We start from the raw sequence: 56,313 nt of genomic DNA, 5'->3' as shown, positions 1-56,313 counted from the left end.
ACGCGAACACCAGGCCGGCCGAGGTGACCACGCCGCCGGTGCTGCCCAGTGCCCGGATCAGGCCGGTGTTCAGCCCGGCGCCGAGCTCCTCTTTGAGCCGGGCGATCAGCAGCAGGTTGTAGTCCGAACCGACGGCGACCAGGATGATGAACGTCAGCGGCAGGATCAGCCAGTGCAGGTGCAACCCGATCAGATGCTGCCAGATGAGCACCGACAATCCGAACGCTCCGGCGTAGGAGAACGCCACGGTACCGGGAATCACCAACGCCGCCACCAGACTTCGGGTGATCACCAGCATGATCAGGAAAATCAGCACGAAGGCCGCGATGGCGGCGATCAGCAGATCCGAGCGGGAATACTGCTGAATGTCCTTGTTGTTCGAGCCGGATCCGCCGATGTAGATCTTGGCCCCGGCCAGTGAGGTTTCCTTGAGTGCGATCTTGATCGCGTCGGGGAATTTCTCGACGTGCTCGATACCTTCGGGTCCCATCGCGTTGCCCTCGTGGGTGACGATGAATCGGGCCGCCTTGCCGTCGGGGGACATCATCAGTTGCATCCCGGTCTTGATGTCTTCATTGTCGAACGCCGGCCGCGGTATGTAGAAGAAGTCGTCGCTGCGGGAGGCGTCGAAGTCGTTGCCGACGTTGATCATGTCGTCGAAGGTCTGGTCGGTGTTGCGGGCCTGGATGTCCGAGGGCCCGTAGGTGTTGACGATCAGCGACCGCAACGCGATCTGGTCGTCGGCCATGATGTTGAGCTGGGTGACCAACTGCGGGAGCAGCGTGTCGACGACCTCCAGGGACGACACCGCATTCTTGATGTTCTCGGCCAGCTTGTCGACGCTGTCCATCATCTCCCACAGGGAGCGGAACGCCCAGCAGACCGGGATGTCGTAACAGTGTGGCTCCCAAAAGAAATAGCTGCGAATCGGCCTCATGAAGTCGTCCAGATTGGAGATCTCCTCATCCATCTGTTCGGTGAGTGCCTGCATCTCCTCCATCGTCAGAACCGTGGAATGCATCTCGTCGGCCAGCTTCTGGGTCAGCGCGATCGTGGTCTGCAGCACCTCGACGGTGTGGCCCATGATCTGCGCCTGCTGGTCGGTGTTGGCGTTCTGTTCGCGGGTGAACGGCAGCTGCTGACCATTGGCGCTGCCCTGCATGGTGAACAGGTAGGGCAGCGACGCGTGCTCCAGCGCGCGGCCCATCGGTCTGGTGATGCTCTGCACCATCGCGACCCCGGGCAGCCGGATCAGCGCCTTGGCCACCCGGTCCAGCGAGATGAAGTCCGCCGAGTTGCGCATGTCGTGATCCGACTCGACCATCAGCATCTCGGAGAACAGCTTGCTGCGGGCGAAGTGCCGATCCGCGGCGTCGAAACCCTGATTGGCGGCGGAGTCCCGCGGCTGATAGCTGCGGTCGTCGAAGCTGACCTGGTAGCTCGGCACGAAAACCGCCCCGATCGTGACCAGCGCGGCGCTGGCGGTCAGGATCGGCTTGGGCCAGCGCACCACGCTGGTGGCGATCCGGCGGTACAGCCGCGCCTTGACCTGCTGCCGCGGATCGAACAGTCCGATCAGGCTGCCCACGCTCAGCACCGCCGGCCCGAGCGTCAACGCCCCGGTGACCGTCAGCACCATGCTGATCGCCACCGCGGGCCCCATGGTGTTGAAGTAGTTCAGCCGCGCGAAACTCAGACAGAACGCGGCGCCGGCGATCGTGAGCCCGGATCCCAGGATCACGTGCGACACCCCGCGATAGGCGGTGTAAAACGCGTCCTCGCGGCTCTCGCCGTTCAGTCGCGCCTCGTGGTAGCGGCCCATCAGGAATATGCCGTAATCGGTTCCGGCCCCCAGGGTCAACGCGACAACCAAGTTCACCGCGAACGACGACAACTCGATGTAGCCGAAGTGCCCGAGGGTCGCGATGACCCCCTTGGCGGCCAGCATCAGGATCAAGACCCCGAACAGCGGCACCAACATGGTCACATAGGAGCGATACACGATCAGCAGCATGCAGATGATCAGCAAGATCGTCGCGATCGTGATGTTGTTCAGGCTCCGGTTGGCGGTCGCCACCGTGTCGGCGGCCAGCGGAGCCGCGCCGCTGACATAGACCGACAGCCCCGGCGGCGGATCGGAGGTCGCGACGGTGTCGCGCACCGCGGCGACCGACTCGTTGGCCTGCAGCTGGCCGATGTCCCCGGCCAGCCGCAGCAGCACGTAGGCGGCCTTGCCGTCGAGGCTCTGGGCCCCGGCCGCGGTGATCGGCTTGCCCCAGGTGTCCATCACGTACTGGACGTGGGCGGTGTCGTCCTGCAGCGTGCGGACCAGGTCGTCGTAGTAGCGGTGGTCCGCCTCGCCCAGCGGACGGTCGGCCTCCAGCACCAGCATCGTCATGCTGGTCGAGTCGGACTCCTGGAACTTCTCCCCGATCGCCAGCATGGCGGCCTGCGAGGGCGCGTAGGTGGGGACCATCGGCCCGGCAAGTTCCTCAGCCACTCGCTCCACTTGTGGCACAAAGGTATTCGTCACCACGGCTAGTAGCGCCCAGAAGATGATGATCGGAATCGCCAGCCGGCGCACCAGCCGGGCCGCCAGCGGACGAGTCGTCTGATGCCGGCTCATGCGGACTTCACCCGGCAGGTGATGTCGGCATTCGCCCGGGTGTTGGTGTGCTCATCGCGGACCACGTCGTCGACCAGAATCCGGCAGCCGACGTGGTCGCCGCGCACCTGCGCCGAGATGCTGCCCGAGACCACCGTGAGCATCGTCGTCTCCTGATGAGTCCAGGGCAGGGCGTCCAACTCGACGGTGTGCGGATGCCCATCGATATCGAGGTAGGACAGCAGGGCACCCTCGCCCGCCGAGCCGAACACCTCATAGGTGAGCTTCTTCGGGTTGAACTGTTCGGGCGCCTGGGGTGGATTGACCGTCAACACCGGTCCCGGAGAGGACATCTGGTGCACCTTCCACATGCCCATGGCCCCCACGCTGAGTGCGATCAGCGCGACCAGCGGCATCCAGATGCGCGCCAGCAGCGGCCGGCGCGGTGAACTGCGACTCATTCGGTTTCCTCGTCGGCTTCGTCGACGGCCGCCGGCAGCCGCTTCTTCAGCTTCGCCGCCCGCACGAGTTGGGCGGTGACGTTGAACGATCCGAGCATCGGGATCACCCCGAGGAACGTGCGCTCCGACGGGGTGGCGCCGTGCAGCTGCTCCAGACTGCCCAGCACGTAGAAGCAGCCCAGCGAGAAGATCGCGGCGGGAATGCAGAACGCCAGCGGAGAACGCTGGTCGCTGATCACGCGGGCGGCGAATTCCAGCTCGTGGGCGGACAGCGGTTCGCGCTTGCGCACCTTGGCCAGCACCGCCTTTCGGGCGCCGAGCCCTTCGCTGATCGGTAGGGGCGGCCGGTTTTGCAGGCGCTGGACATAGCGGAAGACCCCGGCGGCGAACAGCACCAGGGCCACGAAGGCAAGGGCAGCCAGGTCGCCGAACAGGTGCCAGTCGGTGCCGAAGACATTCCAGTGCATCCCGGAACCCGCCCCCTTGTCTGTGACGCCGACCTCATCCGTTAGTGGACTTAACCATCCGTCGACGGAGAGTATACGTCTATTAATCGGACGTCAACGTCCCATTAATGGACGGGCTTGCGGCTATCATCGGGGGATGGACGTCGAGTGCCGGGAGCTGACCGGAGCGCAATCGCGCACCCGGGCGGCGATCCTCGATGCCACGGCATCGGTGCTCGCCCGAGACCGCACCGCCACCCTCCCCGAGATCGCGGCGGCAGCCCAGGTCGCGCGCTCGACCCTGCACCGCTATTTCGCCGACCGAGATCGGCTGATCTACGAGACCACCCTGGATTCGATCCGCATCATCAGCGACATCCTCGCCATCGCGGCCACCGACGAAGGCTCGGCGGTCGACGCGATGCGCCGGGTGATCACCACACTGGTCCCCGAGGGGGATCGAATCGTGTTCCTCTTCGCCGACCCGGCCGTACTGCGGGACATCCCGGCCGAGCAACTGCCGGACTCCGCGCCGGTCCGCAACCTCATCATCCGCGGCCAGCAAGAAGGCGTCTTCGCCCCCGAACTCGCCCCGGAATGGATTCGGATCGCCCTGTTCGGCATGCTGGTCAAGGCCTGCAGCGAGGCCGCGCACGGCACGGTGCCGCGCCACAGCATCGTGCCCTCGATCATCCGCATCTTCGAGCGCGGTGTGACGGCCGGCTGACCGGTCAGTTGCTCGGCGGAGCCAGAACCGCGGGCAACACCACGGTGTCGATGACCTGCCGGACGAACGCGGCATCCAGGACCTGGCCGCGGACGACTTGCAGCAGTCCCATGGCCAGCACGACATCGGCGACCATCGACCAATCCCGGTCGCCGTCGATCTCACCGCGGGCCGCGGCCCGCCCCAGGATCGTGGCGACCATGCCCTTGCCCTTGACGAGCACCAGATCGTCAACGACGGAGGCCAAATCGGGCTCGTGGACGGCTTCCAGCGCCATCCGCAGCACCAGCTCGTTGGGAACGCGGTCGTCGTCGTTGCGCCCGACCTGTTCGATCAGGGCGTCGAGATCCCCGGCGAGGCTGCCGGTGTCGGGAGTGTCCTTGGTCAGCAGATCGGGGCGCCAGTAGATGAGCGCGTCGGTGACCAGTGCCGCTTTAGACGCCCAGCGGCGGTAGATGGCGGCTTTCCCGACACCGGCTCGCGCGGCGATGTCGTTCATGTTGGCCGCGTCGTAGCCGTGCTCTGATACGACGGCCAACGCGGCGTCCAGGATCGCCGGATCACGGGACCTGTCTAGCCGCCCGTCGGTGCGCTGGCGCAGTCTGGATTCCATGTGGCTGACAGCTTTCACGCGTTGATCGGTTGCGGAATGGGTTCGGTGCGAACGGGTTCGGGCTGGGGGTCGTGCTTGGTGCGGAAGGTGTTCAGCGGCCACCAGAACCAGTGCCCCAGCGCGGCGGCGATCGCGGGGGTCATGAAGGCACGCACGATGAAGGTATCGACCAGTAGGCCCAGTGCGATCGCGGTGCCCAGCTGTCCGATCACCCGCAGGTCGCTGACCAGCATCGAGGCCATGGTCGCGGCGAACACCACCCCGGCTGCGGTGACCACCCGGCCGGAGGCGCCCATACCGCGGATGATGCCGGTGTTGAGTCCGGCGGGGATCTCCTCTTTGAGCCGTGATACCAGCAGCAGGTTGTAGTCCGATCCCACGGCCAGCAGGATGATGACGGTCAGCGGCAACACGATCCATTGCAGGCCGAGTCCGAGGATGTCCTGCCACAACAGCACCGACAGCCCGCATGCGGTGCCCAGCGATGCCAACACGGTGCCGACGATGACCAGGGCTGCCACCAGGCTGCGGGTGATCAGCAGCATGATCGAGAAAATCAGGATCAACGTGGCGATCCCGGCGATCGTCAAGTCGATCCTCACGCCTTCTTGCATGTCGCTGTACATCGAGGCGGTACCCGCCAGCGATACTTTCGCCGATTCCAGCGGTGTCCCCTTGATCGCGTCGGCGACGGCCTCCTTGATTCCCTGCACGTGCTTGATGCCCTCGACCGAGGCGGGGTCGCCCTGGTGGGTGATGATGAAACGCACCGCCGTGCCGTCGGAGGAGACGAACATCTTCAGGCCGCGTTTGAAGTCCGGGTTGTCGAAGACTTCCGGTGGGAGATAAAAGGAGTCGTCGTTCTTGGCCTCGTCGAAGAACTTGCCCATCAGCGTCGAACCTTCGGCGGCCTCCTGCATGTGACGCTGGATTCCCGACATCGCGCTGTGGGTGGCCAGCATGAAGCCGCGCATGTTCTTCATCGACTCGATCGTCTTGGGCAGATCCGCCAGAATCTGCGGCATCAGGGTGTCGAGCTTGTCGACGTCTTTGACGGTGACGCCCATGTCGTCGGTCATGATGTCGACGTCATCGAGCATGTCGAAGACCGATCGCAGCGCTGCGCAGGCCGGGATGTCGAAACAGTGCGGCTCCCAGTAAAAATAGCTTCGGAACGGCCGGAAGAAGTCGTCGAAATCGGCGACGTGTTGGCGCACCGTTTCGATGTCGCTGAGCAGCACGTGCATGTCGGCGGTCATGTCATGGGTGGCGTCGGTCATCTGGGCCATCACGCCGTACATGTGTTCCATGACGGCGATGGTGCGGCCCATCTCGTCGGCCTGCTCGAGCATCGAGGCCATGCTGTCGTTCATGAATTTCGCCGTCTGCAAGGTGCTGGAGTTGCCCATGGCGATGACGAACGGAATGGAGCTGTGCTCGATCGGTGCGCCCAGCGGGCGGGTGATGGTCTGCACCCGCCCGATGCCGCGCTCGTGGAACACGCTCTTGGCGATCCGGTCGATGACAAGCATGTCGGCGGGGTTGCGTAGGTCGTGATCGGCCTCGACCATCAGCAGTTCGGGATTCATGCGCGCCTTGGAGAAATGCCGTTCGGCCGCGGTCTGCGCCACATTGGCCGGGATCTCCTCGGGAGTGAACTTCTGGTCATTGTAGTTCGGCACATACGTCGCCAGGCTGACGAAACCGATCACCGCGATAAAAGACGTCACCACGATGATCGGTTTCGGCCACCTCGTCACAAAGGTGCCGATGGTCCGCCAGCCGCGTTCCGAGACCTGCCGGGTGGGGTCGAAGATGCCGAACTTGGATCCGACCACGAGTACCGCCGGCGCCAACGTCAAACCGGCCATCATGGTCGCGGTCAAGGCAATGGCACACGGCAGCCCCATCGAGTGGAAATAGGGCAGCTTCGTCGCGGTCAGACACAGGCAGGCGCCCACGATCGTCAGGCCCGAACCCACGATGACGTGAACCACACCGTGATAGGCGCTGTAGAACGCTTCTTCACGGTCCTGGCCGCGAGACCGGGCTTCCTGGTAGCGGCCCAGCAAGAAGATGAAATAGTCGGTTCCCGCGGCGATCGTCAGCATCGTCACCATGCTCACCGCGTACGGGGTCAGCCCGATGATGTTCAGGTGGCCGGCGGTGGCCACGATGCCTTCTGCGGCATAAAGCTCGAAGCGAACCAGGATCAGCCCGACGATCGCCGACCGTAACGAACGGTAGATGGCCAGCAGCATCAGGAAAATGACGCCGATGGTGACCGCGGTCATCAGTTCCATGCTGTTGTGGGCGGCGATCAGCGTGTCGGTGTTGAGGGCGGTGTTGCCGGCCACATGAGCTTTCACGCCCGGCGGCGCCGGCACGCTGTTGACGATGTCGCGCACCGCGGCCACCGACTTATGGCTGCGGCCGGTGCCCTGGGAACCATCGAGGAACAGCTGTACGTAGGCGGCCTTGCCGTCCGGGCTCTGCGAGCCGGCAGCGGTCAGCGGGTCACTCCAGAAATCCTGGGCGAATTGCACATGATCGTCGGCTTCGAGCTTGGCGACGATCCGGTCGTAGTACTCGTGCGCGCTGTCACCGAGCTTGTCGTCGCCTTCGATGACCACCATCGCCGAGGAGTCGGTATCGAACTCCTCGAACTTGTGCCCGATGTTCATCATGTCCTTGTATGCCGGCGCATCCAGCGGCGACATCGGCACCGAACGCTTGGCGGCCACCTCGCCCAGCCCCGGCACGAACAGCGTCGTCCCGACCGCTATCAGCAGCCAAAACAAGATGATGGGAACCGCCAAGACCCGCAGCAGGTGGGCGATGCGGGAACGCGGTTGCGGTGAATTCTCGTTGCTCATACCGACTTCACCAGGCAGTAGATGAAGGGCTCGTACTGGTCGATACTGCGGTCGTCACGGACTTCGCCATCGACGATGACCCGGCAACGCAGGTGGCCCATGCCGGCGTCGCCCTGCGCCACGATGTTCGCCGACATCGAGGGCAGCGTCGTGACGATGGTGTGCGACCACGGCAGCACAGCGTCCTCGACCAGATGCGGCTGCCCATCCTCGTCGAGGAAGTTGAGGCTGGCGGTGCCCCCCGAGGGCGCCGTCACCTCGTAGGTGATGTGTTTGGGGTTGAACGGCTTCGTCTCGTCGGCGTTCGCATCGGCGGTCGACGCGTAAGCGTTGGCGCCGAAACTATCCCGCACCCGTACGACGACGTAGGCGCCGAGTGCGGTCACGACGACCAGAAGCAGTGGGATCCACAGCTTCTTGAGCAGTCCGTACACCCACCGCCTCCTGTGTCTACCCCGCACCGTCGCGCGCCGGCGAGCATGGACGGAACTCGGGTTCCGTCTGGGTCGAAGTGAAATGTACCCCATCACGCCTTGGGGTTTACAGCGATTCCGCTGCCGTTTTCGCCAGACACCGGCCGTCGACGGTGCCATCATCACCTGCAGCAGACCATCGTTTTTCAAGTCCACAACGTAAGGGCGACGACATGGGCGAGCGGGTGATCGACCGGCTGATCGAGATCGCCGACCAGTTGCGCGAGCAGGCCGGCGAGGCGGAGCGGATCGGCCGGCTGACCGATCAGACGGTCAAGGCGATGAAGGACGCCGGCTCGATCCGCCTGCTGCAGTCGGCCAAGCACGGCGGATATCAGGTGCATCCTCGCGAGTGGGCCGAGACCGTGATGGCCACCGCGGCGCTGGACCCCTCGGCGGGCTGGGTCACCGGTGTGGTCGGCGTGCACCCCTACCAGCTGGCCTACGCCGATCCGCGCGTCGGTGAAGAGGTGTGGGCCGACGACATCGACACCTGGATGGCCTCCCCGTATGCCCCGCAGGGGGTGGCCACGCCTGCAGATGGTGGCTACCTCTTCAACGGTCGCTGGCAGTTCAGTTCCGGCACCGACCACTGCGACTGGATCATTCTCGGGGCCATGCTCGGCGGCGCCGACGGCATCCCGGTCATGCCGCCGGCCATTCTGCACATGATCCTGCCGCGCAGCGACTACGAGATCGTCGACGATTCCTGGGATGTGGTGGGGCTGCGCGGAACCGGCTCCAAGGACGTCATCGTCAAAGACGCATTCGTCCCGAGCTACCGCACGATGGACGGCCTCAAGGTGATGGACGGCAGCGCCCAGCGCGAAGCCGGGATGACCGACCCGCTGTATCTGATGCCGTGGTCGACGATGTTCCCGCTCGGCATCTCCTCGGCGGTCATCGGGATCGCGGAAGGGGCGCTGGCCGCCCACCTGGACTATCAGCGGGCGCGGGTCAGTGCCACCGGGACCGCGATCAAAGACGATCCCTACGTCATGTACGCGATCGGCGAGGCGGCCGCCGACATCAACGCCGCCCGCCAAGAGCTGCTAGCCAACGCCGACCGGATCTACGACATGGTCGCCGCCGGCAAAGAGGTCAGCTTCGCCGATCGCGCCGCGGGGCGCCGCACCCAGGTCCGTGCGGTGTGGCGTGCGGTAGCCGCCATCGACCAGATCTTCGCCCGCTCCGGCGGCAACGCGCTACGGATGGACAAACCGCTGCAACGGTATTGGCGCGACGCGCACGCCGGGCTCAATCACGCGATCCATGTACCCGGCACCACCTTCCACGCCTCCGCGCTCAGTTCCTTGGGCATCGAGCCGGAGGGCCCGTTGCGGGCCATGATCTGAAGCACAGACCTACTCGCGTACCGGCGCCATCCGCTTGAGGGCCAGCCCGCCCTCGAATGGCCGGTAGCCGAACGCGGCCGGCGCGTGATAGCCGGTGTCGCCCAGCGGTGTTGCCACCTCGGTGACGGAAGGTCCGATCTTGGCGGCGACGGGCGCCAGGGCGTCAAGGTCGAAACGGTACAGGCGCCCCGCGTTCTCACCCAGGATCTTGCGGCACTCGTCTTCCGTGCGGTCGTGCAGTGCCCAGCGGATCGCCAGTTTGGACTGCGGCGCGAAACCCTCCTCGTGCGGATAGTCGCTGCCCCACATGATGTGCTCGGCCCCCAGGTAGTCGATCATCGCCGTGTCATAGGGGCCCAGCTCGCTGGCCAGATAGCAGTTTCTCCGGGCGTATTCGCTGGGCATCAGGGTCATTTCGTCGACCGACGAGCCGCCGAACATCCCGTAGGTGCGATTGTTCGCCTCGGACTTCATCGTGGGCACCATGGCATCGAGCACCATCAGCTGTTGTTGCACCCACAGGGTGCCCTGCTCGGTGGGTACAAACCGCAGTGTCGGGTACCGCTCGAAGACCCCGGCGAGAATCAGGTGGCTCAGGGTGCGCTGCGCCCACAGTGCCATCTCGGTGATCAGCACCGCGTTGGAGGCCGGCTGGTCCATCGGCATCTCGGGGCTGCCGGCGCCGGCGTGCTGCACCACGGTCAGGTCCAGGTCCGAGCAGAGTTCCCAGATCGGGTCGTAGCGGGTGTGAAACAGCGGGGCCACCTGCTGGTCCCCCGGCGATACCGGTGGAATCAGCACGCCGCCGAAGCATGGCTGCTCGGCGCCCCAACGGATCTCCTGCAGCGCCAGCTCGATGTCATTGGGGAAGATCTGAATCAGGCCGCGGCGCCGGGCCGGGGCCAGTGCGCAGAAGTCGACCTGCCACCGGTTGTGCGCCTGCACTCCGGCCCACCGCTTCTCGAAGTCGTCGCGCGTCCGCGGCAGGCTGATGGTGATGTTGGGTGTGGTCGGGAAGAACGGCGGAACGGTGTTGGGCAGCAGTACTTCTCCGGCGACCCCGTCGGCGTCCATTTCCGTGATCCGCAGCTCATGGTCCCAGTTCCGGTTGGCGGTGGCGACGATCAGGTCGTCGAACGGGCTGCTGTAGGTCTTGGCCCAGGCCTCGAAGTCCTCGTGCAGCGCTGCGGGCAGATACGGTTTGTAGTCGTAGAGATCGGCTCCGGCGTGGGTGTCCGTGGAGATGACGACGTAGCGATCGTCGGAAGTTGCGGTCATGGTGTCCTCAGTTCTGTACTAGGTCGGGGATCGGCTCCGCGTCGGTCAGCCAGTGCCGGCCGGCCAGGCGAGCCGCTTCCCACTTGGGGATGCTCACCGCATCGTCCTGGCCGAGTTCCTCGGGTGTGGGCCCGATACGCTCGGCCAGCGGGGCCAGGGCAGCCAGATCGAAGCGGTACATCTCGGCCGCCGCCAGGCCCAGCATCTGACGGGTCTCCTCGACCGGGATGTCCCAGAAGGAACGCCGCAGCCAATCGCGGGTGTGCGGCCACGTCCCCTCCGGGTGGGGAAAGTCGTTGCCCCACAGCAGGTTGGAGACACCGATCTCGTAGCGTCGGGCCAGTTCCCTGCGCTCGGTGGTGGTGGCCCCGATGAAACAGTTCCGGTCGAAGTAGGCCGACGGCGGCATCGTCAGGTCGCCCTCCATCTGGTGGCTCATCTTCTTGGCCGAATGCTCACGCAGAAACCGGGTGTCCATCAGCCAGAGCAGATCGTTGGCCCAGAACGCGCCGCATTCGGTGACCCCCCAGCGTAGGCCGGGAAAGCGCTCGAAGACCCCCGACCACAACGCGAACCACAAGGGCCGGGCGCCCCACCAGCGCACCTCGGTGACGTAGATGCCCAGGTGGCCGCCGTACTCCTCCTGCGGGGCGGGCCCGGAGTGGGTGTGCACCGGCATCTGCAGATCCTGGCAGGCCGCCCAGACCTTGTCGTAGCGCCGATCGTGGTAGGGCGGATAGCCGACCCAGCGGGCCGGGATCAGAATCCCGCCCCGCAGACCGGAGTCCGCCGCGCGGGTGATCTCGGCGACCGCCGCGTCGAGGTCCGCCAGGACCGGCACGACCGCGACCCCGGCGCGTCGCTCGGGGCTGTGGCTGCACAGTTCGGCCAGCCAGCGGTTGTGGGCCCGCGCGCCGGCCATGGCGCGCCCCGGGTCGAGGTCGCCGGACTGGCCCAGGCCCGCCCCGAACGGGGCCCCGGCCACCCCGGTCACCGCGTCGGCGTCGGGGAAGATGACCTCGCCGACCACCCCGTCGCCGTCGAGTTCGCGGTCCCGCAGTGCGACGTCCCAACCGCCGGCGATGCCCTCACCGTGCTCGGAGAACCACTCCTGGGCGAACTCCTCGTCGATGAACCCGCCGGCCTGCGCCGCGGCTGTCTTCTCGGCCAGATAGGTCTCGAAGTCCTCACGGTATTCGGGGTCGACGTATTCGCGGTAGCGCTCGGTCGGGAGTTCGGCGTGGGTGTCGGCGGAGATGATCGTGTACGGCGCGTCGTGATTCACGGCGGGCGTCCTTTCGCTACCAGGTGCGGATCGGGTCGGGCTCGAAGACGGTGCTGCTCGCATCGGGGGGCACTTCGGCCAGGGGCTCGGATACCTCGGCCACGGTCGGGCCGATGCGGTCGGTCAGCGGCGCCAGGGCGGCCAGGTCGAAGCGGTAGACGGCCGCCGCATTCCCGCCCACCATGGCCGCCACTTCGGCCTGCGGTACACCGGCGAAGGTGTGCCGCAACGCTTCCCGGGTATAGGGCGCGGTTCCCTCGTAGTGCGGGTAGTCGCTTCCCCACATGATCTTCTCGACGCCGATGGCGTGTCGCTCGGCGCACTCGACCGGGCGCATGAAGCTGGCGCCGACGTAGCACTGCCGGGCCCAGTACTGGCTGGGCTTGCGGGTCAGTGAGCCGGCGGTGGGCCCGGCGAAGCGGGCGATCGCCGAACCCGGGCGCGCGTACCGGGCCGCGGCGACATCGAGCGAGTCCAGCGTCGCCGGTATCCACCCGGCGCCCTGTTCGGTGAAGACCACGGTGAGGCCGGGGTGGCGGTCCAGTGTGCCGCTGAAGATCAGATGCCACAGTGCCCGGTGGGCCCACCAGTGGGTCTCGTAGACCCACACCGCGAACGAGCTGCCCCAGCCGTCGATCGGGGACGGGCCGGCGTTGCCGCCGTGATGATTGACCACCACACCCGCCTCGTCGCAGGCCGCCCACAGCGGCGCCCAGTGCTCGGCGTAGAGCGGTGGGATGCCGGTGCCGGGGGCCACCCCGGGCAGCAGCACACCGCCGCGCAACCCCAGCCCGGCGATCTGCGCTATCTCGGCGACGGCTTGGTCGAGGTCGCCGAGCAGGATCTGGCCGACTCCGGCGCGCCGCTGCGGCGACAGCGAGCAGAAGTCGGCCAGCCAACGATTGTGCGCACGCAAGCCGGCCCAACGCAGTTCGAGCTCACGGGCCGTCTCCGGCGGTGGGGCGGCCAGGCTCCCGTGCGGAAAGAACGGCGGCACGGTGTTGGGGTAGATGACCTCGCCGGTGATGCCCTCGGCATCGAGATCGGCGTTGCGCCGGTCGCTGTTCCAGTTGCGTTCGGCCTCGGGCTCGGTGAGGTCACCGAACGGGTTGACGAATTCCTTCGCCCAACTGTCGAATTCGTCGCGGTAGGCCGGATCGAGGTATCCGCGGTAGTCGAGCAGGTCGGCGCCGGCGTGGCAGTCGGCCGAGATGACCGTGTAGCGGTCCATGCGTTTACCGCCGCGCCGACTCGGGCGTGGGGGCGGCGAGCAGAGCCACATCGTCGTATCGCTGGTGCACGTAGGGCAGCAGCCATTCCTGCGGCACCCGCTGCGCTATCCGCCCCACCTGAACGGTGCGGCGGCGACACCAGGTGATCGATCGGAGCTCCCGGATCACGATGTCGGCCACCGGATCCAGCGGCGACTCCCCCAGCTCGCACGTGCCGTCGACGATCTCCAGTGACTCGTAGTGCCGGTGGTATTCGCCGTACACCAGGTGGGGGTCGGTGATGCCGCTGCCGTCGGGGGCACGCAGGAACTTGAAGTAGAACTCGATGTTGACCTGGTCGGGCGGCAATTCGCCCGGGCCCGTCACCCGGCCGTTCACCTGGATGAGGTGGTGGCCCAGCCGCTGCACGCCCGCGCTGATGTTCGCACCGTCGCGCTCCACCTCGATGTGGGCCAGTTTCTTGGGCTCGCCGAAGGTTTCGCGTCCCCCGGTGACGGATTGTTCGGTGGACTGGGGCATGAACAACGGGTAGTCGCCGTCGATGTCGCCGTGCCGGGCGGCCACCGAGAACACCGCCGATCCGAACGGCGGCCGGCCGGCCAGCTGGACCCGCTGAAGCTGAATTCGCACCAGCGGTTCGGCGGCCGGCTCCAGCGGTTTGGGCAGCACGGCCGCGACGATCTCCGGATCGGTGAGGTAGGCGATGGTCACCGCCTCGGTGGCGATCGGCGCCGTGGTGGCATCGATCTCGTGGTCGACCCGCTCCTCGGGTGGACGAGGGCCGTAGCGGACTGCGGTGGTACTCAACGCTTTCCTCCTTTTTCCCCCGCGTTCTGGGCATGCCGTCCCAGGACGTCGACCAGGTAGTCCGGCTCGCCGCGTGCCAGGATCGACGCCGCCTTGGCCGCCACAACCTGATCGGAGGCGGCGGGCGGGCCCATCATCCAGAAGCGATCTGCCTGTATGCCCTCCACGACCTGGTCGGCGACCGTTTCGAGCGGGGTGAACTCGACCTGCGTGCCGGCAGCCTCGAATCGGGCCACCACCGCGGCCAGGGTCGCCTCGGGGGTGCGGCGCTGGTGGGTGGCGGCGTAACGGTGCGGGCGGTGCCGCCAGGACTCCCAGATCCCGGTGTTCAAGAATCCGCCCGGGAAAAGGACGTGCGCCCGTACCCGCGTCCCGGTCATCTCCAAGTGGGTGTAGAGGCTTTCGGTCAGGCAGAGCACCGCGGCCTTGGTCATCGGGTAGACGGCGGTGGCCGGTCCGCCCAGGGCACCGCGGGCGATCGGGGCGAAGCCGCCGTTGCCCGAGCAGGTGTTGATCACGTGTCCGGCGTCCTGCTCGAGCAGGATCGGCACGAACGCCTTGATGCCGTGGATGACGCCCAAGACGTTGACGTCGATGCCCCAGCGCCAGTCGGCCAGGTCGTGCTCCCACAGGTAGCCCTCGGAGACGGCGCCGGTGCCGGCGTTGTTGCACACCACATGCACCGCGCCGAAGCGTGCGAGCGCCTGCTCGGCCAGCGACTCGACCGAGGAGTAATCGGTGACGTCGGTGATGACCCCGACGGCGTCAATACCCTCGGCCTGCAGCGCTCGGGTCGCCTCATCCAGCGGTTCGGCCAGCACATCGGCGAGCACCACGTTCATACCTTCGCGGCCGAACCGGCTGCCCAGGGACCGGCCGATGCCACCGGCTCCCCCGGTCACCACCGCCGTCTTGCCCCGAAGATCCATGATTGTGGCCATCGTCACATGGTCGCGCAGTCCACCGCAAGGAGTCGCACTATGCGACTCCCCGGCTAGGGTTCTGCTATGGCGCCACGTCCCTCCCCGCAGACCGAACGGGTGGTGAATCTGTTCGACCACCTGGCCGGCCTGGGAAACGAGGGCATGACGCTGGCCGAGATTTCGCGGCATCTGAGCGTCCACAAGGCCAGCTGCCATTCGATGCTGGCCGAACTGCTCCGGGCCGGCTGGCTGCTGCGCGACCCGGTCCGCAAGACCTATCACCTCGGTCCCGCCCTGGTGCGGCTCGGCCGAGAGGCGGCCGGCCGGTATCCGGCCCTGGTGTTGGCCCGTTCGGCGATGGCCGAGCTGGCCGCGGCCACCGGCGCGCACTGCGTCGCCTTCTCGGTCAGCGACGACTACTCCACCGTCGTGGATCAGGTTCGCAGCCCCCAGGGCGGTGGCCACCCGATGCCCATCGGCACCCAGTTTCCGCACCGCCCGCCCTACGGGGCGTCGATCGTCGCCTGGTCCGGACCGAGGGCCCGGGATCAGTGGCTGGCCGCGCTGCCCGAGGACGCGCGCGATCGCTACCGCCGGGCCCTGACCGCCGCCGAACAACGCGGCTACGCGGTCGGACTGCACATCCTGCCCGACCTACGCCTGCAGGAACTGGCGCTGATCGTGCGCAGCGCCGAGGTGCGCTCCACCCGGCTGAGCCAGCTGGCGCAGGCGTTGACCGACGAACTGATCCACACCGAAGACTGGTTCCCCGCCGACCTGGATCCCGACCGCAGCTACCGGGTCAGCCACATCGACTCCCCCATCCTGGGGCCGGGATCCCGTGTGGCACTGATGCTGAGCCTGGTGCCCAGCGCCGACCCGATGAGCGGCGCGGCGATCACCCGGCTGGGGACGCAACTACATTCGGCGACCCGCCGGCTCGGCGCCGCGCTGGCCGAGGAGAGGTAGGTCAGCTGGGAACGGCGGCCTGCAACGACGCCAGCGCATCGGTGCTCAACCGGGCCAGCTCCTCGGCCTCTTCCCCACTCAGCGCGGCGGCGAACAATTCGGCCATGCGCCGGTTCGTGGCCTGTTCGATCTCGTCGTAGCGGTCCTTCTTGTCGGCGCCGTCGGCGAAAGGTTCGGGCCAGCCGAACATCGCGGCGTACTGCGGCCCCTTGTTGAGCATGTGCGCCTCGATCGGGGCGATGCCCGAGATGGCGAGCGCATTGAAGTGCACACCGGCCCGCAGTTCGCGCAGGATGAACATCACCTGCAGTGCCCGCGCCGCGGCGTCGTCGGCCACGGGCATGGCACGCCACCCGGCGAACAGCGGCAGCCCCCCGGTCGGTGTCGCGGCGATGACCTTCTCGCCCAGGGCGGCGATCCGATCCAGCCCCTGTGCACCGGCGAGATATTTACGCCCGAAGTCGGCCGTTTGGGCCCAATACTGTTGCGCTGCCGCGGCAGCGCCGCGCACCGCGACACCTTCGTCCCACATCGCCGCCAGTGCGGTCGGTTCGAACACGGTGAAGACCGCACCGACGGTGGCACCGGTGGTCTCGCCCAGCACGCCGGCCCGTCCGGCGACGTACCCGGTCAGCGGATTCTGATAGCCCGCGGCGATGCTGTCGGCGAAGGTCTCCGGGTGCAGCATGAACACCGCGACGGCCTGTTCCATCGCCGTTCCGGTGGCAGCTGCCGACGTCTCGATGTCGCTCATGGGTTCGGCTCCTTCTAGGAAAGTCTCGTCACGGGTCACCGCCCCGGATCCTAACTGCCTCGAAATAGCGCTAGTACCGCCGCGCCATAACTACTACACTCTGTCGTAGCATCGGCTCCGCAGCTCCGGGAGATCGCCCATGGACGTCGTCGACGTATCGCGGTGGCAATTCGGGATCACCACCGTCTATCACTTCATCTTTGTGCCGCTGACCATCGGTTTGGCGCCCTTGGTCGCGGTCATGCAGACGGTGTGGGTGCTCACCGACAACGTCGCCTGGTATCGGCTGACGAAGTTCTTCGGCAAGCTGTTCCTGATCAACTTCGCCCTCGGGGTGGCCACCGGGATCGTGCAGGAATTCCAGTTCGGGATGAACTGGAGCGAATACTCGCGGTTCGTCGGCGACGTGTTCGGCGCCCCGCTGGCGATGGAGGGCCTGGCCGCGTTCTTCTTCGAATCCACCTTCATCGGCCTGTGGATCTTCGGCTGGGGCCGGTTGCCGCGGGCGGTGCATCTGTTGTGCATCTGGATCGTCGCCATCGCCACCAACGTGTCGGCGTTCTTCATCATCGCCGCCAATTCGTTCATGCAGCATCCGGTCGGCGCGCACTTCAATCCGGAGACCAACCGCGCCGAATTGGACAGCATCATGGCGCTTTTCACCAACAACACCGCCCGGGCCGCCCTGTCGCACGCGGTCGCCGGCGCGTTCTTGACCGCGGGGACATTCGTCGCCGCGGTGGGCGCCTGGTGGATGGTGCGGTCGCGGGCCGGTGTTGCGGCGGGCGGCGGTGGAGCGCAAGCCGCCGGTGTCGACGCGGCCACCATGTATCGCCCGGCGACCATCCTCGGGTGTTGGGTTGCGCTGATCGCCGCGGCCGGGCTGTTCTTCACCGGCGACATTCAGGGCAAGCTGATGTTCGTCCAGCAGCCGATGAAGATGGCTTCGGCGGAATCGTTGTGCGACACCGCCACCGACCCGGATTTCTCGATCCTGACCGTCGGACGGCAGAACAACTGCGACCATCTGACCCGGGTGATCGAGGTGCCCTACGTGCTGCCGTTCTTGGCCGAGGGCCGGTTCAGCGGGGTTTCGCTCGAGGGGGTCCGCGACATCCAGCAGCGCTACGAACAGCAGTTCGGGCCGGGTGACTACCGCCCGAACCTGTTCGTCACCTATTGGTCGTTCCGCGCGATGATCGGCCTGCTGCTGGTCCCGGTGGCGTTCGCGCTGGCCGCGCTGTGGCTGACCCGCCGCGACCGGATCCCGAAGCAACGCTGGTTCTCCTGGCTTGCGCTGCTGACCATCCCCACCCCGTTTTTGGCCAACAGCGCGGGCTGGGTGTTCACCGAGATGGGCCGCCAGCCCTGGGTCGTGGTCCCCAACCCGACCGGCGATCAGAACGTGCGGCTGACCGTCGCCGAAGGGGTGTCGGGCAATTCCGTCGGCATGGTCGTCACCTCGCTGGTGATGTTCACGTTGGTCTATGCGGTGCTCGCGGTCATCTGGTTCTGGTTGATCAGACGCTATGTGGCCGAGGGACCACTGGAGCACGACGCCGAACCCGCGCCGCCGGCACCGCCCGCCGACGACGAGGTGGCGCCCCTGTCATTCGCCTACTGAAGCCGCCGCAGCGAAAGGAGACCTCGCGATGGACCTACACCAGGTGTGGTTCGTACTGGTCGCGGTGTTGTTTCTCGGATTCTTCGTGCTGGAGGGCTTCGACTTCGGGGTGGGGATGCTGATGACGCCGTTCGGCCGGGTCAGCGCCGGCGATCCCGAGGCGCATCGGCGCGCGGCGCTGAACACCATCGGCCCGGTCTGGGACGGCAACGAGGTCTGGTTGATCACCGCCGGCGGCGCGATGTTCGCCGCGTTCCCGGGCTGGTACGCGACCGTGTTCTCCACGCTGTACCTGCCGTTGCTGGCGATCCTGTTCGGGATGATCGTGCGCGCCGTGGCGATCGAGTGGCGCGGCAAGGTCGACGATCCGAAGTGGCGGGCGTGGGCGGATTTCGGGATTGCCGCCGGCTCCTGGCTGCCCGCGATCCTGTGGGGGGTGGCGTTCGCGGCTCTGGTCCGTGGCCTTCCGGTGGACGCCGAACATCATGTCCGGTTGGCATTCGGCGACGTGATCAACGCCTACACGCTGCTGGGCGGGCTGGCGACCGGCGGGCTGTTCCTATTCTACGGCGCGGTGTTCACCGCACTGAAGACCGCCGGCGCGATCCGTGACGATGCCCACCGCTTCGCGGGCCGGTTAGCGCTGCCGGTAACCGCACTGGTCGCCGCCTTCGGGGTGTGGAGCCAGGTGGCCCACGGCGCCGGCTGGACCTGGCTGGTGCTGGGGCTCGCCCTCATCGCCCAACTGGCAGCGGTGCTGCTGGTGTGGCGCCGGGCATCCGACGGCTGGGCGTTCGCCTGCACCGCGCTGGTGGTTGCGGCGGTGGTGGTCTTGCTGTTCGGCGCCCTGTACCCGGCCCTGTTGCCCTCCACCCTGGATCCGCAGTGGAGCCTGACGATCTACAACGCGTCGTCGACTCCGTACACGTTGAAGATCATGACCTGGGCGGCGGTGATCTTCGCCCCGCTGGCGATGGTGTACCAAGGCTGGACGTATTGGGTGTTCCGGCAACGTATCTCGGCAGAACAGATCCCGCCGTCCATCGGGTTGGCCAGGCAGGCGTCCTGACCGGCGGAACGTCCCGGGCCCCACTGGACCCGCGGCTGTGGCGGGCCTCGATGGAGGTGCGCCGCTTCCTGGCCGCCACGGTGGGCTGCGGCGTGGTGATTTCGGGTTGCGCGATCGCCTCGGCGATCCTGCTGGCGCACATCGTGTCTCAGGTGATCACCAATCCATCCACCCGCAGCGTCGCACACTGGGTACCACTGCTGGCGGCGCTGGGGCTGCTGTGGACGGCGCGCACCGTCGCACAGTGGGCACAGGCCCGCGTGGGTCAGCGCGGGGCCGGAGCGGTGATCGCCGAGCTGGCCGGGCAGGTGCTCGCCGCGGTCACCGCGCGCTCCCCCCGCCGGCTGGCCGCCGAACGCGACGCCGCGGCGGCCGTGGTCACTCGGGGGCTCGACGGGCTGCGCCCCTACTTCACCGCCTATCTGCCCGCGCTGCTGTCAGCCGCGGTCCTGACCCCGGCCACCGTGGTGGTGATCGCCTGCTACGACCGACGAGCGACCCTGCTCGTCGCGATCACCTTGCCGCTGATCCCGGCCTTCATGGTGCTGATCGGCCTGGCCACCGCGGACCGATCGGCGGCCGCCCTGGCGGCCATGACGACGCTGCAGGCGCGGCTGCTGGACCTGATCGCCGGAATCCCCACGTTGCGTGCGCTCGGCCGCGCCGCCGGGCCTGAGCACCGCATCGCCGAGTTGTCCGCCGCCCACCGCCGATCGACGATGGCCACTTTGCGGATCGCGTTCCTCTCGGCGCTGGTGCTCGAACTGCTGGCCACCCTCGGCGTGGCGGTGGTGGCCGTGAGCATCGGCCTGCGGCTGGTGTTCGGCGAGATGAGCCTGACCGCCGGCTTGACGGTATTGCTGCTGGTGCCCGACGTGTACTGGCCGCTGCGCCGCATCGGGGTGGAGTTTCACGCCGCCCAGGACGGGCGCGCCGCCGCGGAGAAGGCGTTCACGCTGATCGGTGAACCGATCCGGGGCACACCCGCACACCGCGTCGTGACGGCGCGCGGCGCGGAGATTCGCCTCGAACGGCTCAGCGTGGCCGGCCGGGACGGTGCCGCGCCCGCCGACCTGACCGCGGTGATCGAGCCCGGCCTCGTCACGGTGCTGACCGGCGCCAACGGCGCGGGAAAGAGCACGACGCTGGCGGCCATCGCCGGGCTGACGGTGCCCACCGCGGGGCGTGTCACGGTGTCCGGTACCGACATCGCCGATCTCGACCTGCCGGCGTGGTGGCGACAGCTGTCCTGGCTGCCGCAGCGTCCGGCACTGATCCCCGGCAGCGTCGCCGACAACCTGGCGCTGTTCGGGGAACTCGTCGATGCCCAGGCCGCCTGCGCGGCAGCCGGATTCGATGTAGTCGTCACCGAACTGCCCGGCGGCCTGCACACCGGGTTGGGGCGCGGCGGTGTCGGGTTGTCGTTGGGCCAGCGGCAGCGACTGGGGCTGGCGCGAGCGTTGGGGTCGGCGGCGCCGGTGCTGTTGCTCGATGAGCCGACCGCCCACCTGGACGCCGCCACCGAGCAGCGGGTGCTGACGGCCCTGGTTCAGCGCGCCCGCGCCGGGTCGACCGTGGTGGTGGTCGCCCACCGCGCGCCGGTCCTGGCCATCGGCGACCGGGTGATCACGGTGCGCGCCCAGGCGGGTGAGGCCGATGCGGCGCGCTGATCTCCGGCGGGCCGCGTGGGGCCTGCTGCGGCCGCGGCTGCCCCGGCTGCTGCTGGCCGGGGCCCTGGGGGTGCTGTCGCTGTGCAGCGCGCTCGCGTTGGCCGGGGTCTCGGCGTGGCTGATCACCCGCGCCTGGCAGATGCCGCCGGTACTGGACCTGACGGTCGCCGTGGTTGCGGTGCGGGCGCTCGCGATCTCCCGCGGCGTCTTGCACTACTGCGAGCGGCTGGCCGGCCACGACGCTGCGCTGCACGCCGCAGGGACGGCGCGCGCGCAGATCTATCGGCGTCTGGCCCACGGGCCGGTGGGTGCCGCGGCCCGATTGCACACCGGCGAGCTGGTGACACGGGTGGGCACCGATGTCGACACATTGGCCGATGTCCTGGTGCGCGCCCTACTGCCGGTCGGGGTGGCGGCCGTGTTGGGCGTGATCGCCACGGCGGTGATCGCGGTGATCTCGCCGGCGGCGGCCGCGGTGTTGGCGGGTTCTCTGCTGGTCGCCGGGGTACTGGCGCCGTGGCTGTCGGCGCGGGCCGCCGCCGCGCAGGAAGACCTGGCCCGCCAACACCTTTCCGAGCGCGACGTCTCATCGATGTTGGCCCTCGACCACGCTCCCGAGCTGCGGATCGCCGGGCGCCTGCCCGGGGTCATCGCCGAATCGCAGCGCCGGCAACGGGCCTGGAGCACGGCGATGGACACCGCCGCGCGGCCGGCCGCCATGGCCGCCGCGATGCCCACCGCCGCCGTCGGGGTCAGCGTACTGGGGGCGCTGGTGGTCGGGATCGGGCTCGCCGACGCCGTCGCACCCACCACCGTGGCGATTCTGATGTTGTTGCCGCTGTCCGCGTTTGAGGCCACCACCGCCCTGCCGGCCGCCGCGATCCAGCTGACTCGTTCGCGGATCGCGGCGCAGCGACTGATTGACCTGGCCCCACCGCACGCATCCGTGGTGGCCGGCCCCGACGCGGCGCTGCCTTCCGCAGCGACGCGGCGATTGTCGGCCGATGTGCGCTTCGGCCACCGCGAGGACCGCGCGATGCGGGTTGCGCTGGACCTGGCGCCCGGGGACCGGCTGGCGATCACCGGACCGAGCGGGGCCGGAAAGACCACGCTGCTGATGACCCTGGCCGGGCTGCTGGCGCCGCTGGAGGGCCGAGTGGAGGTAGACGGGATCGCGCTGCAGCGGCTTCCCGAGAACGAAGTACGGGCCGCCGTCGGCTTTTTCGCCGAAGACGCGCACGTCTTCGCCACCACTGTTCGGGACAACCTGCTGGTGGCGCGCGGGGACTGCCGCGACGACGAACTGGCCGACGTCCTGGACCGGGTCGGTCTCGGCCGGTGGCTGGCCGGCCTGCCCGACGCTCTGGCCACCATCTTGGCCGGCGGCGCCCAGGGCCTGTCGGCCGGCCAGCGCCGGCGCCTGCTGCTGGCGCGGGCGATGCTCTCACCCGCCCGGATCGTTTTGCTCGACGAGCCGACCGAACACCTCGACGCCGGCGACGCCGATGATCTGCTGCGCGCGCTATTGCAGGTCCCCGGCCTGTTCGGCGCCGATCGCACGGTGGTGGTGGCCACCCACCACCTGCCCGCCGACAGCCCGTGCCGGCGCCTGAGCATTGCTGATGTGTCCCGCTCCGAGCCCGCGCGCTAGTGTGCTCTGGTCAGCCTCAGCAAACAAGCCGACAGAACGGTTGAGTCGATTCATGACCACAGCAGAGACATCGGCGCTGGAAGCACGGGTCGGCCACTACTACCAGATGGACGGCACCTATCTGGTGGGCCGGGAGAAGGTACGCGAGTACGCCCGGGCCGTGCAGGACTACCACCCGTCGCACTGGGACGTCGCCGCGGCGGCGGAGATGGGTTACTCGGACGTGGTGGCGCCGCTGACATTCACCTCGACGCCGGGCATGAGCTGCAACCGCGAGATGTTCGAGTCGGTGGTCGTCGGATACGACACCTACATGCAGACCGAAGAGGTCTTCGAGCAGCACCGGCCGATCGTCGCCGGCGACGAGCTCAAGATCGACGTCGAGCTGACGTCGGTGCGCCGGATCGCCGGTCGGGACCTGATCACGGTGACCAACACCTTCACCGACGCCGCCGGCGAGCGGGTGCACACCCTGCACACCACCGTCGTCGGGGTGACCGCCGAGGATATCGATCCGGCCATCAAGACGGCCGTGCACAACGCGATGATGCACGACGTCAACATCCTCGGCGTCGGGGAATCCGATGCCGCCTACCAGAAGACCCTGCGGCCCGACGGTGAGGTCCGGATCTCCGAGGGCGGGCTGACCCGCACCCCGGCGACGCCCTCCTTCGACGAGGTGAAGGTGGGTGATGTGCTGCCGGTACGCCACACCCGGCTGTCGCGCGGCGACCTGGTGAACTACGCCGGGGTGGCCGGCGATGCCAACCCGATCCACTGGGATGAGGAGATCGCCAAGCTGGCCGGGCTGCCCGACGTGATCGCCCACGGCATGCTGACCATGGGCCTGGGCGCCGGATTCGCCTCCGCCTGGACCGGCGACCCCGGTGCGGTCACCCGGTATGCGGTGCGCCTGTCGGCGCCGGCGATCGTGTCGGCCAAGGAGGGCGCCGACATCGAGTTCAGCGGCAAGATCAAGTCCCTGGATCCGGAGACCCGCAGCGGTGTCATTTTGGTCGGGGCGAAGTCCGGGGAGCGGAAGATCTTCGGCCTGGCGACGCTGAACGTCCGCTTCCGCTAGCCAGCAGTCGGAGGGCGACATCGGCGGCCAGCTCCGCGGTGCCGGCGTCGGGGCCCCCGGTCGCGAAGCTGCGGCGCACCAGGGCCAGCGGCGCATCGATGACGGCCAACCGCACCCGGTCACGGTCGGCGGCCGGGAACCGCGCCAGGAATCCGGTCAGCGCCTCGGTAGCGCGCCGGTCCAGGGCGTCGGCGTCGGCCAGCACCGTGGCCGAGCAGTCGGCACTGACGAAATCGGAGCGGCTGTAGCGGGCCAAAAGGGCGGCCGCTTCCTTGTGGTCGGCGCTCCAGCGCAGCACGTGGCGCGCGGCGGCCACGCCGATTTCGACCGGGTCACCGTCGGCGGTTAGCAGCGGCAGGAACTCCGCCTGGAAACGGCGCACCGGGCTCAGCCAGGCCTCGGCTAACAGATCGTGGCGTGTCGGGAACCGGTGATACACCGACCCGCTGGGCGCCCCCACCGCCTGGGCCACCGCGGTGGCGGTGGCGGCACCCGGCCCGCCCGCAAGGATCAACCCGATGGCGGCGTCGACGAACTCGTCGGCGGTGAACTTCCCTGGCATCGGCATGAAGTAGAGAGTACTCTCTAATCAATTAGCGACAGTTCTCTAGATTGGAGCGTGCGATGCGAATCACCAACGTGCACAGTCGAGTGTTCTCCGCCGATAGCCTCGACCGGGTGGGCGCCTTGATAGACAGCCTCGCCGGTGGCGACGATCGCCTGTGGCCGCAGGAGAAATGGCCGGCGTTGCGGTTCGACCGGCCGCTGGGCGTCGGTGCGAAGGGCGGGCACGGTCCGATCCGCTACGGCGTCACCGAATACGAGCCGGCGCGCCGGATCCGGTTCGCCTTCAGCAAGCCCACCGGCCTCCGGGGGTATCACGAGTGGCAGGCCCAGCCGGTGCCCGCCGGCTACGAGTTGCGCCACAGCCTGGTCGCGAGAACCGTGGGCTGGACCGTGCTGAGCTGGCCGTTCATCTGGCGTTGGCTGCATGACGCGCTGCTCGAGGACGCCCTGGACAAGGCGGCCGTAAACCTGGGCTGTGGCGGCCCGCGCAGCTCGTGGCCGGTCTACGTGCGGGTGTTGCGGTGGACCGCAGGCCGGCGGGGGCGGCTGTGATCGACCCGTTCGACAACCACACCGACCTCACCGTCTGTGGTGGGCCGGTGCGGTGCTACCGCGGCGGCGAGACCGGACCGCCCCTGCTTCTGCTGCACGGAGCGATGCTCGACACCGCGCAGGGAGTATGGCGTCGGGTCGCCCCGGCGTTGGCGGCCGACTACCGGGTGCACCTGATCGATCTGCCCCGTCACGGGTCCAGCCGGCCGTGGCACGGCGTGCTCGACGACGCGTTCTTCCGCCGCTTCCTGCACGAACTGGTCGACACGCTCGATCTGGCCCGGGCGGCATTGATCGGGCTGTCGATGGGCGCGGGTATCGCCGCCGGTTTCGCCGTGGCGCACCCCGAACGGGTGAGCGCCCTGGTGGCGGCCGGGCCCGGCGGGCTCGACGTCAAACGCCCGGCGCAATTCTTGACCTGGCTGCTGCTGCGCACGCCCGGACTGCTGCGCGCCGCCTCCTGGTATCTGGCGCGATCCCCCGCCGCGATCCGCCGGACCATGATCGCCAATCTGGCCGCCGGCGAGCGCACCCCGGATTTCGACGCGATCATCGCCGACGCGGTGCGCGAGGCGCGCGCCAAGCACCGCTACGGCGAAAGGGCGCTCGACGACTGGCAGATCGAGGCCTACGGGCCGGGCTCGATGCGGTTGAACCTGCTGCCGGAACTGCCGGGACTGTCCGTGCCGACGTTGTGGGTCCGCGGCGCCGAGGATCCGCTGGTCGGCGCGGCCGAACTGGCGAAAGCCCATGCCGCCACACCGAATTCCCGCCTGGCCACCATCGCCGGCGCCGGGCACATCCTCACCTACGACCGGCCCGAGGAGTTCGTCCGGCTGGTACGGGAGTTCTTGGCCTCCCGCTCGGCGCCCGGGTAGGGGTCAGTGGATCCGTCCTGCGATTCCGTCGACCAACAGGGCGCGGCTGTCGGCACTGCCGTCGAGGAGACGGGTGATCCGTTTGACGATCTGCCATCGCCCGGGTGCCGCCGATTCCCGCCTGAGCTGGAAATAGTTGGCGCCCCCGCGTGCCACGTGGTAGCCGGCCTCCCGTTTGACCAGCAACGTCGACGCGCATACCGCGGTCGCGTCGTCGCCGTGGACGGTGACCACCGCCGGCCCCAGGAAATGCACACAGCCGCCGTTGATCAGCTCCTGGTGTCCCGATGAGCGCACCATCGCCGCGATGTCGTCGCGGCCCTGCATCAGCCAGCCTTCGACGTCATAGACGCCGTCGTCACACCACAGTGCGGCGGTGGCGTCAGGGTCGCCGGCGTCCACCAGTGGGCCGTAGGAGGCGATCAACCGTTCGATCGCGCGTTCGTCCTCGATCTGTTGCAGTCGGCGTTCGAGATCGATCAACCGTTGGCCGGTCATGGGTGCTCCTTTCCCGCGAGGTCGGTGAGCTGCGCAAGGGCCGCCAGCTGCTCGCGGAAGTGCGCCGAGGATCGTGCCGAGATCACGCAGTTGACATCGGTCGCCCCGGCTTCGGCCAGGCGACCGATCTGGTCGGTGGCCCGCTGCGGGGCGCCGCTCGGGTCCAGCGGCGAGGTCGCGAGAACCACGGTGAAGTCGTCCGGACGCTCCACGGAGTCAAGCAGTTTGGCGATCTCGGCCGTCGTGAGGCCGAAGGGCGTCCAGCCGTCACCCAAGTCCACGGCGCGCCGAAGTGAGCGCCTGGTGCGCCCGCCCACCCAGATCGGCACCCGCGGCTGCACCGCACAGGGCTCCACGATCACCGAGTCATAGCGATAGTAGGGGCCGTCATAGGCCGGCCGACTGTTCGACAGCGACGCGCGCAGCGCCTTCATCGCGTCGTCGGCGCGGGCGCCGCGATCATCCCAGGCGCAGTCGAGTAGCTCGAACTCCTCGCGCAGCGAACCGACACCCACGCCGAGGGTGAGCCGGCCGCGGCTGATCCGATCCAGGGTGCCGTAGCGCTTGGCGATCTCCAGCGGATGGTGATAGCCCAGCACCAGAACGGAGGTCACCAGCCTGATCCGCGTGGTACGGGCGGCCACAAACGCCAAGGTGGCCAACGGATCCCAGTACGTCGCGCCACGAACAGCCGCCACCTCTTCGGGAACCGCCACATGTTCGGAGCAGGTGAGGTGTGCGAATCCGAGTTCATCGGCGGCCGTGGCTATCTCGGTGATGTCGTCGATGCTGCCGTCGGCCTCCCAGTCCGAAGCCGCGCCGGGGAGCTGAATGACCACCGGGGTGGACAGGCCGAAGCGCATCAACGGGCTCGGGGAACGACGTACCGCAATGGCTTCATGCACTTTCCCTGCGCCGGTGGCCGAGGTAGCCTCGCCCCATCAGAAAATAAAATGAATTTTAGTTACGGAGGTAGCCCTTGTCCAGCGGTGACGAACCTGCCTGGCGGGCGCAGTACGGGCCCTGGGCCCTGATCGCGGGCGGCTCGGAAGGCGTCGGCATGGAGTTCGCGCTCCTGCTCGCCGGTGCGGGGATCAACCTGGTGCTGATCGCCCGCAAACCCCAACCGCTGCAGCACACCGCCGATCGCTGCCACGAACTGGGCGTGCAGGTCCGCGAACTGTCCCTGGACCTGTCGCTGCCGGAAAGTACCGAGCAGATCATCTCGGCCACAACGGATCTCGAAATCGGTCTGCTGATCTACAACGCGGGCGCCAATACCCACAGCGCGGAGTTCCTCGACGGCGACCTGGCGGCGTTCCAGCAGGTGATCGACCTGAATGTGACGACGCCGCTGGCGCTGATTCATCACTTCGCCGGCCCGATGCGCGCTCGCCGCCGGGGCGGCGTGATGTTGGTCGGCTCTCTCACCGGCTATCTGGGCTCGGCGCGGCACACCGTGTACGGGGGCGTGAAGGCGTTCACCCGGATCTATGCCGAGGGGCTGTGGCTGGAACTGCGTGACTACAACGTGCACGTTCTCGAACTCGTTCTCGGCGTCACCAAGACACCGGCCATGGGGCGGGCCGGGCTCAACTTCGACATTCCCGGCCTGCGGGTGTCCGATCCGGCCGATGTGGCCCGCGAAGGCCTCGCCCAGCTCCCCGGCGGGCCCGTGCACATCGTCTCCGAACACGCCGCGAATCCGGCACTGCACGCCGGACACGACCGGGCCGCGGCCGTCCTCGCTTCCCATCGGATGATGCAGAAGCTGCTGGGCGGCAGGTCCCCGGCGACGCCACGGTCCGATGCCCCGCCCTCCTCGTGATCGCGAGCCGGCGGCCCCCCGGACGCCCGCACAACGGCACCGCTGTGACCGGATCCTCGCCACCGCCGCCCGACTCGGCGCCCGCGACGGGCTCGAGGGAGTCCGGATGCAAGACGTCGCGGACCAGTCGGCGGTATCGATCACCACTGTCTACCGCTACTACCCGACCAAACACCACCTGTTCACGGCACTGCTGCTGCACTACACCCGCTCCCTAGCACTCCCGCAGCAGCGCACCGGGTGTGCGGCGGCCGATGTCACCGAACTCATGGCCGGGATCTGCCGCACCATGCTCGCCCGGCCGCGGCTGGCGCGGGCCATGATCACCTCGGTCAATGCCCGGCGTGCCGAATCGACCGCTGCCGGCGACTTCAACCTGCGCGAGACCATCTTGTCGGTAGCCGCAATCGCGGAGCCGTCTCCGCAAGACGCCCAACTCGCCTTGTTGGTCGAACAATGTGCTTACGGGATCCTGTCGTGGGCCGTGATGGGCGAGACCACACCGGCCCGGGCCGAGTCCGACATGCGCCGGGCGTGCGAGCTGCTGTTGGCGCCCTGGGCCGAGACGACCGGAGGCCGGGTTAGGCAAGCATAGCGGGTTGGCACAGGGCGCACAGCAAGGTCTACGGGTATTCTGTGGCGAACCACCGCAAGAACGCGCCTTTACCTCCGACGAACCCGGTTGATGCACAGCATATTTCGGCAGCTAACGCACAGATTGGGATTTCGCGTCAACAGCTCGGCGTTCTTTCGCGCCGAAACATGTTGTACTCCAACAACAGTCGGCTTTCCCGCCGACTTTGAGTCAGAACAGCGGCGCGCCCGAGACGTGCCGTTCGAGTTGACGCCGTTCGCGGTTGCTGCCACCATGGCCCCGAACGCACCTCGCTAGGCGAGGCGTCTGTGCGGATACAGGCCACTGACCTCCAACGTCGAGAGACGCCAACGGTCAGGACAGCTCTTCCCGGCTTAAGGGTTGAGCCCAAGTGGCTTCCGGCTGCTGGCCGGATACGCCGTGCAGTGCCGAAGCTCTGACGAGAGGGGTGCCGGCCGGCTCTTGTGCCGGCACGACTCGCCCCGCTGTGCACGCCGCAACGGCATCCCCGTGTGCCCTGGCCGTGAGGAGGTGAGAGCGACATTGAGTCCGAACGATAGTCCCTATTGGAGATCGACGACCATTTCGTTCGAATCCGTTCCCGGCGCCGCTTTCACCCGCTGAATCGGTTCACGCCGTCCCGTACCCGCGCAGTCTGACCGCGCCCTGCGGCGCTGTTTCAGCGCGCGAGTTTGCTTGCGATCAATCCGATTCGCCATGCCTTAAAGGAGTTTCGATGTCTTTTGTGTCCGCCCTGCCCGAGGAACTGGCCGCTACAGCGGCTGACCTGCTTGGCGTCGGCGCTGCTGTGGCAGCACAGAGCGCCGCAGTCGCGGCGCCGACCACCGGTCTGGTTCCAGCAGCAGCTGATGAGGTCTCCGCACTGACCGCCGCCCAGTTCGCCATCCATGCGCAGATGTACCAAGCGATCAGCAAGCACGCGGCCGAGGTGTGCGAGAGGTTTGTGGACACGCTGCAGATGAGCGCGCACTCGTATGCGGCGACCGATGCCGCCAACGTCGTTTCGGTGTACTGAAAGGTTGTTCAGGGATGGATTTCGGATCGCTTCCACCGGAGATCAATTCGGCACGGATGTACGCCGGGCCGGGAGCCGGGCCGATGCTGGCCGCGGCGGCAGCGTGGAACCAGCTTGCCGCGGAACTACGCGCGGCGGCGATATCTTTCGAGTGGTCGGTGGCGAGTCTGGCGAGCCAAGGATGGTGGGGGCCCTCCGCGAACGCGATGCTCGCCGCGGCCGAGCCTTACATGACCTGGATGAGTCTCACTGCCGATCAGGCTGAGCAGACCGCGGCACAAGCGAATTCAGCTGCTGATGCCTATCTGTCGGCGTACGCCATGACGGTGCCACCGGCGGAAATCGCGACTAATCGGGTGATGCTGGCGGCGTTGGTCAAGACCAACGTTCTCGGACAGAACACGCCGGCCATTGCAGCGACCGAAGCGCGCTACAGCCAGATGTGGGCGCAGGACGCCGTGGCGATGTACGGCTACGCGGCCGCTTCGGCGACGGCCGCGAAGCTGGCCCCGTTCACTGTCGCACCGGAGACCACCAGCCCCGAAGAGCAGGGCAGGTCCGCCGGCGTCCCTGCCGACTCCGCCGATGCGCACTCCCGGGCGCAGAGCGCATTGCGCGGTACGGCTGCGCCGGCAGAGGGCACGTCGCCCTCGTCACCCGATTGGGACTGGACGAAGTTTTTCGACGGCTTGTTCGGAGATACCTGGGGCAGCGACGACGGATCGGGGCTGAATGTCAACGCTCAGCTGTGGAACACGATTGCCGCGACCGGGATTTTCGACCCCGGCGGCAATATCGAGGGTTTTTCGGGTCTGGCGACGCTCGGTTTTCTCGCCCGGGGTGTAGACGGCGGCACGGCAGCCCTGTCCGGCGGCGGCCTCGGCGCCGCGCCGGGTATGTCCCTGGCGTCGTCGGCCACCGGCGGGCTCGAGGCCGCCGGGCGTGTTGCCGGCGGCGCAGGCTCGAGTGTGTCGGCCGGAGTCGGTCGTGCCGCCCTGGTCGGCTCGTTGTCGACGCCCCCGGGCTGGGCAACGGCTGTCCCGGCGGCGGCTCCCGGCGCCGGATCGGCCAGCGGCTGGAGTGTCGCCCCGGAGAGCAGGTCGATGACCGCCCTTCCTCCGCCGGTCCCGGCGGGCGGCGGCGGGCGCACTGGCGGCTCCGGTTTGGGGCTGCCGCGCTATGGCGTCAAGCTCACCGTCATGCCGCGCCCGGTCGTGGTGGGGTAGGCATATCCGTGCTCCGGTCGGGAGCCGGCGCTCACCGGGCGAGATCCCACTGGCCGAAATCGGCTGCCAGGACGTCGTCGACGTCGACGTGGATGTCGCCGATCATGAAACCCGGGTCGGTTGCGGTGACGACTTCACGCTGGAAGAGCACGGCCGCCGGCTCCCGTTCGCCGCCGGACCACGCCTTGGTCTGCCATGCCCACCGGTGGCCCGGGCTGGTCGAGTGCCCGATGACACCATCGGCTATCGCCCAGCCGAGTTGGCGGGCACCGCCGTAGATCCCGGTGCGCTCGGTGCCCAGCACCGAGTTGATACCACGAAACCATTGCACGGCTTGGCTTTTCCATGTCTTGGCGTCGATGTCTTCGTCGACGCTGAAGAAGATCGGCGCCGAGTCGGGGCCTCCGGCCGCGTTGTGCAGCCGCAACGCCGTGCGGGCGTCGGCCACTCCCCCGTCATAGCCGCGGGTGAAGTCCGACGGGGAGTTCACCCATCCGGGCTTGCCGAACTGGTAGCAACTGACGACCTGCAGGCCGGCGGCGCGAAGCCGATCGGCATAGTCGCGGGTGACCGGTTTGAAATCGAACGTGGCGCCCGGCCGCAACTCCGAGACGTAGACCAGGGCCCCGGCGAAGCCCGCCGTTTTGATCTGTTCGGGCTGAACCAGCCGGTCGGCGAAATCGAGGAGCTGCAGGCCTTCGCCGCCGGCCTTCGGGGTGCCGGTCATTGCCCCGATAACGCCCGGGACGGCCAGCGCCGGCGCCAGCAGCGCGGTGCAGCGCAGAACCTCACGGCGTGAGACCGATCGCGTCACAAGGAAAAGGGTAGCCGCCGTCAGTGGTCTTGTCCGGCATGCCCCGAGCGGGCCAGGGCGTTGCCGGGACGCAGGAAACCGGGTTGTTGCAGCCGACGCACCGCGCGTACGACCCCCGAGGGGATCACCCGTCTGAAGAAGACGTTGGCGTCGAAGGCGCCGCGCACCTCGGTGACGTAGGACCGCGGAAGGCCGAACCTGATCAGGCCCTGGCTCACGTCGACCAGGTCGGCACGGCGAACGGCTTCGACCAGCGGCGCATAGGGGCGAGACGGGCGGTAGCCGGCCAGCCGATGGTGCTGGGCGACCACGAGAGCCAGCTCCTGCGACCATGCGTCGCGGCCGGTCTGCTGCAGCCACGCGTCCTGCGCTTCGATCGACGGCACCAGATAGTCGAGCGTGTCGAACGCGGCCAGGTCGTGAAATGCCGCGGCGATCGCGAGTTTCTCGTCACGGTCGGGGGCATCGGGTGTCAGTGCACGGGCGAAATTGAAGATCCGGTACACGTGGGCTTTATATGCGTCCCAACCGATGTCGTCACCGCCGGCTCGGTGGCGGTGTGACTCGAGGATCTCCTCGGCCAGCGGCACACTGCGGATGATCTCCGGCACGGTCATATCGCCACACTATCGTCGGCGCGGCGTGCCTGACAGCCGGGCGCTACACCTTCTTTATCACCGATTCGCCGAACTGGGTTATCGCCTCGATAGCCTGGCTGAGACCCGCGCCGGGAACGGCGACCTGAACCCAGGTGACTCCCGCATCGGCCAGATGCTCCAGGCCGTCCAGGTAGGCGCTCGCATCGAAGTCGCCGTCACCGAGGCGGCCTCCGGCAAGGTTGGAGAAGCAGACGTCGATGGCCGTCCAGTCCCGGCCCGCCTCCTCGCAGCGCCGTCGCAGATCCGCGATGCCTGCGGCCAACGCGTCGAGGGAGTCCATGGCGGCGGTGCGCGCGGTGCCGGCCAGGCCCGGCGGTGCGGCGAACGGCGCCCACCCGTCGCCGCGGGTGGCCACGCGCTGCCGCGCCTTGCCGGTGTTTCCGCCGATCCAGATCGGTGGATGCGGGCTGGTGGCCGGGCGTGGGTGCGCGGTGATCCCCCTGGCCCGGAAGTGCCTGCCCTCGAACGAGACGTCGTCGCCGGTCCAGATGGCTCGGATGACGTCCAGACTCTCTTCGACCAGCTCGGTGCGTTCATCGAAATCCACGCCCAGTGCCGCGAATTCGCCCTTGAGGTAGCCCACGCCGACGGCCAGGGTGAATCTGCCGCCGGACAGCAGATCCAAGGTCGCGCCCGATTTCGCCACCACGAACGGGTTGCGGTAGGGAAGGACGACGATGTTCGGGATGAACCGAATCGTCCGGGTGTGCGCGGCTGCGAATCCCATCGCCACGAAGGGGTCCAGGCTGTCGTGGCCGCCGGCGTCGAGCCATCGCTGCGTCGGCGCCGGGTGGTCGGTGAAGCCCATGGCGTCGAACCCGGCGGCTTCGGCGGCCCGCGCGACGGCGGCCACCCCGTGCGGGGACACCAGTTCCGGATCGCATGGATGCGTGATGATCGGGTAGGTGAACGCGAACCGCATACGGATCCTTTCGGCCCTGAAGGGGCGGGCTGCTAGGTGGTGGCCGGCCGCGGGGGCCCGAGTATGTAGCCGCTGCCGTCCGGGTGGTGATACCACCCGCCCGCCGCGTGGGTTCCGCCGTCGACGTGAAGCGTCTGCCCGGTGACGTAGGTGCTCAGTCCGCCGGCCAGAAAGACCGCGGCTCCGGCCATCTCGTCGACATGACCGGTACGGCCCATCGGGATCATCCGGTCGGCGTTGGCCAGCATCTCAGCCGAGCCGATGCGCTCGATGCCTTCGGTGAGGGTGAGATCCGGTGCCAGGCAGTTGACCCGGATGCCGTGCGGCGCGAGCTCCAGTGCCGCCGTCTTGGTGAAGTTGATGACACCCGCCTTCGCCGCTGCGTAGGCCGCGAAGCCGGGCGCAGCGCGGGCGCCCTCGATGCTGGCGATGTTGATGATGCTCCCGGACGCCCCGTGCCGCACCAGTGCCTGGGCGACGCGCTGCGTGCACAGCAGCACATGGGTGAGGTTGGAACGGATCAGGGTGTCCCACCCCTTCGGGGCGGTGTCCAGCAACGGTGCCGAGAACGCCCCGCCGGCGTTATTGACCAGCACTGTCGGTAGCCCCACCTCTGCCATGGTTCTGGCCAGCGCCGTATCGACCTGATCAGCGTCGCGGACATCGATCGCGCAGGCGAGACCCTCGACCGCGGCGGCCGTGCGTTCCGCGGTCTGCGGGTCTTTCTCCCAGATCACCACCCGGGCACCGAATTCCGCGAAGGTCTCCGCGATACCGCGGCCGATGCCGGCCCCGCCGCCGGTGACGACGGCTACTCGACCGTCGAGGGCCGACGCATCCTTCGGCAATGCCACGATCCACCTCCGGGTGGTGTCTCGACCAACCGGTCAGAGGCTGACGTAGACCGACTTGGTGTTGAAGTAGGCCTCCAGGCCCTTGCGGCCGCGCTCCCCGCCCCAGCCGGATTGCTTGTGCCCGCAGATCGGCATGGACGGGTCGGCGGCGAGCGCGCAGTTCACCCAGATCTGGCCGCCGCGAAGCTGGTTCGCGACCCGGTGGGCGCGGCTGAGGTTCTCGGTCCAGATGGCGCCGGCCAGCCCGTACTCGGTGTCGTTGGCGGCGGCGATCGCCTCATCCTCCTCGTCGAAGGGGATCACCGATCCGACCGGGCCGAAGATCTCCTCACGGATCAGCCGCATATCGGGGGTGGTGTTGGTGATGATCGTCGCCTCGTAGAAATAGCCGCGCCGATCCATCGGCTTGCCGCCGGTGATCACCTGCGCTCCGGCGGCCAACCCGTCGTTGACGATGCCTGACACGCGTTGACGCTGCTTCTCACTGATCAGCGGGCCCAGCACCGAGTCGGGGTCGTCGCTGCCGCCCATCGGCAGCATCTGGGCGAAGTTGGCCAGGCCCTCGACGACTTGGTCGTAGATGCCGCGCTGGACGTAGATCCGCGAGGTGCAGGAACAGTTCTGGCCGGAGCCGGCCAGCAGGCCCATGCCGGCCATCATGATGGCCTTGTCGAGGTTGGCGTCGTCGAACATGATCAGCGGTGACTTGCCGCCGAGCTCAAGGGTGAGGCGCTTGAGGTTGCCGGCGGCGGCCTTGACGATCAGCCGGCCGACCTCGGTGGACCCGGTGAACGAGATCTTGTCGACTCCCGGGTGGGCGGTCAGGGCCGCACCGGTGGTCTCGCCGTAGCCGGTGACGACGTTCAGCACGCCGTCGGGAAGGCCGGCCTCGCGGAAGATCTTCTCGAGCTTCAGCGCGGTCAGCGGTGTCTCTTCGGCGGGTTTGAGCACGCAGCTGCAGCCCGCCGCCAATGCCGGGGCCACCTTGAGCATGGCGACGAAGAACGGCCCGTTCCACGGGATGATCAGGCCGACCACTCCGACCGGCTCCAGCTGGGTGAAGGTGTGGTACTCCTCGAAGTGGCCGAGTAGCCCGTCGGAGACCAGGTTGCTCGACTCGCCGTGAATCTTGCCGACCCATCCGGCGTAGTACGTCAGCATCTCCTGGGAGACCTTGATGATCTGGCTGGCGCCCATCGCGGTCATTCCGTTGTCGCGCGACTCGATCTCGGCGAGCTCGGCGGTGCGTTCCTTGATGATTTCGGCGGCGCGGAACATGATCTCGGCGCGGCGCGCGGCGGGCAGTTTGCGCCACACCCCTGATTCGAAGCTCTCCCGCGCCCGGGCCACCGCCGCGTCGACGGCCGCCTGGTCGGAGTCGGGGACTTCGGCGATCTGTTCCTCGGTCGAGGGGTTGTAGACCGGGATCATCCCACCCGTTTCGACGGCGGGGTCGGCTTCGATGGTGCTACTCACTGTTGTGATCCTTCCTTAAATCCCGGGGGCGCAGTCGGATTCGTTGTCGGCCGGATGAGAACTTCTTGGGCGGTGCTGGCCACGTGCCGCCCGGCCGCGTCGACAATGGTTCCGTGCACGAGGGCGCGATGCCCGACGACGGCGATCGTCTGCTGGGTGTAGGAATGCCACTGGTCGAATTGCACCGGGCGGTGCAGCCAGATGGTGTGGTCGAGGGTCAGTCCCCGGTGCGTGGCATAGCCGACACGCTGCGGGTGGGAGCGTAAGGCCATGTCCACCAGCAGATAGTCGCTGGCGTAGGCCAGCAGCACGGCGTGCGCTTGTGGACCGGCGTCGACCGCGCGCGGCAAGCGCATCCAGTGCGTGCGCTGCCCGGGTGCCTGTGCGCCGCCGAGGAAGATGGGCGCTTCACCGATGCGCATCTCCAGCGGCGGCGGCCGGTCGATCCACGTCATTGCCGGTCCGGCCAATCCTGCCGGGGCGTGCTGTGCCCAGTGCTGCAGCAGCGGTAGGGATTCCGGGGCTGTGGCCGGGGCCGCTGCGGTGCCTACGTCGGTGCTCTCGGCGTTGGCGTCGAAGGACACCGTCGCTGTCACCAGCGCCTTGCCGTCTTGTTCAATGACGACGTGGCGCACCGACATCGAGCGCCCGTCGCGGGTGCGCTCGACGATGATGTCCAGGGGTGCGCCTGAGTCGCCGAGACGCAGGAACGACGCGTGGATCGAATGCGGGATGAGCTCGGCGACGGTGGCGGCAGCCGCCGCCATCGCCTGGGCGACGAGTTGGCCGCCGAAGATCCGCCCGAAGCGGACGGCCTCGTTGCCGACCCGGAATCGGTCGGCGCCGACCGGCTGCGGCGTCAGCACCCCGTGCAGCTCATCGAGGGCGCCGAGGGTGCCCCGTTCCAGCGGGCTGTCCGACCCGCGAAGGGGACCGCTGAAGTCGGACTGGGCGGTGGCCTCAGGCGGCGACGACATGGGCCTCCTCGATGGACTGCCGACCCGGGAACCGGCGGCGTCACCTGATTTAAGTCAACCGCTTGACTTATGTCAAGGGCCGGTCGGCCCCGTTATCGGCACTGCCAACATTCACCGGCAAACGCGAGCGGTGCCGGCTGCCACCGCGACCGACGAAAGGGTCCCGGTGAACGAGAACTCAGCAGCCAATTACTGGGCGCGCACCCTAGCGTTCCTGATCAGAAGACACGTTCGCACGAGTGTTGCGGACACAGGCCCCGGGTGAAAGGGAATCGACGTGTTTGTCGGACTCGGCATCCTCCGGCCAGTCCGTCCCAGCGCAGCTTTCCGAAAGAGGTCTGGACTGCCGGCCACGCACAAGGGCTCGACAGGCGCCGTCCCGTGAGTCTGCTCGATCATGGGGGCCGGCGGGAGCGCATTGTCAATGCCGCACTGCGACAAGCCGTTAACGGCTACGAGTCGGTGCGGATCCGGGATGTGGCCGACGTTGCCGGGGTCCCCGCCAGCGCTGTCTACCATTACTTTCCATCAAAGGATGGGCTGCTGCTGGACTGCCTCCACAGCTGGCTGAGTGAATTCGCGGGTGAGCTAGGGGGCGACATCGTCGGGCCGGCCGAACCACACCAGCGGCTCTTACACGTCATCGCATGTCTTACTGAACAGCTGTCGGTGACACCGAGACTCGCCGATACCGCGGCGCGCGCATATCTGCAAGCGACCGGATCCGCCGCCGTCAACGCTCAACTGGTGCGGAACAAACTGATAGACATCTTCGTCCATGCCATGGAGCCGGACCAACCGACTCGCGCCGACCATAACCAGCAGGTCGCCGCGCTGCTGGCGGATGTATGGATCGCGAATCTCCTCGCGCTCGCGCAAAACCGAGCAACACCGCGTGAACTGCACCGACGACTTGAACATGCCGTTACGGCAATCAGGGAAAACGCCGATCGTCAGAAGCAGAGGCCCAGCGTCGGCGAAACGCTATCCGCTCCGGGCGCTTGACCTCCACCGCTGGCTTCCTTCTGCCATTCGCCCCGGCAAGCCGCCGCATCCGCGGTTGCTAATCGACACGCTCCCGTTGGATTTCCAGGGCGATGTCGATGAGCTGGTCTTCTTGGCCGCCGATGAGTTTGCGTTGGCCGGCGCGGTGGAGCAGTTCGTGGGCGGGCACGCCGTAGCGCTCCCCCTGGCGCACCGCGTGCTTGAGGAAGCTGGAGTACACCCCGGAGTAGCCCATGATCAGCGCGTTGCGGTCCAGCACGCACTCGGCCGGCATCACCGGGCGCACCACGTCCTCGGCGGCATCAGCGATGTCGAAGAAGTCGATACCGGTCTTGATCCCGACCTTGTCGAACACCCCGATCAGCGCCTCCACCGGCGCGTTGCCCGCCCCGGCGCCGAAGCGGCGCACCGAGCCGTCGATCTGCTTGGCCCCGGCACGCACCGCCTCCAACGAGTTGGCCACCCCGAGCCCGAGATTCTCATGACCGTGGAAACCCACCTGAGCCCCATCTCCCTGGTCACCGAGCTCAGCGACCAGCGCCTGAACCCGATCACGCACCCCTTCGAGCACCAGCGCACCGGCCGAATCCACCACGTACACGCACTGACAGCCCGCATCGGCCATGATCCGGGCCTGGGCGGCCAGCTTCTCCGGGGACACGGTGTGGGCCATCATCAAAAACCCCACCGTCTCCAACCCGAGCTCACGGGCCAGACCGAAATGCTGAATGGACACATCGGCCTCGGTGCAGTGCGTGGCGATCCGGCAGATCTGTCCGCCGTTGCCCTGCGCCTCTTTCATGTCGTCTTTGGTGGCCACCCCGGGCAGCATCAAAAACGCGATCCTGGCGTCTTTGGCGGTCTGCGCCGCGAGCTTGATCAACTCCTGGTCGGGGGTCTTGGAGAACCCGTAGTTGAAGCTCGACCCGCCCAGCCCGTCGCCGTGGGTCACCTCGATCACCGGCACCCCGGCGGCATCGATCGCGGCGACGATCGCGGCGACCTCCTCGCGCGTGAACTGGTGACGCTTGTGATGGCTACCGTCGCGCAGGCTGGTGTCGGTGATCCGCACATCGAAGATGTGATCGCTCATTTCGCTCCTCCAGCCTTGGCCGACGCCATCTCACGGGCGATCTCCTCGCCGACCTTGGTCGCCGCCGCCGTCATGATGTCCAGGTTGCCCGCATACGGGGGCAGATAATCGCCGGCACCCTCCACCTCCACGAACGTGGTCACCACCGCACGCCCCCCGGAATTCAGTGACGGCTCGTCGAACTGCGGCTCATTGAGCAGCCGATACCCCGGCACATAAGTCTGCACCTGGGCGACGACATCGGTGATCGACGCGGTGATCGCATCCCGGTCGGCGTCCTCGGGGATCTGGCAGAAAATGGTGTCGCGCATGATCATCGGCGGATCAGCCGGGTTCAAGATAATGATCGCCTTGCCCTTCTGCGCACCACCGATGGTCTCCACCCCACGCGAGGTGGTCTTGGTGAACTCATCGATATTGGCCCGCGTCCCCGGCCCCGCCGAAACACTGGCCACACTGGCCACGATCTCCGCATACGGAACGCTGCCGCCCTGCTCGGTCACCGCCCGAGTCACCGCATACACGATCGGAATGGTGGCCTGCCCACCACAGGTGATCATGTTGACGTTGGGGGCATCGACGTGTTCGTGCAGGTTCGCCGGCGGAATCACCGCCGGCCCCACCGCCGCCGGAGTCAAATCGATCGCCCGGATCCCGGCCGCCTCGTACTTGGGCGCATACGCCTTGTGCACATAAGCGCTGGTCGCCTCGAACACGAAATCCGGCAACTCATCCTGAGCCAGCAACCAATCCGCGCCCTCGGCGGAAGTCTCCAAACCCAGCTTGCGCGCCCGCGCCAACCCCTCCGACTCCGGATCAATACCGATCATCCAGCGCGGCTCCAACCACTCCGAACGCAACAGCTTGTACAGCAAATCCGTACTGATATTGCCCGACCCTACAATCGCGACACTGGCCTTGGCCGCCACGTCAACCTCCTCTACTTGAAAATCGTTCGGACAGGGATCAACGGTCATCGAGCTCAGCGTTTGGACCGCCCATAACCGAGGAAGCGCACCAGGTAGCGAGGCAGACTCCTGGCGGGCACGGCGACCGGCCAGGAATCGGCGCGGAAGTAGGCATCAGATCCTCCGTCGACGAAAACGACGCTGCCGCACATGAAGTCAGCTGCATCGGAGAGCATGAACAGCATCCAGTCGGCGAGCTGGCCGGCGTCGCCGTAGCCGCCTATCGGTACCGGGAACGCCTTGACCGCCTTGGCTTCTTTGGGATTGGCGAGCTGCTCGGCCAGCAGAGGGGTCATGATCGCTCCCGGGGCGAGCGCGTTCAACCGGATGCCCGCGCCGGCCCAGTCACCGGTGACGGCGTGGCGGCGGACCCAGCGCGATACCGCGATCTTCGATGCCGCGTAGACGATGGCCGCCGACTTCTTGCCGAAGACCCGGACCGCGCGCAGCGCCTTGTCCACGTCGCCGGCGAGCAGGGCGCGGATCGCCCGGCGGGGCACCAGCGGAGTGGTGGTGGTGGAGTTGCTGGCAATCACGACCACTTTGGCGCGCTCGGCGCGAGCCAAGGCGGGTTGTAGGGACATCAGCAATTCGACCACGCCGAAATAGTTGACCTGTGCAATCAACCTTTGTCGTCCCTCGACGGGGCCCAGTCCCGCAGCGAGGACTGCCCCGTCCAGAACGCCACCGCAGGCAGCCAGCGCAGCTTCGGCGGCCGCCCGGCGTCCCACCGTTGTCGACAGGTCGGCCGATATCTCCGCGTCTTTGATGTCGATTCCGATAACGCTATGCCCTGCGGCACGGAGCTTTTCGGTGGCTTGCCGGCCCATGCCCGATGCGGATCCGGTTACGACATACGTTCCCACAACGCACCTTCCGTCACATCGATGGCCTTCGAAGAGATCGTCACCAGTCCAACCACGGGTTAATGGCGCGCAGCGGGGTATCGAGCACTATTTCGCCAAGGCCGGGCAGCGTTCGCGAGCCGCGGATTTCCGCGGTCCGGTCGCGCACCCGCGCCGTCGTGACCAGCGGGTCGTCATCGAGGTAGAGCAGTCGCATCCGCAGCGCGCCCGCGGTGTCGGATGCTTCTTGCGACCGCAAGCCCATGGCGTTGTCCTGATGGCGATCGAGCGTGAAGGTCCAGGCGCCCGCCACCCCGGGAAGCCGGAGCAATTCGGGAATCACAACCTGATCGTCTAGCCGGTACTGCTCGTGCGTATCGGTACCGAGCGGGTCGTGATAGCGGGTGAGTGTCAGGTGCAGGCCCTGGTTGGGTCGGTAGGGAATCGCTGCCGGCGACACCAGCGACGACGGGGCTGAGTATCCCTTGACCGGCCGGAAGAAGGCCAACAGCGTTCGGCGCACGCCCGGGATCATCGGTCCTCTGCCCCACTGGACGGAATCGGCGCCGAGTTGCTCCCATTCCCGGACGGACCGTTCGACCGGTTCCCGAAACCAGTACATCGCCACGTAATCGACGCTCTCCTGCTCCGCGGTCGCCGTGGATATCTCTTTGCAGTCCGGGGGCCTTCGCCAGCGCTCTCCTGCGGCAACCCCCGGCAGCGCCAGGTTCTCCGGGCGATGATCCAGCTGGTGCCACTCGTTGTAGCGACGATGGTCATCGGGGCCCGCGTTATGCAGCGAGATGAACGAGAAGAACACCAAGGGACAATCGGCCATATTCACTACCTTTGTCGCTGAGTACTGCCGGCGTCCACAGGCAGGGTCACGGCCGTGATGTAGCGGGCCTCGTCGGAGGCCAGAAACAAGGACGCATTCGCCACATCCACCGGTTCCACCCACGGGACATCGATCATGTTCATCTTCCGCGCCGACTCGGCGAACTCCTCGCGGGTCGGTGGCCGGTCGAGGTCGGGCCGGAACGCGCTGCGGACCGCGTCGTTCTGGATCAGCGGGGTGTCGACGTTCGTCGGGTGAACCGTGTTCACCCGAACCCGGTGCGTCGCGAGTTCGTTGGCGAGGCTACGCATCAGACCCACCACCCCGTGTTTGGCCGCGGTGTAATGCGCCACTCCGACCAATCCCTGAAGCCCTGCTATCGAACTCACAAGGATCATCGCACCGCCTCCACGCGCGATGAGATGCGGTGCGGTGACCTGGCAGGTGTGGAACACCCCGGTTAGGTTAACGTCGAGCATGGTGCGCCAGGTCTCCTCTGGCAGCTCAGCAGCCAACCCGCGGGAAGTGATTCCCGCGGTGGCGCAGACGATGTCGAGTCCGCCGTATTCGCGGATCCCGCTGTCGATGGCAGTCCGTAACAGCTCTCGTTCGCGCACATCGGCAACCGCGGTGATCATCCGCCCGCCAACGGCCCGTACCTGCGCCGCTGTCTCGGCGAGGTCGTCGTGCGTGGACGGCGGCACCACAACGGTATCGACCGGACCGCACAGGTCGATTCCGATGATCTCGGCCCCCTCTTGGGCAAAGCGAACCGCCTGCGCCCGCCCGATTCCACGGGCCGCGCCGGTGATCAGCGCGACCTTTCCGGCAAGCCGAGGAATCGTCATGTCTTCTGGGTCAAGCCGGCGTCGACGACGAGCTGGGCACCGGTGATGTAGCGGGCGCTGTCGGAAGCCAGGAAGGCGACCGCTTCGGCGACATCACTCGGCTCCACCCACGGCACCGGCAGCAGGTTGCGCCCAGCAAGCACCTTGATCGCGTCGGCCTCGGTCGGATTGTCGATGTCGGGGCACAGTCTCCGGTAGGTAGTCTCGTTGCGGACCGTGGACGTCGCGACGGCACCGGGGTGCACCGTGTTCACCCGGATTCCGAGCGGGCCGAGCTCGTTGGCCAGGGTTCGGGCCAATCCCACCACCGCATGTTTGCTAGCGGTGTAGTGGGCGGTGTCGGCGGTGCCGCGAAGTCCGTTGGTGGAGCTGATGATCACTATCGCGCCGCCTGACCTCAAGTGCGGTACGGCCGCCTTGACGGTGTGCCAGACGCCGGTGACGTTGACGTCGAGCGCCGCTTGCCAGACTTCGCTGGTCAGCTCCCAGGCCGGCGCGCCGGGGGTGTGGATGCCGGCGTTGGCGACGACGACATCCAACCCGCCGAGCGCTGCGACCCCCGCGTCGATCACCTCGGTCACGGCATGAAGGTCCCGTACATCGGCGATGCCGGTGAAGCAGCGCCTGCCGTTGTCTGCGAGAGCGTCCGCCATACCCGCGAGGTCATCGACCGCGGCTGCCGAATCGACGGCGATGACGTCGGCGCCCGCGTCGGCGAGACGGAGGCAGTGCGCGCGGCCGGTCCCGCGGGCTGCACCGGTCACCACCGCGACTCTGCCGGCGAGGTTCGGCATCAGGACGCCAAGGACTTGCGCAGCTCGAATCCCTTGTATCCGGCATTGGCCACCTCGGCGCAGATGTCGAGGTAGGTGGCGAATCCGCCGATGAACAGCATGAACACCCGCGGCTTTCCGGGGACGTTGGCGCCCATGTACCACGAGTTCGCCTTCGGGAAGAGCGTCGCGTCGGCACGCTGGTTGCACTCGGCGATCCAACTGTCAACGGCATCTGCAGTCGCCTCGATGGCCGCGTAGCCGTGCTGGTCCAGATAGGCGATGGCATCCGAAATCCAGTTGATGTGCGCCTCGGCGTGCAACACCATGTTGGCCAGGACCGCCGGTGCGCCCGGTCCTGACACCAGGAACAGGTTGGGGAAGCCGTCGACACCTAACCCGAGATAGGTGCGAGGACCGTCGGCCCAGTCGTCGGCCAGCTTCTGCCCGTTGCGGCCGACGATGTCGATCTTGGCCAGCGTGCCGGTCATGGCATCGAAACCGGTGGCCAAAACCAGGGCGTCGAGATCGTAGTGGGCCGCCGAGGTCTGGATGCCGGTCTTGTCGATCGACTCGATGGGCGTCTTGCGGACACTGACCAGTGTCACGGTGGGCCGGTTGAACGTCTGGAAATAGTTGGTGTCGGTGCAGATTCGCTTGGTGCCGATCGGGTGGTCGTCGGGGATCAACAGCTCGGCGAGCGTGGGGTCGTCGATCTCCGCACGGATCTTCTCTTCGTAGAACTTGCGGGCTTCCTCGTTGGCCTCGAGGCTGACCATCTGGTCGGAGAAGGTCTTGGAGAACAACACTCCCCCCAGCTGCCAGCGTTCCTCGAACGCCGCGCGGCGCTCCTCGGGCGTGACCTCCATGGTCAGCTTGGGATGCGCCACATGCGGCGATCCCCCGCCACTGCGCCAGGACATTTGGCGCCGTTGGGCGTAATTGGCCTTGGCATACCTGATCTCTTCGGCGGTCAGCGGACGGTTGCCCGCCGGGACGCTGTAATTGGGGGTGCGCTGAAAGACGTAAAGATGAGCGGCCTGCTCGGCGATGATCGGAATCGACTGAACACCCGACGATCCGGTACCGATCACACCGACACGCTTGCCGGTGAAGTCCACCCCTTCGTGCGGCCAGTGAGCGGTGTGATAGGTCTCGCCCCCGAAGGTGTCCAGGCCCGGGATGTCGGGCGTCAACGGGGAGGACAGCGGTCCGGTAGCCATCACCACGAACCGCGCCGCAACCGACTCGCCGGTGTCGGTGGCTACGGTCCACCGCGCGGCGTCTTCGTCGAAGACGGCCGACACGACCCTGGTGTTGAACGTGATCCCCGGCCTTAAATTCAGCTTGTCGGTGACCCACTTGATGTATTCGAGGATCTCGCTTTGCGTGGCGTACTTCTCGGTCCAGGTCCACTCCTGCTGCAGCTCATCGGAGAACGAGTAGCAATAGTCCAGGCTCTCGACATCACACCGTGCACCGGGATACCGGTTGAAGTACCAGGTCCCCCCGACCTCCGGCGCCGCCTCGAAGACACGGACCGCCAGGCCCTGCCGTCGGAATTTATGCAAGGCGTACAGGCCACCGAATCCTGCGCCCACCACGACGACATCGACATGATTTTCGGTCGCGCTACTCACGACGGCTAGGTTAGGCCGCACGCGTGCTGAGGCCGCTGGTCGTTTCCCGGTCAACGGGCATCCAGATTTTCTCCCGGCTACCGGTGAGGACCGCTGACCGAATCCACGGTCCTGCTCAAGATGTCACCCATGATCGACGCAGAATGCGGCAACCGATCCGAAGCCGCCCCCCGCACCGTGGTACTGACGATCACCGAGGTCATCGAGGAGAACCACGACACGAAGTCCCTTGTGTTCTCCGTCCCCGACGAACACCGGACGCGGTTCGGGTATCGCCCCGGCCAGTTCCTGACGCTGCGCATTCCCAGCGACGTGACCGGGTCGGTGGCGCGCTGCTACTCGCTGGCGAGCTCTCCCCACACCGACGACGCTCCCAAGGTCACGATCAAACGTACGACCGGCGGGTACGGTTCGAACTGGCTGTGCGACAACGCTTCCGCCGGAGACAAGATAGCGGTGTTGCCTCCGGCCGGCCTGTTCACGCCGCACGATCTGAACGCCGACTTTCTACTGTGGGCCGCGGGCAGCGGGGTCACACCGGTGATGTCGATCCTCAAATCGGTGCTCGCCGCGGGGAACGGCCGGGTGGTCCTGTGCTACGCCAACCGCGACGAACGTTCCGTCATCTTCGCCGCCGAGCTGCGCGAACTGGCAGCCCGTTACGCCGGGCGATTCACTGTTCTGCACTGGCTGGAGTCGATCCAGGGCCTACCGACCCGCGCTCAACTGGCCGGGTTCGCCTCCATGTTCACCGGCTACCACTCGTTCATCTGCGGCCCGGAGGCGTTCATGGCAGTGGTCAGCGAAGCGCTCACCGAGGTCGGCGTTCCCCGGGAGAACATCCACCTGGAGGTCTTCGCGTCACTGACCGGCGATCCGTTCGCCGAGGTAGTCAGCCAAGACATCGACGACGGGGGCGAGGTCGCCGAGGCCCAGATCGTCCTCGACGGAGAGGTTCACCACCTGCGCTGGCCCAAAGGACGCAATCTGGTCGACGTCATGCTCGCCGCCGGACTCGACGTCCCCTTTTCCTGTCGGGAGGGCAACTGCGGATCCTGCGCCGCAACGATGGTCGACGGCGAAGTTGACCTGGGTAACGCCGCCATCCTCGAGGAGCAGGACATCGCCGAGGGGCTGTTCTTGGCGTGCCAAGCACACCCCCGGACTGACACGCTGAAGATCGAGTTCTGATCGAGGCTCGCGATCCCGCTCACCGGGATCGCGCGCGCATTTGACCGCTCCCCGCGGCCACCATCGTTGCCATGACTAAACGGGTGATCGACAGTCTCGCCGAGCTCTCCGAGCAGCTCCGCGATCAGGCGACGGAAGCCGAGAAGATCGGCAAGCTGACCGATGACACGGTCAAGACTATGAAGCAACTCGGCAACATCCGGCTCTTGCAGCCGAAACACTTTGGCGGACTCGAGGTTCACCCGCGTGAATTCGCTGAGACGGTGATGGCGACCGCCGCGCTGGATCCCTCGGCGGGCTGGATCAACGGCGTGGTCGGGGTCCACCCCTACCAGTTGGCCTACGCCGACCCCCGAGTAGGCGCCGAGATCTGGGCCGACGATGTCGACACCTGGGTAGCGTCGCCGTATGCGCCCCAGGGGGTCGCCACACCGGTCGACGGGGGCTACCTCTTCAACGGCCGTTGGCAGTTCAGCTCCGGCACCGATCATTGCGACTGGATCATCCTCGGCGCGATGATCGGCGACGGCGACGGCAAACCGCTGATGCCCCCGCAGATGCTGCACATGATTCTGCCCCGCAAGGACTACGAGATCGTCGAGGACTCCTGGGATGTGGTGGGCCTGCGCGGAACCGGGTCCAAGGACGTCATCGTCGCCGACGCGTTCGTGCCGGCCTACCGAACGATGGACGGAATGAAGGTCATGGACGGCACCGCGCAGCGCGAGGCCGGGATGACCGAGCCGCTCTATCTGATGCCCTGGTCGACAATGTTCCCGCTCGGCATCTCCGCCGCCACCATCGGTATTGCCGAAGGGGCACTCGCCGCCGCGCTCGATTACCAGCGCGAGCGCGTCAACTCCAGCGGCGTGGCGATCAAGGATGACCCGTACGTCATGTATGCGATCGGCGAGGCCGCCGCCGACATCAACGCCGCCCGCCAGGAGCTGCTCGTCAACGCCGACCGGATCTACGACATGGTCGCCGCCGGCAAAGAGGTCTCGTTCGAGGACCGGGCGGCCGGCCGGCGGACGCAGGTGCGCGCGGTGTGGCGCGCGGTCTCCGCCGTGGATGAGGTCTTCGCACGCTGCGGCGGCAACGCGGCCAGGATGGACAAGCCGCTGCAACGCTATTGGCGCGATGTCCACGTCGGGCAGGCGCACGCGATCCACGTGCCGGGCACCGTCTACCACGCGTCGGCCTTGAGTTCACTCGGCGTGGACCCGCAGGGTCCGCTGCGGGCGATGATCTAGCGAGGTTTGCTCCATGAGCCCGATCAAGAGCCTTGGATATGTGTCCGTGCAGACCAGTGACATCGATCGATGGCGGCACTTCGCGTTCGGGGTCCTGGGTTTCGCCCAGGGCAATGGGCCCGATGCCGACTCGCTGTACCTGCGGATGGACGAACGTGCCGCACGGATCATCGTCACCCCGGGTGATACCGACAGGATCGACACGGTCGGCTGGGAGGTGCGGGACCACGCCGGCCTCACCGAAGTCCGACGCTCCCTCGAAGCGGCCGGCATCATCTACCGGGAACTGTCGCTACTCGAAGCCGATGCTCGCCGCGTGGAAGAGGCCATCGCGTTCGATGACCCCGCCGGCACCCACCTCGAGGTGTTCCATGGCCCGGTGCTCGATCACAGTCCCGTAATCACCCCGTTCGGCGCGAGGTTCGTGACAGGCGACCAGGGCCTCGGCCACGTGGTGTTACCGGCGCTAGACGTCAACGGCCTATTCGAGTTCTACACCGAGACACTGGGGTTCAAGTCACGTGGCGCATTCCGGATACCCGCTCCGGCGGAGTTCGGGCCGATACGCGTACGGTTCCTCGGCGTCAACCAGCGACATCACAGCCTCGCGCTGTGCCCGGCAGCCACACTGCGCGACCCCGGGCTGATCCATCTCATGGTCGAGGTCGACACGCTCGACGCCGTCGGCCAGGCTCTCGACCGGGTCAACAAGGACGGCTTCCAGCTGTCGTCGACACTGGGTCGGCACACCAACGACAAGATGGTGTCCTTCTATGTTCGCGCCCCCGGAGACTGGGACGTCGAGTTCGGCACCCAGGGCATGCGGGTCGATGAAAGCCATTACACCGCTGAAGAGATCACCGCCGACAGCTATTGGGGCCACCAGTGGGTTGATGACCTGCCGGCGGCGATGCGCCCGTGACCGCTGACGTCTCCCCGGTTGCCGCAACAGATATCCGCGGCTGGGACCACGAGGCCGATGTCGTCATCGCCGGGTTCGGGGTGGCCGGAGCCGCTGCCGCCGTAGAGGCCGCCCGCGCCGGCGCCGATGTCCTGGTGCTTGAGCGCACCGGCTCATGGGGCGGGGCAGCGGCGATGGCCGGCGGATTCATCTATCTCGGCGGCGGGACGCCGTTGCAGGCGGCGTGCGGCTTTGAGGATTCGGTCGAGAACATGGCGGCGTTTCTCAACGCTGCGATGGGACCGGGTGCAGACGAGAGCCGCATCGCCGACTACTGCGCGGGCAGCGTCGCTCACTTCGATTGGCTGGTCGGCTGCGGAGTCCCGTTCAAGGCCGAGTTCTTCGACGAGCCAGGCTGGGAGCCGCTGGGCGATCAAGGGTTGATGTACTCCGGCGGAGAGAATTCGCACCCGTTCAACACGATCGCCGCCCCGGCGCCGCGCGGGCACATCCCGCAGATGGCCGACAAGAAGCAGGGCGAGGCCAGTGCCGGCTACATGCTGATGAAGCCGCTCGTCGACACGGCCCTGGCCGCGGGCGCCCGGGCGCTCTACGACATTCGCGCGCAGCGACTCGTCGTCGAGTCCGACGGCCGGGTCGTCGGGGTCGTCGCGCGCCAGTACGGCACCGAGATCGCACTTCGTGCTCGCCGCGGGGTGGTGCTGGCGACGGGAAGCTTCGCCTACAACGAGGCCATGGTGACGCAGTTCGCTCCCCGCATCGCGGGCCGGCCCGCGGCTTCGGTGGAGCAACACGATGGTCAGTCGATCCGGATGGCCCAGGCGCTCGGCGCCGACCTCGCCCACATGGATGCCACCGAGGTCGCTATCTTCATCGACCCGCAGCAACTCGTGCGCGGCATCATCGTCAACGGCCGGGGCCAGCGCTACGTGGCCGAGGACACCTATCCAGGCCGGATCGGCCAGCTGACGCTCTACCACCAGGACAACATCGCCTACCTGATCCTCGACGACGCCGCCCAGGAAGCAGCGATGGCCTCGGTTTCGCCGAAGCTCATGATGCGGCCACCCACCTGGGTGGCTGACACCGTTGCCGATCTGGAATCCGAGCTGGGCATGGCCCCCGGCGCGCTGCAGGCCACGGTCGCCGCCTACAACGAGGGGGCGGTCCGCGGGATCGATCCGTTACTGCACAAGAAGGCGCAGTGGCTCAAGCCCATCGGCTCGCCGATTGGGGCCATCGACCTTCGCGAATGCACCGGCGGGTTCACCCTTGGCGGTCTGGCCACCACGCTCGACGCCGAGGTGCTGCACGTGAGCGGCGCGCCGATCCCCGGGCTCTTCGCGGCGGGACGTTCGGCCGCCGGGCTCGCCGCGTGGGGCTATGCCAGCGGAATCTCGCTGGGCGACGGCAGCTTCTATGGCCGGCGGGCGGGACGCAGCGCCGCACAAGCCTGATCAGGCGTGCATGCCGCGGCTGTGCCGCAATTCGAATCCGGCGATGGGTGTGACAGCAGGCACACACATGTGATAGACATATGCCCATTAGGCATATGTCTATTAGTAATACGGAGGAGAACTCGATGGCCCCCGCCGCCACGTTGCCCGCAACCGCTCCCAAGAAGGCCGCAACCGAAACCCCCAGCGCCGTCATCGACCGGGTCTCCCTGGTGCTCGACGCGTTCGACGGGCCCGGGCGCCTGACATTGGCCCAGATCGTGCGACGGACCGGCCTGCCGCGTTCGTCTGCGCACCGGATGCTCGAGCGCCTTGTTCAGCTGCGCTGGCTACGCCGCAGTGGACGCGACTACGAGCTGGGGATGCGGCTGGTCGAACTCGGTTCGCTGGCCGTGCACCAGGATCGCTTGCACAAAGCGGCCATCCCCAAGCTGCACGAGCTGCACGCGGTGACCGGCCTGGTGGTCCACCTCGCCGTCCTGGACGGGCCCGATGTCGTGTACATGGAGAAGGTCGGTAACCGGATGGCGGCGGCGCTGCCCTCCCGGGTCGGCGGTCGCCAGTTGGCGCACTGTACGGCCTTGGGCAAGGCGATGTTGGCATTCGCCGACGGGGACGGGTTGGACGCGCTGGACGGCGATCTGCTCCCGCGACAGACCAAGTACTCGATCTCCACCCATGCTCAGCTGCGTAACGAACTGCTGAAAGTACGCTCTCGCGGCATTGCCTTCGACCGAGAGGAGTCGCTGCCCGGCTTCGGTTGCGTTGCCGCACCGATAGGCGAGCCGGGCGAAGCGGTCGCAGCGATTTCCGTCTGTGGTCCGATGAACCGGATGATGTTCGACCAACGTCTGGTCGCCCCGGTGCGGATCGCCGCGATGGGCATCTGGCGGGCCGTGGACTGCGGACCCATCCGCGTTGCGCCGACGCTGCAGCCGATGCGGCCGCTACGCGGAGGTCCGACCGCGCGCCCAGCGGTTCACAACGCGAGCCTGCAGCTCGCATGATTCTGGATCCGCAGATCGCGGCCATCATCGAGGTGCTGGACGCCGGATTCCCACCGGTCCACACCATGACGGGCGACGAAGCCCGGGCCGCCATCCGCGCCCGTTTCACACCCGCAGCGAACCCCGAACCCGTGGCCCAGGTGCACGACCGCACAATCGCCGGCCCCGATGGACCGGTGCAGGTCCGCATCTACCGTCCCCGCTCGGCCGATGAGACGCCGGTCCCCACCCTGGTCTACGCGCACGGCGGCGGCTGGGTGTTCTGTGATCTGGACAGTCACGACGGCCTGTGCCGCGATTTCGCGAATCGTCTTCCCGCCGTTGTCGTCTCAGTGCACTACCGGCGCGCGTCAGAGGAGGGGCGCTGGCCTGCTGCCGCGGAGGACACCTACGCTGTCACCAGCTGGGCGGCGGACCACATCGCCGAACTCGGAGGTGACCCGGACCTTCTGCTCGTCGGCGGCGACAGCGCCGGCGGTAACCTTGCCGCCGTCACTGCTTTGATGGCGCGGGACCGGATGGGGCCGAGTTTGGCCGCGCAGCTGCTGTTGTATCCGGTTATCGCGGCCGACTTCGATACGCAGTCCTACCGCCAGTTCGGCCGTGGCTACTACAACCCGCTGCCGGCGCTGCGGTGGTATTGGGATCAGTACGTGCCCGAGGCTGCCGACCGCACCAACCCTTATGCGTCGCCCTTGCATGCCGCGGATCACTCCGGACTGCCACCGACGGTCGCGGTGATCGCCGGTCATGACCCGTTGCGCGATGAGGGGCTCGCCTACATCGAGGCGCTACGGAGTGCGGGTGTGCCCACGGTGCAGCGCTACTTTGAGGGTGCCGTCCACGGATTTATGACGATGCCCAGCCTCGACATCTGCGAGCGGGCACGTAAACAGGCGTGTGCGTACCTCACTGGTCTCGTGCCCCGGCCCGTCAAAAAGTGACCGTCTGCGCCGTCGAGGAAACGGGCGTGGCGTCTCCGTAACGCTGGTCGGGGTCGAGGACGCAGTGCGTTCGCGCGAAGACCGTGACCATGCACTTGTTGCAGTGGGTGCAGCGACTGCGCACCCCGGCGTCTTCGCTCATCCTGGCGACCAGATCCGGCTCGCGCAGCAGCGCCCGGCCCATGGCCATGAAGTCGAACCCTTCCCGCATACCGGTTTCCAGGTGCTGCCGGTTGGTGATACCGCCGAGCAGGATCAGCTTGGTGTTACGCATCACCGGAACAAACTGGCGCGCCGCCGAGAGCATGTAGAGGTCCTGGTACGGATAGGCACCCATCGCCCATTTCCCCATGATGCGGACCCCGGGGCGCATCGCCGGCGGCATCACCCGGGCGAACTCGCGTACCGGCACGTCACCCCGGAACAGGTACATGGGTTTGAAGACCGACGAGCCCTGGGTTAATTCGATGGCATCCAGGGTCGCGTCGGTGTCGAGCAGCTGGGCGGTACGCAGCGCCTCGTCGATCCAGATGCTGCCCGGCAGACCGTCGTCCATGTCGAGTTTCGCGATCACCGCGATCTGCCCTTGCACGACATCGCGGACTCGCTCTGCGATCTCCCGCACCAACCGCGATCGCCCGTCGATGTCTCCGCCGTACTCGTCCTTGCGACGGTTGATCAATGGGCTCAAGAAGGAGCTCGGCAAGTACAGATGCCCGAAGTGCAGCTCAACCGCATCGAATCCGGAGTCGACGGCCACCTGCGCCGCGGCCGCGAATTGATCTATGACGACCCGGATCTCATCACGGCGGATCTCACGGCAATACGCGAGCGAGGTGGGATTGACAAAGCGGCTCGGCGCGACCGCTGTCACGCCGGTCAGCTTCTTCTGCGCCACCACACCGGCGTGGCCGAGTTGCGCCGAAATGGCCGCACCCGCGCCGTGCACCGCGGCGGTCAGCTTCTGCAGTCCCGGCAGGGCCCGCGAATCCATGACGATCTGCCCGGGTGCGCTCGCGCCTTGTGGGGACACGCAGCAGTAAGCCACCGTGGTCATCCCGACGCCGCCCTCGGCGAACCGGAGGTGAAAGTCGATCAGGTCGTCTGTCACCAACCCGTCGGGTGAACGGCCCTCGGACGTCGCGGCCTTGATGACCCGGTTACGCAGTCGCACCGGACCCAGCTCGGCCGGAGCGAACGGATTCGGGTTGAGATCTGCCATGAGGCAACAGTCGCCCCCTGAAGATGTGTCCGTCAACGGTGGTCTCCCGATGTCCGGGACTGCAACCGCGCACGACACCGGCCGGACCTTAGCCTGGCCGGCATGGCCGAGGTGTTCGTCATCGACCGGGTACTGACCAAACCGGGCCAGGCCCGCCGATTCGTCGACCGCTATCTCACCGAATACGCGCCCGGCGCGACCGAGCGCGGCATGACGCTGCGCGACGTTCTGGTCAGTCCGCCGATCTGGTTTGCTGATCAGCCGAATACGGTCACGATCACCTGGTCGCTGCCCAGTCCGCTGGCCTGGTGGCAGATGACCTGGCGGGGTCGGACGGATCCCACCTTGGGGCAATGGTGGTCGTCGATCGAGGACCTGGTGGTGGAGCGGACCCGCTCGGTCGCAGCGGCTGCCGGCGATGTCGACGCACTGTGCGCTATGGAGGGGACCGATGTTTAACGTCACCCGGCTCCTGGACGTCGAGGCACAGGATCACGAGCGGGTGCTTGCGGCCGTCCGCGCGGCGGCAGCCGACAGTGCGGCTCTGCGCTGGACGGTCCAACCGACCGAACCCGGATCGCGTAACGGCGGGGACGTGCTGGTGCACCTGCGCTTCGCCGAAGAGGAACACTGGCGGATCGCCGAGCCACGATTCAGCCGAACACTGGCCGATCCGGCGATCACCCGGATCAACGGAGCGACCTACCAGGGAGACGCCACCTGCGGGGGCAGCCCGGGAACCGTGTATCGAACACTGCTGCTGCGGGTGCACCCCGACACGGGGCCGGACACCGCGGCACGTTTCGAAGCAGAGCTGGCGTCGATGGCGCGCTACGTCACCACGATTCGCGCATGGCAGCTCAGCCGGGTGCTCGAACCGGTGGGTGCCACGGCGTGGACGCACGTCTTCGAGCAGGAGTTCACCGACGTCGACGGACTGATGGGCCCGTACCTGATGCACCCGATCCACTTTGCGGTGGTGGATCGCTGGTTCGATCCCGAGAGCACCGACGTGATCGTTCGTGACCGGATCTGCCACAGCTTCTGCACGTTGGAGCGCCCCGTCTTGCATCCGTCCCGCTGAAGAGCGCCCGGCCCGTCAGAGTCCGGCGGGCAGAATGTTCGGATTGGCGGCCTTCGGCGGCTCGAGTGGTGGAAGCGTGGCGGTGCCGTCGAGGCTGTGCACCGCCAGCTGCTGTGACCACGGGTAGTGCAGGCTGAAGGCCACCAGGCCGGTGCGCTCGGCGGCCGGAAGGTGACACATCGCCAGCACGGTCTCGGCGAGGTACTCCACCGGTTCGGTCGGAAACTCCTGGGGTATCAGGCTGTCGGCCCCGGGTGTGCGTACCGCGCTGGAGGGACCCACGACGTTCACGGCGATGTTGGAATCCAGCAGTTCAGCCGCGACTCCCAGGGTGAGTCGGTGCAGCGCCGCCTTCATCGATGCGTAGACCACGTCCCCGGATGACTTGTTGTACTCACGGTAGGGCCGTGCCGGTGCCAGCCCGGTGACCGATCCGATGTTCACGATCCATCCCGCGCCTTGTCGGCGCATGTGTGGAATCGCCTGCTGCATAAGCACGAAAGGTGTACGTACATAGTGTTCAACGGTGCGGTCGAAGGTTTCCATCGACATCTTCTCGAGGATCGAGTAATCGGCATAGCCGGCGTTGTTCACCAGGATGTCGAGCCGCCCGGTGCGCTCGACCACCTGGTCGACCAGCTCGGCCCGCTGCCCGGCATCTTCTAGATCGGCGACAATACCGAAGGCCGAACCGCCGGCGGCCTCGATCAAACCGATGGTCTCGGCGATGGTGCCGGGCAGCGCCGTCGTCCGCCCGGCGCGCACCGACGGCGACGGCCGGTGCGAACGCGCCGTGACGGCCACGGTCGCGCCCTCGGCAGCCAACCGCTGCGCAATCGCCCGGCCGATACCGCGGCTGCTGCCGGTCACCAATGCGGTTCTGCCGCTGAGTAATCCGCTCACCGGAGATTGAGATCCTCTTCGACCGGGGCCCGGTGACTGCGCCACACGTCGATCAGCCGAAACGGAAACGCGGTGACGATACGGCCGCCGGAGCGATAGTAGGTGTGTGCGGTGGGGGTGTGGCACCACACGGTTTGCTCCATCGCGTCGTCGATCTGGCGGACGTAACCTTCGAACGCCTCCGGCGTGACTTCGATGGTCGACGCATCGCGCAGCGCCATCAATTGCAGGCATTCCATCACGTAGTGCACCATCACCTCGACGCCGAAGTTGTGCCCGGCGCCATGGCCCGGGCTGTAGTTGGGCGCCGAGGAGATGAACAGGTTGGGGAATCCGGGCACCATGCCGCCCCGGTATGCGCTCGGGCTGTCCCCCCAGACCTCGCTGAGCTTGAGTCCGTCGCGGCCCCGGATATCCACGGTGGACAAGAAATCCAGGTAGTAACCGGTGGCGTAGACGATGACGTCCAGGTCGATCTGCCGACCGTCCTGCGTGACGATGCCATGCTCGTTGACCCGCGCGGGTTCGCTGGCTTCGACATCGACGTGGGGCTCGGTCAGCGCCGCGTAATAGCCGCCGGGGTCTCGGATGATCCGCTTGCCGTACGGCGCGAAGTCGGGGGTGACCTTCTTCGCCAGCTCAGAGTCCGCCCCGAACACCCGGTCGATGTAATCCAGGCACATCTGCAGCAGCACGTCGTTGGTCGGCGAGATCGACAGGTGCTCGGCAGCCCATTCCGGGTCTCGCACAATGACCGGATAGTTGTTGTCCGCGGTGCCCCAGAACGACTTGAGCCGGTTCCAATTGGCGTAGAACGGGATGTGGGTGTTGAGCCAGCGGCGGTGCTCGGGCACATCGTCGGTCAAACGTTTGCGCGGCGCCACCCAGTGCGGCTGGCGCTGGAACACCGTCAAATGCTCGACGTCGCCCACACACGCGTCCACGATCTGGACCGCGGTACAGCCGGCCCCGATGATCGCCACCTTCTTGCCGCGCAGGTCGAGGGCGCGATCCCACTCAGCGGAGTGGATGCTCACCCCGGCGAAGGTGTCCTGCCCGGGAAAGTCCGGCCTCCGGGGGCGATTGAGGTAGCCGGCAGCCGGGATGACGACGTTGGCGTAGCTGAGATCGCGGGTGCCGTTGGCATCCACGGCGTGGATCTGCCACTGCAGGCGGTCTTCGTCCCACCACAGGGCTTCGACCTCGGTGCAGAACCGGGTGTGGTCGCGCAGATTGTTCTTGTCGGCCACCGACTCCAGATACTTCTGATACTCGGCGCCTTGCGGGTAATAACTCGACCAGTCGCCGTTGATGTCGCGCGACAGCGAGTAATAGGCGGACGGGGTGTCGACACCGATGCCCGGATACACGGTGGTGTACCAGGTGCCACCCACCTCATCGTTGCGGTCGATGATCTCGTAGTCGATGCCGGCGGCGGAACATTCCAGCGCCGCTGCCATCCCGGCGATACCGGCGCCGATGATGACCACCTTGAACCCGCTCGGCAGGGAGGCGGTCCGCGGCAACACCGGCTGTGAC

At 67.2% G+C, this 56,313-nt stretch carries 54 protein-coding genes and 1 riboswitch (2 of these 55 running past the window's edge); of the genes, 23 read left to right on the top strand and 31 right to left on the bottom strand.

Going from position 1 to position 56,313, the window contains the following annotated elements; all coding sequences use genetic code 11:
• The 3 genes in view from BST28_RS03420 to BST28_RS03410 are tightly spaced (each overlapping or abutting the next) and all read right to left on the bottom strand, a layout consistent with a single transcriptional unit that may run on beyond the window.
• Positions 1-2,626, bottom strand: the 5' portion of a protein-coding gene (locus BST28_RS03420; protein ID WP_109560621.1) for an MMPL/RND family transporter. The gene continues 215 nt to the left of window position 1, outside the view; only the first 2,626 of its 2,841 coding nucleotides appear in the window; the start codon lies at positions 2,624-2,626; its stop codon lies beyond the left edge, outside the window.
• Positions 2,623-3,066, bottom strand: coding sequence for an MmpS family transport accessory protein (locus BST28_RS03415; RefSeq protein WP_019736647.1), 444 nt, complete (start codon positions 3,064-3,066; stop codon positions 2,623-2,625). The genes BST28_RS03420 and BST28_RS03415 overlap by 4 nt, the downstream gene beginning before the upstream one ends.
• The gene (locus BST28_RS03410) at positions 3,063-3,533 is read right to left on the bottom strand and encodes a hypothetical protein (RefSeq protein WP_019736646.1); all 471 of its coding nucleotides are present in this window, start codon (positions 3,531-3,533) and stop codon (positions 3,063-3,065) included. Before BST28_RS03410 ends, BST28_RS03415 begins: the two co-directional genes overlap by 4 nt.
• 136 nt (positions 3,534-3,669) lie before the next feature.
• Here BST28_RS03410 and BST28_RS03405 point away from each other — a divergent pair, with 136 nt between their 5' ends.
• Positions 3,670-4,239, top strand: a complete 570-nt coding sequence (locus BST28_RS03405; protein WP_019736645.1) for a TetR/AcrR family transcriptional regulator — start codon at positions 3,670-3,672, stop codon at positions 4,237-4,239.
• Positions 4,240-4,243: 4 nt separating this feature from the next.
• Here BST28_RS03405 and BST28_RS03400 read toward each other — a convergent pair whose 3' ends face one another.
• From BST28_RS03400 to BST28_RS03390, 3 genes are read right to left on the bottom strand one after another with little or no spacing between them, the layout of a single operon-like run.
• Complete coding sequence (locus BST28_RS03400) at positions 4,244-4,852, bottom strand: TetR/AcrR family transcriptional regulator (RefSeq protein WP_019736644.1); 609 nt, start codon at positions 4,850-4,852, stop codon at positions 4,244-4,246.
• Positions 4,853-4,866: 14 nt separating this feature from the next.
• Positions 4,867-7,728 carry an MMPL/RND family transporter gene (locus BST28_RS03395; RefSeq protein ID WP_019736643.1) on the bottom strand — a complete coding sequence of 954 codons (2,862 nt, stop codon included), beginning with the start codon at positions 7,726-7,728 and terminating at the stop codon, positions 4,867-4,869.
• Positions 7,725-8,162 carry an MmpS family transport accessory protein gene (locus BST28_RS03390; RefSeq protein ID WP_019736642.1) on the bottom strand — a complete coding sequence of 146 codons (438 nt, stop codon included), beginning with the start codon at positions 8,160-8,162 and terminating at the stop codon, positions 7,725-7,727. Before BST28_RS03390 ends, BST28_RS03395 begins: the two co-directional genes overlap by 4 nt.
• Positions 8,163-8,374: 212 nt before the next feature.
• On the opposite strand from BST28_RS03390, the gene BST28_RS03385 reads away from it, so the two are divergent.
• Positions 8,375-9,556 carry an acyl-CoA dehydrogenase family protein gene (locus BST28_RS03385; protein ID WP_019736641.1) on the top strand — a complete coding sequence of 394 codons (1,182 nt, stop codon included), beginning with the start codon at positions 8,375-8,377 and terminating at the stop codon, positions 9,554-9,556.
• A gap of 9 nt (positions 9,557-9,565) precedes the next feature.
• Here the strand turns inward: BST28_RS03385 and BST28_RS03380 are convergent, their stop codons facing one another.
• From BST28_RS03380 to BST28_RS03360, 5 genes are read right to left on the bottom strand one after another with little or no spacing between them, the layout of a single operon-like run.
• Positions 9,566-10,834 carry an amidohydrolase family protein gene (locus tag BST28_RS03380; RefSeq protein ID WP_083079930.1) on the bottom strand — a complete coding sequence of 423 codons (1,269 nt, stop codon included), beginning with the start codon at positions 10,832-10,834 and terminating at the stop codon, positions 9,566-9,568.
• A 7-nt stretch (positions 10,835-10,841) separates the two neighbouring features.
• Positions 10,842-12,119, bottom strand: a complete 1,278-nt coding sequence (locus BST28_RS03375) for an amidohydrolase family protein (protein WP_083079928.1) — start codon at positions 12,117-12,119, stop codon at positions 10,842-10,844.
• A 16-nt stretch (positions 12,120-12,135) separates the two neighbouring features.
• Complete coding sequence (locus BST28_RS03370) at positions 12,136-13,350, bottom strand: amidohydrolase family protein (protein WP_083079927.1); 1,215 nt, start codon at positions 13,348-13,350, stop codon at positions 12,136-12,138.
• Between the two features lie 4 nt (positions 13,351-13,354).
• The gene (locus BST28_RS03365; RefSeq protein ID WP_083079925.1) at positions 13,355-14,158 is read right to left on the bottom strand and encodes an acetoacetate decarboxylase family protein; all 804 of its coding nucleotides are present in this window, start codon (positions 14,156-14,158) and stop codon (positions 13,355-13,357) included.
• Positions 14,155-15,105, bottom strand: a complete 951-nt coding sequence (locus BST28_RS03360) for an SDR family NAD(P)-dependent oxidoreductase (protein WP_083079924.1) — start codon at positions 15,103-15,105, stop codon at positions 14,155-14,157. The genes BST28_RS03365 and BST28_RS03360 overlap by 4 nt, the downstream gene beginning before the upstream one ends.
• A 60-nt stretch (positions 15,106-15,165) precedes the next feature.
• On the opposite strand from BST28_RS03360, the gene BST28_RS03355 reads away from it, so the two are divergent.
• Positions 15,166-16,050, top strand: a complete 885-nt coding sequence (locus BST28_RS03355; RefSeq protein WP_083079922.1) for an IclR family transcriptional regulator — start codon at positions 15,166-15,168, stop codon at positions 16,048-16,050.
• A gap of 1 nt (position 16,051) precedes the next feature.
• Here the strand turns inward: BST28_RS03355 and BST28_RS03350 are convergent, their stop codons facing one another.
• A complete protein-coding gene (locus BST28_RS03350; RefSeq protein ID WP_083079921.1) occupies positions 16,052-16,804 on the bottom strand; it encodes an SCO6745 family protein in 753 nt (250 codons plus the stop codon).
• A 139-nt stretch (positions 16,805-16,943) separates the two neighbouring features.
• Between BST28_RS03350 and BST28_RS03345 the strand changes: the two genes are divergently transcribed.
• From BST28_RS03345 to BST28_RS03325, 5 genes are read left to right on the top strand one after another with little or no spacing between them, the layout of a single operon-like run.
• Positions 16,944-18,428, top strand: a complete 1,485-nt coding sequence (locus BST28_RS03345; RefSeq protein ID WP_083079919.1) for a cytochrome ubiquinol oxidase subunit I — start codon at positions 16,944-16,946, stop codon at positions 18,426-18,428.
• 28 nt (positions 18,429-18,456) lie between these two features.
• Entirely contained in the window at positions 18,457-19,497 is a 1,041-nt protein-coding gene (gene cydB / locus BST28_RS03340) for a cytochrome d ubiquinol oxidase subunit II (RefSeq protein WP_083079918.1), read from the top strand.
• A 50-nt stretch (positions 19,498-19,547) separates the two neighbouring features.
• A complete protein-coding gene (cydD, locus tag BST28_RS03335; protein ID WP_083079916.1) occupies positions 19,548-21,167 on the top strand; it encodes a thiol reductant ABC exporter subunit CydD in 1,620 nt (539 codons plus the stop codon).
• Positions 21,154-22,818, top strand: a complete 1,665-nt coding sequence (cydC, locus tag BST28_RS03330) for a thiol reductant ABC exporter subunit CydC (RefSeq protein WP_083080034.1) — start codon at positions 21,154-21,156, stop codon at positions 22,816-22,818. The genes cydD and cydC overlap by 14 nt, the downstream gene beginning before the upstream one ends.
• 52 nt (positions 22,819-22,870) lie before the next feature.
• Entirely contained in the window at positions 22,871-23,899 is a 1,029-nt protein-coding gene (locus tag BST28_RS03325) for a fused (3R)-hydroxyacyl-ACP dehydratase subunits HadA/HadB (protein ID WP_083079914.1), read from the top strand.
• On the opposite strand, the gene BST28_RS03320 is transcribed toward BST28_RS03325, so the two are convergent.
• Positions 23,826-24,467 (bottom strand): TetR family transcriptional regulator, encoded by a 642-nt coding sequence (locus BST28_RS03320; RefSeq protein ID WP_083079912.1) that lies wholly within the window; start codon positions 24,465-24,467, stop codon positions 23,826-23,828. The genes BST28_RS03325 and BST28_RS03320 overlap by 74 nt on opposite strands.
• A 110-nt stretch (positions 24,468-24,577) precedes the next feature.
• Between BST28_RS03320 and BST28_RS03315 the strand changes: the two genes are divergently transcribed.
• Positions 24,578-25,018, top strand: a complete 441-nt coding sequence (locus BST28_RS03315; RefSeq protein WP_234808180.1) for an SRPBCC family protein — start codon at positions 24,578-24,580, stop codon at positions 25,016-25,018.
• The gene (locus BST28_RS03310) at positions 25,015-25,896 is read left to right on the top strand and encodes an alpha/beta fold hydrolase (protein WP_083080032.1); all 882 of its coding nucleotides are present in this window, start codon (positions 25,015-25,017) and stop codon (positions 25,894-25,896) included. Before BST28_RS03315 ends, BST28_RS03310 begins: the two co-directional genes overlap by 4 nt.
• Before the next feature lie 3 nt (positions 25,897-25,899).
• Here BST28_RS03310 and BST28_RS03305 read toward each other — a convergent pair whose 3' ends face one another.
• Together BST28_RS03305 and BST28_RS03300 are read right to left on the bottom strand one after the other, a co-directional pair.
• Positions 25,900-26,394, bottom strand: a complete 495-nt coding sequence (locus BST28_RS03305) for a nuclear transport factor 2 family protein (RefSeq protein ID WP_083079908.1) — start codon at positions 26,392-26,394, stop codon at positions 25,900-25,902.
• Positions 26,391-27,257, bottom strand: a complete 867-nt coding sequence (locus BST28_RS03300) for an LLM class F420-dependent oxidoreductase (RefSeq protein WP_083079906.1) — start codon at positions 27,255-27,257, stop codon at positions 26,391-26,393. The genes BST28_RS03305 and BST28_RS03300 overlap by 4 nt, the downstream gene beginning before the upstream one ends.
• Positions 27,258-27,373: 116 nt before the next feature.
• Here BST28_RS03300 and BST28_RS03295 point away from each other — a divergent pair, with 116 nt between their 5' ends.
• The 4 genes from BST28_RS03295 (at position 27,374) to BST28_RS03275 (ending at position 31,079) form a co-directional block, all read left to right on the top strand.
• A complete protein-coding gene (locus BST28_RS03295; RefSeq protein WP_083079905.1) occupies positions 27,374-28,222 on the top strand; it encodes an SDR family NAD(P)-dependent oxidoreductase in 849 nt (282 codons plus the stop codon).
• On the top strand, positions 28,203-28,817 hold the full coding sequence (locus BST28_RS03290) for a TetR/AcrR family transcriptional regulator (RefSeq protein ID WP_165758043.1): 615 nt from the start codon (positions 28,203-28,205) through the stop codon (positions 28,815-28,817). Before BST28_RS03295 ends, BST28_RS03290 begins: the two co-directional genes overlap by 20 nt.
• A 282-nt stretch (positions 28,818-29,099) precedes the next feature.
• Positions 29,100-29,272, top strand: a riboswitch (M-box (ykoK) riboswitch).
• Positions 29,273-29,553: 281 nt separating this feature from the next.
• The gene (locus tag BST28_RS03280; protein ID WP_083079903.1) at positions 29,554-29,853 is read left to right on the top strand and encodes a PE family protein; all 300 of its coding nucleotides are present in this window, start codon (positions 29,554-29,556) and stop codon (positions 29,851-29,853) included.
• 14 nt (positions 29,854-29,867) lie between these two features.
• Complete coding sequence (locus BST28_RS03275) at positions 29,868-31,079, top strand: PPE family protein (protein WP_083079901.1); 1,212 nt, start codon at positions 29,868-29,870, stop codon at positions 31,077-31,079.
• A gap of 31 nt (positions 31,080-31,110) precedes the next feature.
• Here the strand turns inward: BST28_RS03275 and BST28_RS03270 are convergent, their stop codons facing one another.
• The 6 genes from BST28_RS03270 to BST28_RS03245 form a co-directional block, all read right to left on the bottom strand.
• The gene (locus tag BST28_RS03270; RefSeq protein ID WP_420093421.1) at positions 31,111-31,848 is read right to left on the bottom strand and encodes a DUF1906 domain-containing protein; all 738 of its coding nucleotides are present in this window, start codon (positions 31,846-31,848) and stop codon (positions 31,111-31,113) included.
• A 65-nt stretch (positions 31,849-31,913) separates the two neighbouring features.
• The gene (locus BST28_RS03265) at positions 31,914-32,510 is read right to left on the bottom strand and encodes an HD family phosphohydrolase (RefSeq protein WP_083079897.1); all 597 of its coding nucleotides are present in this window, start codon (positions 32,508-32,510) and stop codon (positions 31,914-31,916) included.
• A 43-nt stretch (positions 32,511-32,553) separates the two neighbouring features.
• Entirely contained in the window at positions 32,554-33,474 is a 921-nt protein-coding gene (locus tag BST28_RS03260; protein WP_083079895.1) for an LLM class F420-dependent oxidoreductase, read from the bottom strand.
• Between the two features lie 32 nt (positions 33,475-33,506).
• On the bottom strand, positions 33,507-34,328 hold the full coding sequence (locus BST28_RS03255) for an SDR family NAD(P)-dependent oxidoreductase (RefSeq protein WP_083079893.1): 822 nt from the start codon (positions 34,326-34,328) through the stop codon (positions 33,507-33,509).
• Between the two features lie 33 nt (positions 34,329-34,361).
• Positions 34,362-35,759, bottom strand: a complete 1,398-nt coding sequence (locus BST28_RS03250) for an aldehyde dehydrogenase family protein (RefSeq protein WP_083080030.1) — start codon at positions 35,757-35,759, stop codon at positions 34,362-34,364.
• A 41-nt stretch (positions 35,760-35,800) separates the two neighbouring features.
• Positions 35,801-36,781, bottom strand: a complete 981-nt coding sequence (locus BST28_RS03245) for an acyl-CoA thioesterase (protein ID WP_083079891.1) — start codon at positions 36,779-36,781, stop codon at positions 35,801-35,803.
• Positions 36,782-37,162: 381 nt separating this feature from the next.
• Here BST28_RS03245 and BST28_RS03240 point away from each other — a divergent pair, with 381 nt between their 5' ends.
• Entirely contained in the window at positions 37,163-37,786 is a 624-nt protein-coding gene (locus tag BST28_RS03240; protein WP_165758042.1) for a TetR/AcrR family transcriptional regulator, read from the top strand.
• Positions 37,787-37,844: 58 nt separating this feature from the next.
• On the opposite strand, the gene dmpG is transcribed toward BST28_RS03240, so the two are convergent.
• The 7 genes from dmpG to BST28_RS03205 are packed head-to-tail and all read right to left on the bottom strand — an operon-like array spanning position 37,845 to position 44,791.
• A complete protein-coding gene (dmpG, locus tag BST28_RS03235) occupies positions 37,845-38,879 on the bottom strand; it encodes a 4-hydroxy-2-oxovalerate aldolase (protein WP_083079887.1) in 1,035 nt (344 codons plus the stop codon).
• Positions 38,876-39,808, bottom strand: a complete 933-nt coding sequence (locus BST28_RS03230; RefSeq protein WP_083079886.1) for an acetaldehyde dehydrogenase (acetylating) — start codon at positions 39,806-39,808, stop codon at positions 38,876-38,878. Before BST28_RS03230 ends, dmpG begins: the two co-directional genes overlap by 4 nt.
• A 53-nt stretch (positions 39,809-39,861) precedes the next feature.
• The gene (locus BST28_RS03225; RefSeq protein ID WP_083079884.1) at positions 39,862-40,713 is read right to left on the bottom strand and encodes an SDR family oxidoreductase; all 852 of its coding nucleotides are present in this window, start codon (positions 40,711-40,713) and stop codon (positions 39,862-39,864) included.
• 40 nt (positions 40,714-40,753) lie between these two features.
• Positions 40,754-41,530, bottom strand: a complete 777-nt coding sequence (locus tag BST28_RS03220) for a hypothetical protein (RefSeq protein WP_083080029.1) — start codon at positions 41,528-41,530, stop codon at positions 40,754-40,756.
• Between the two features lie 5 nt (positions 41,531-41,535).
• Positions 41,536-42,378 (bottom strand): mycofactocin-coupled SDR family oxidoreductase, encoded by an 843-nt coding sequence (locus BST28_RS03215; RefSeq protein WP_083079883.1) that lies wholly within the window; start codon positions 42,376-42,378, stop codon positions 41,536-41,538.
• Positions 42,375-43,172 carry a mycofactocin-coupled SDR family oxidoreductase gene (locus BST28_RS03210; protein WP_083079881.1) on the bottom strand — a complete coding sequence of 266 codons (798 nt, stop codon included), beginning with the start codon at positions 43,170-43,172 and terminating at the stop codon, positions 42,375-42,377. The genes BST28_RS03215 and BST28_RS03210 overlap by 4 nt, the downstream gene beginning before the upstream one ends.
• Positions 43,172-44,791 (bottom strand): flavin-containing monooxygenase, encoded by a 1,620-nt coding sequence (locus BST28_RS03205; protein WP_083079879.1) that lies wholly within the window; start codon positions 44,789-44,791, stop codon positions 43,172-43,174. Before BST28_RS03205 ends, BST28_RS03210 begins: the two co-directional genes overlap by 1 nt.
• Before the next feature lie 129 nt (positions 44,792-44,920).
• Between BST28_RS03205 and BST28_RS03200 the strand changes: the two genes are divergently transcribed.
• From BST28_RS03200 to lipP1, 6 genes are all read left to right on the top strand, one after another.
• Positions 44,921-45,982, top strand: coding sequence for a ferredoxin--NADP reductase (locus tag BST28_RS03200; protein ID WP_083079877.1), 1,062 nt, complete (start codon positions 44,921-44,923; stop codon positions 45,980-45,982).
• Positions 45,983-46,053: 71 nt separating this feature from the next.
• Positions 46,054-47,235 (top strand): acyl-CoA dehydrogenase family protein, encoded by a 1,182-nt coding sequence (locus BST28_RS03195; RefSeq protein ID WP_083079875.1) that lies wholly within the window; start codon positions 46,054-46,056, stop codon positions 47,233-47,235.
• 13 nt (positions 47,236-47,248) lie between these two features.
• Positions 47,249-48,157 carry a biphenyl-2,3-diol 1,2-dioxygenase gene (gene bphC, locus BST28_RS03190; RefSeq protein ID WP_083079874.1) on the top strand — a complete coding sequence of 303 codons (909 nt, stop codon included), beginning with the start codon at positions 47,249-47,251 and terminating at the stop codon, positions 48,155-48,157.
• Positions 48,154-49,614 (top strand): FAD-dependent oxidoreductase, encoded by a 1,461-nt coding sequence (locus BST28_RS03185; protein WP_083079872.1) that lies wholly within the window; start codon positions 48,154-48,156, stop codon positions 49,612-49,614. Before bphC ends, BST28_RS03185 begins: the two co-directional genes overlap by 4 nt.
• A 125-nt stretch (positions 49,615-49,739) precedes the next feature.
• Entirely contained in the window at positions 49,740-50,621 is an 882-nt protein-coding gene (locus BST28_RS03180) for an IclR family transcriptional regulator (RefSeq protein ID WP_083079870.1), read from the top strand.
• Entirely contained in the window at positions 50,618-51,565 is a 948-nt protein-coding gene (gene lipP1 / locus BST28_RS03175; RefSeq protein WP_083079868.1) for a LipP1 family hormone-sensitive lipase, read from the top strand. The genes BST28_RS03180 and lipP1 overlap by 4 nt, the downstream gene beginning before the upstream one ends.
• On the opposite strand, the gene BST28_RS03170 is transcribed toward lipP1, so the two are convergent.
• On the bottom strand, positions 51,555-52,787 hold the full coding sequence (locus tag BST28_RS03170; protein WP_083079866.1) for an NADH:flavin oxidoreductase: 1,233 nt from the start codon (positions 52,785-52,787) through the stop codon (positions 51,555-51,557). The genes lipP1 and BST28_RS03170 overlap by 11 nt on opposite strands.
• 102 nt (positions 52,788-52,889) lie before the next feature.
• On the opposite strand from BST28_RS03170, the gene BST28_RS24350 reads away from it, so the two are divergent.
• Both BST28_RS24350 and BST28_RS24345 read left to right on the top strand, forming a co-directional pair.
• Positions 52,890-53,246, top strand: coding sequence for a hypothetical protein (locus BST28_RS24350; RefSeq protein WP_109560619.1), 357 nt, complete (start codon positions 52,890-52,892; stop codon positions 53,244-53,246).
• A complete protein-coding gene (locus BST28_RS24345; RefSeq protein WP_109560618.1) occupies positions 53,239-53,871 on the top strand; it encodes a Dabb family protein in 633 nt (210 codons plus the stop codon). Before BST28_RS24350 ends, BST28_RS24345 begins: the two co-directional genes overlap by 8 nt.
• Positions 53,872-53,886: 15 nt before the next feature.
• Here the strand turns inward: BST28_RS24345 and BST28_RS03160 are convergent, their stop codons facing one another.
• Both BST28_RS03160 and BST28_RS03155 read right to left on the bottom strand, forming a co-directional pair.
• Positions 53,887-54,774: an SDR family NAD(P)-dependent oxidoreductase gene (locus tag BST28_RS03160; protein WP_083079865.1), complete on the bottom strand. Its 888-nt coding sequence runs from the start codon at positions 54,772-54,774 to the stop codon at positions 53,887-53,889.
• Positions 54,771-56,313, bottom strand: partial view of an NAD(P)-binding domain-containing protein gene (locus tag BST28_RS03155; protein ID WP_083079863.1) — the 3' portion only. It continues 377 nt past the right edge of the window; 1,543 of the gene's 1,920 nt are visible here — the last part of the coding sequence; its start codon lies off the right edge, out of view; the stop codon is at positions 54,771-54,773. The genes BST28_RS03160 and BST28_RS03155 overlap by 4 nt, the downstream gene beginning before the upstream one ends.

Source organism: Mycolicibacter kumamotonensis, assembly GCF_002086285.1.
GTDB classification, from domain to species: Bacteria; Actinomycetota; Actinomycetes; order Mycobacteriales; family Mycobacteriaceae; genus Mycobacterium; species Mycobacterium kumamotonense.
The sequence above is the reverse complement of the archived record's forward strand: the minus strand, read 5'-3'. Positions and strand labels throughout refer to the sequence as shown.

Bases quoted from the DNA above. Each gene is read 5' to 3' on its own strand.
- BST28_RS03290 (WP_165758043.1), top strand. From the start codon at position 28,203: ATGCCCCGCCCTCCTCGTGATCGCGAGCCGGCGGCCCCCCGGACGCCC.
- BST28_RS03350 (WP_083079921.1), bottom strand. From the start codon at position 16,804: ATGAGCGACATCGAGACGTCGGCAGCTGCCACCGGAACGGCGATGGAA.
- BST28_RS03280 (WP_083079903.1), top strand. From the start codon at position 29,554: ATGTCTTTTGTGTCCGCCCTGCCCGAGGAACTGGCCGCTACAGCGGCT.
- BST28_RS03250 (WP_083080030.1), bottom strand. From the start codon at position 35,759: ATGATCCCGGTCTACAACCCCTCGACCGAGGAACAGATCGCCGAAGTC.
- BST28_RS03200 (WP_083079877.1), top strand. From the start codon at position 44,921: ATGATCGACGCAGAATGCGGCAACCGATCCGAAGCCGCCCCCCGCACC.
- BST28_RS03400 (WP_019736644.1), bottom strand. From the start codon at position 4,852: ATGGAATCCAGACTGCGCCAGCGCACCGACGGGCGGCTAGACAGGTCC.
- BST28_RS03305 (WP_083079908.1), bottom strand. From the start codon at position 26,394: ATGACCGGCCAACGGTTGATCGATCTCGAACGCCGACTGCAACAGATC.
- BST28_RS24350 (WP_109560619.1), top strand. From the start codon at position 52,890: ATGGCCGAGGTGTTCGTCATCGACCGGGTACTGACCAAACCGGGCCAG.
- dmpG (WP_083079887.1), bottom strand. From the start codon at position 38,879: ATGAGCGATCACATCTTCGATGTGCGGATCACCGACACCAGCCTGCGC.
- lipP1 (WP_083079868.1), top strand. From the start codon at position 50,618: ATGATTCTGGATCCGCAGATCGCGGCCATCATCGAGGTGCTGGACGCC.
- BST28_RS03325 (WP_083079914.1), top strand. From the start codon at position 22,871: ATGACCACAGCAGAGACATCGGCGCTGGAAGCACGGGTCGGCCACTAC.
- BST28_RS03275 (WP_083079901.1), top strand. From the start codon at position 29,868: ATGGATTTCGGATCGCTTCCACCGGAGATCAATTCGGCACGGATGTAC.
- BST28_RS24345 (WP_109560618.1), top strand. From the start codon at position 53,239: ATGTTTAACGTCACCCGGCTCCTGGACGTCGAGGCACAGGATCACGAG.
- BST28_RS03265 (WP_083079897.1), bottom strand. From the start codon at position 32,510: ATGACCGTGCCGGAGATCATCCGCAGTGTGCCGCTGGCCGAGGAGATC.
- BST28_RS03220 (WP_083080029.1), bottom strand. From the start codon at position 41,530: ATGGCCGATTGTCCCTTGGTGTTCTTCTCGTTCATCTCGCTGCATAAC.
- BST28_RS03180 (WP_083079870.1), top strand. From the start codon at position 49,740: ATGGCCCCCGCCGCCACGTTGCCCGCAACCGCTCCCAAGAAGGCCGCA.
- BST28_RS03345 (WP_083079919.1), top strand. From the start codon at position 16,944: ATGGACGTCGTCGACGTATCGCGGTGGCAATTCGGGATCACCACCGTC.
- BST28_RS03415 (WP_019736647.1), bottom strand. From the start codon at position 3,066: ATGAGTCGCAGTTCACCGCGCCGGCCGCTGCTGGCGCGCATCTGGATG.
- BST28_RS03215 (WP_083079883.1), bottom strand. From the start codon at position 42,378: ATGACGATTCCTCGGCTTGCCGGAAAGGTCGCGCTGATCACCGGCGCG.
- BST28_RS03170 (WP_083079866.1), bottom strand. From the start codon at position 52,787: ATGGCAGATCTCAACCCGAATCCGTTCGCTCCGGCCGAGCTGGGTCCG.
- BST28_RS03380 (WP_083079930.1), bottom strand. From the start codon at position 10,834: ATGACCGCAACTTCCGACGATCGCTACGTCGTCATCTCCACGGACACC.
- BST28_RS03300 (WP_083079906.1), bottom strand. From the start codon at position 27,257: ATGCGCTTCGGCCTGTCCACCCCGGTGGTCATTCAGCTCCCCGGCGCG.
- BST28_RS03410 (WP_019736646.1), bottom strand. From the start codon at position 3,533: ATGCACTGGAATGTCTTCGGCACCGACTGGCACCTGTTCGGCGACCTG.
- BST28_RS03320 (WP_083079912.1), bottom strand. From the start codon at position 24,467: ATGCCGATGCCAGGGAAGTTCACCGCCGACGAGTTCGTCGACGCCGCC.
- BST28_RS03210 (WP_083079881.1), bottom strand. From the start codon at position 43,172: ATGCCGAACCTCGCCGGCAGAGTCGCGGTGGTGACCGGTGCAGCCCGC.
- cydC (WP_083080034.1), top strand. From the start codon at position 21,154: ATGCGGCGCGCTGATCTCCGGCGGGCCGCGTGGGGCCTGCTGCGGCCG.
- cydD (WP_083079916.1), top strand. From the start codon at position 19,548: ATGGAGGTGCGCCGCTTCCTGGCCGCCACGGTGGGCTGCGGCGTGGTG.
- BST28_RS03245 (WP_083079891.1), bottom strand. From the start codon at position 36,781: ATGTCGTCGCCGCCTGAGGCCACCGCCCAGTCCGACTTCAGCGGTCCC.
- BST28_RS03195 (WP_083079875.1), top strand. From the start codon at position 46,054: ATGACTAAACGGGTGATCGACAGTCTCGCCGAGCTCTCCGAGCAGCTC.
- BST28_RS03385 (WP_019736641.1), top strand. From the start codon at position 8,375: ATGGGCGAGCGGGTGATCGACCGGCTGATCGAGATCGCCGACCAGTTG.
- BST28_RS03355 (WP_083079922.1), top strand. From the start codon at position 15,166: ATGGCGCCACGTCCCTCCCCGCAGACCGAACGGGTGGTGAATCTGTTC.
- bphC (WP_083079874.1), top strand. From the start codon at position 47,249: ATGAGCCCGATCAAGAGCCTTGGATATGTGTCCGTGCAGACCAGTGAC.
- cydB (WP_083079918.1), top strand. From the start codon at position 18,457: ATGGACCTACACCAGGTGTGGTTCGTACTGGTCGCGGTGTTGTTTCTC.
- BST28_RS03370 (WP_083079927.1), bottom strand. From the start codon at position 13,350: ATGGACCGCTACACGGTCATCTCGGCCGACTGCCACGCCGGCGCCGAC.
- BST28_RS03395 (WP_019736643.1), bottom strand. From the start codon at position 7,728: ATGAGCAACGAGAATTCACCGCAACCGCGTTCCCGCATCGCCCACCTG.
- BST28_RS03260 (WP_083079895.1), bottom strand. From the start codon at position 33,474: ATGCGGTTCGCGTTCACCTACCCGATCATCACGCATCCATGCGATCCG.
- BST28_RS03405 (WP_019736645.1), top strand. From the start codon at position 3,670: ATGGACGTCGAGTGCCGGGAGCTGACCGGAGCGCAATCGCGCACCCGG.